Genomic DNA, 49789 nt, shown 5'->3' with positions numbered 1-49789 from the left:
TGCTCTGCTTATGACACCCGCTTGGCAGCACCCAGCGAGCTTTGCAGCCCCCTTCACCCCAACTTCCCTGGTTGGGGCGGGCAGTATTACAACTGCCGGTCAAAAAATCAGCCAACGCAGTCTTCAAAAAAAACTGCGTCTTCATGGCGCACTAATGTCAGTGGACCAGACCTGATTAGGTTGGTTAATCACCACCCCACGCAGTAAATAGGGATAGACCTGATGGCCCTCAGCAGGCTTGGACAAATTGGGTTTTTGATATACGGCTTCCAGGCACATCAATCGCATTAATCGGTGTACACGCTTGATATTGACTGGATTATCCACCGTGCTAATCTCCTTCTGCATCCGACGCACTCCCATCTCAGGCCGGTCTGTGAACAACTTATCAATCCGTTCCATTAGGGCCAGATTCTGAGCTGACTCGCCCAAGGGCTGATAGTAATAACTTGAGCGGGGCAAGCCCAATAAGTGGCACTGCCGGGCGATACTGAGCTGTGAATTGGCTGGCTCAATAAGTCGGCGACGGTCGCCGATCAGCTCGTCCGTAATTTTTTTTTGAGATAGTCGTTTTCGACCTTGAGTTGACCGATCTGTTGAAACAAAGGGGCTTCGATTTGTTCGCGCTGTTCGGGCGAAAGTGCGGCTTTGCCCGTAGTCGTCTCGAAGAGGGAGGGTATGCCGTCGAGAGCCTGTCGTTTCCAGTCGGTGATCATCTGAGCGTGAATGCCAAACTCGCTGCTCAACTGAGCCAGAGTCTTGACTCCTTTGAGAGCTTCCAAGACCACTTTGGTCTTGAAGTGGGCATCGTGGATGCGTCGGAGGGGTGTTGCCATTGTTAGACATTTCGTAGTTGCAAGATAAGTTGTTTCAAGTTATCATTGCTGTCCAGTTTTTGGGGAACACCATAGATGAACCCCTGCCCCAATTCTGGTTTGTTACCAAACAGGGGTATCATAAATTATTAATGATAATATAGCCAAACGTACTCATTTATAGTCGTTTATGTCTTTTTTTTGTGACTCAAAAGAAGTATATTTACTTCTGTAAAAACGCCGAAATTGCGACTCGTTGAGCAACATATCATCCGACCTGGACACGATCACTACACCGAGATCGACCGCATCTGCTTTGCGGCCAAGAACCTCTATAATGCAGGGCTGTACACCATCCGGCAGGCCTTCTTTGCCGATGAGGCCCGATATATCAACTACATCCAGCTTCAAAAGCAGTTTCAAGACACCCATCAGTCTGATTACGAAGCCTTGCCCCGCAAGGTCAGCCAACAGGTTCTTCGCCTGCTTGACAAGAACTTCAAGTCGTTTTTTGAGGCCCACAAAGCCTACAAAAAAGACCCGTCCCGATTTCTGGAACGGCCCCGGATTCCCCGCTACAAAGACCCCGCCAAAGGCCGTAGTATCGCCCTTTACACCAATCAGACCTTTTCTAAGCAGGGACTAAAGGATGGCTGTCTTAAATTGTCGGGAACCTCATTGGTGATTCCGACGCGGGTGCCGCTAAGGAGCATCCAACAGGTTCGGTTGGCGGTCAAAGCGGCTTGCTACGTGGTCGAAGTGGTCTATACCGTTCCCGATACACCAGCTAAAGAAGACAACAACCGGGTAGCGGCCATCGACCCCGGTATTAACAATCTCGCCACCCTGACCACCAATACGGGCCAGGCTCCCCTGATCGTCAATGGCAGGCCATTGAAGTCGATTAACCAGTTCTACAACAAGAAACGCGCCCGCTTGCAGGCCGAGTTAACCCGACTGCCGGGAAAGACGCGCCACCAGTCTGTGCGACTGGAGCGGCTGACCCACAAGCGCAACCAGAAAGTCAGGAACTACCTCCACCATGCCAGCCGGTTCATTACGAATCAATTAGTTTCCTGGGGCATTACCACGCTCGTCGTAGGCAAAAACCCCCTCTGGAAACAAGACGTAAACATCGGCAGTAAGAACAATCAGGGGTTTGTGCAGATACCCCATGCTCAGCTTATTAAGCAGTTGAGCTACAAATGTCAACTGGAAGGAATAAACGTTATCGTTCAGGAGGAGAGTTACACGTCAAAGTGTAGCTTTCTGGATAACGAACACATCCAGAAGCACGAGCAGTACGCCGGCAAACGCATCCGGCGGGGTCTGTTCAAATCAAAAGATGGCACCCTTATCAATGCCGACGTAAACGGCAGCGCCAACATTTTACGCAAAGCATTTCCGAACGCCTTTACGGCCAACGGGACAGAGGGGATTGTAGTTTCCCCACGACGGATTACCCCCATTCGAGAGCAGCGTCCATTGCCCTCCAAGAGGCTAACCCCGCCGAAAAGAGAGAGCGTGACACATTGGTCTATATCTTAATAAACTATCATGTAGAGGCTGAAATCGTATCCGTCTATCAACAGGGCCACACCCGCTATGTCGGCACGGTCGAATCAGATTCCTCCAGGTTGGGCTATGCACCGCTTTCGAGCCTGAATACAGAGCAGCTATTAGACCTTTGCGCCGAAATGGTTAAACACGCTGCCGACAAAGAAACGCTGACACCTACCGTTCACCGGCTCCTTCAACTGTGGGAAAACCTACAAACCGATGTATTCCGGCTGATCAAGGAACAGGGGCCAACCAAACTGGTCGAAGACCCCGGCACCTACCTGACGCTCGATTCGGCCATCCGGGCGTTTGATGATCTGCCCAAAATGTGGTTCATTGACAACGTGTGTTTTCACGTTACGGGGGAAATACTCCAAACCGTTCTCGAAGGGGATACCCTTCAGTTGGATGTGCTCGATGAGAACGGAGAGAACCGACAGTTTCCCGTCGAGTTCATCACCCTCCCGGAAGCACTCGGGTTGCTGGCCGCAATGGAATCCAATGCCCAACGCTTGCCCGTTGCGGCATGAAACGAGGCAAACAGTCCGCTACGGTGGGGTTCGTGCAGGGATATGCCTGTTGCCTGGCTGCGCTGATCCGGATGGAGGGCGGGGTTACGGCCACGGTGCGGGAATTATTTAAAGCCGGCATTGGCTCGGTTGAGAACGCCGGACAGGCGGGAGTCGATGCCGCCGATCTGGAAACCCTTCAGGCCCACCAGACCAGCCTGGAAACCTGAACACTATTACGCTTCAGCAGGATGGATCACGAAACGGAAACTTTAACCAAGGGGAAAACGCGCTCCGGACGGCAAGAATCAACAGGGTATAAAAAGGTGTCCCCCTATCCATAGCCCGTAGAAAAGCTGACCTCATTTAGGTAACTTTAGGTAACCAATCCCCCCGAAAGCCCATGATTCATATTGTTATTCCGGCAGACATGAAAAAACCCCTTAAAGAGGTTTATCAGTCAACCGATTGGTTTACTTATCCCGCGTTTGGGGTGTATGGGGCCGTGACCACGCAGGGCGATACGGTGATGACGACCGCCGACGGCTTACCGTTTGTTGATCAACACGCCGGGCCACCGGAACCCGCGACGTTTCCCGCATCATCGGTTCGGGTGATTCCGTTGGAGCAATGGCAACCAATCGAACGTGACGAGGATCAACCGCATCCCGACGTTCCCTTTGATCTTTATTATAAGCATGTAGGCCGGTTTGTGGCGTGGTTACTCGGTATGCAGGAGCTTGAATTAGGGCCAGAAAAAATTGATGCCTGTCAGTTCTGTACCTATGCCCAGAACAAAGAAGCCATCGAAGCCGGGTTGGTGCCGCATCCATTGGGCGAACCCCGTACCGCCTGGAAAAAACAGATTCCCGTTCCGGAGTATGCCGAATTTATTGCCAATGGCCTTCGGGCTACCGGATGGTGTTATTAGATTGTTTGTCGGCCCCGTAACCACACGGGTCCGATCCTTATAAAAAGATAGTGCCGGTCGTTCGGTTATTTTTGTTGACAAACTACCGGAATGCCGCCCGTCCCTGACAGGCGGCATTTTTTTGGGCCGACGACGGCTGAAAAAATGGGAATCAAGGGGAATCAATAGCTGAATCAACCGGGATATAAAAGATCAATTTAAGGGTAAAAATACTGAAAATCAATAGGTTGCGCTTTTTTTAATTGAAAAATAGCGTACCTTTATACTGTCGGAAGGCAACACAGAACCAGCCCCACGACATCACAAACAAACCTCGGTAGCCGGTCCCGTCAGACCGGCACAAACAAACCATGAAAGCTTTACAATCTTTCTCGCTGTCCCTGTTCTTCATCCTGTTGGCCGGTCTTTCCTTCGCCCAGCCATCCACGCCAGCCCTTAAAAAGCCAGTCAGCAAAAGCGGCCCATCCCGCATCACCAAAACACCCGTTGCGGCCAACTATCGCCCTGCCAGCATGACAACCGGCACGACACTAGCCAAAGTGACCACCCCGGCCAGTAACACTACGGCCACCGCCAGTACTACTACCGCCACTACGACAACGACTACAGTAGCCAGCGCCCCCCCGACGCCACCAACACCCCCGACCGTAACCAGCGCGGTATCGGCCACCGGAGGAGCGTTTACCAAATCGCTCGAAAAGCTTATGAAACGAACCGCCATCACCGGCATTCTCTTTATCGGTAAAGGAATCGGCTATGGCCTTTCCTTTACCCCTGAGAAAGATTTCGACGGAATGGCCATAGGCAGAAACACGTATACCATTCTGTATCTGTCCCGTTCCAACGGCGATGGTGAAGGAAAAAGCCCGACCCTGTTTTTAGGTGCCGCCCGTCAAATCAAAATCTTACCGTTTGCCGTCGGCCTGAACACCGTTGTTGCCATGCAACCCTATTACGTGCCTAAAGTGGCCGGTAACTTTTCAGGGAGTTATTCCTCCTATTTCGAGTATGATACCAAGTACAAACTAAAGGCTGGTATCGGTGTCCATGCCTTCATTCAGGCAGCACCCAAAATAAAGGCAATCGTTTCGGCCAATACCAATACCGGCATTGGGTTTGGTGTAAGCTATTCGCTCTAACCCCCTACCCCCTTCCGAAGCCCTGCCAACGCAGGGCTTCGGAAAAAATAGATGAATCAAGGGGAAAATCAGTCAACGTATATATGGCTGCGTTCAGTAGACATTGAATCCTTGAATCAAGAGGGTCAATAAAGGTTTGTGTGGTCGTTTCTCCCATTGCCCACCCCCCGCTAAAGCGGTATCTTTAAGTAAGAAATCAATCACAAGCCGAGCATGGAAACGCCAGCAACAACCGCCCCCAGAACCGAAATGGTCCACATCATCAAAGAAATGTATCTGCTCATTAAAGGCAGAGGGATTTCGGGATTTATGATGATGGGTGCCAGACATATCGTATACGATAATGAGCGGTTCATGCTTCAATGGCAAATGGGCGAGGGGGCCAGCGTCGATACGGTTCAGTTTTTCTATGATGAAGGCTTAGACCTCTACCGGTTGCGGTTTATCAAATACGCCAATTGGGAGCGTACCCTTTTGACGGTGGATAAAACGTTTGAATGCGTCTATGTCGAGGATGTACGCGCATTGATTGAGCGGGAAACCGGTTTTTACCTTTCGTTTTAACTGCCATGTGCATTCAATCGCGCCCCGTCACTCTTTCGCCGTTCGTCTTTGCACCCACGGCCGAGGCTGCGGAAATCGCCCGGTTTCCGTTTGCCGATTTCGCCCCCCGTTCTGCCGATCAATTCATCTGCCGGAACGCCTATTTAGCGCCGATCTACGCGTTTTACTGTTCCCCGACCCAGCCTAAAAGCAGCCGCCTGGTTCCCTTTAGCGGAACGGTAGCGGACCAGACAATTCCCCCCGTTGGCACATGGATGATCGACCATGTACCGACCATCCACGGCAGAGAGATTGCCGTTTTATGCCGGTTGCCTATTGCGGCCCTTCGTTTTACCGAAGTGGACAGCAACGGCCAGTTAGACCCCACCAAACGCGCCGACGTGCCCCGGTACGCCGATTGGATCAAAGAAGGCAAACGCGCCATTCCGATTCAGGTTGTCGTCACGGCCAAAGGAGGCCTAAACGTCGTAGACGGTCATCGGCGATGCTTTGCCCATCTGCTGGCGGGTGTCGATACCATTGAGGCATGGGTCTGGCCGTCAATGCCCCACCCCGAAGGACTTCAGGAAAACGGCAATGGTCCCATTATGTCCGTTGGTCTCACCTTTGAACACTTACCCTAAATTGCAGTACTGCCATGATAGAGACGATTTTAGAACTCATTAAAACGCAAACGGGTCTTGCGCTGACCCTCTGCGATTACTTTACCGGCATTCACGCGCTCGGAGAAGCCCACTATTTTAACGTTGTGCTAAACGAGCGGGTAAGCGAGTCCACCGAATTCCAGACCCTGCAACGGTTCGCCAACACCTATTCACTGATCCGCGTGGAGCCGAACGGCCTGCACCGGGTCGCGATCTTTTTCAAACCCTGACTATTTCCGGCACCAGCCGGGAAATAGGGAATCAAGGGGAACAAGTCTGCTCGTTCTATCATAAGGATATATTCATAAAGTGTATCAAAAAAGAAATCAAAAGGGATGTAAAAGATTGATATACAGATAATTGCTATTTCTCATAAAGCCCATTAGCCGTATCTTTGACTAAGAAATCACAGAAACACAAACGGCCATGACGACCTTCACCAAGACCACCGCTACCGATTACTTAGAAACCATTCACATGGCTTCGAATGATATAAGCGCTTGTGTGGGACAGGAAATTAAGGGCGTTCTATTAGCCAATCACCTGTATATCTTATGGTGCCTGTATGATATGCTGGATACCCCCAGCGAGTACAAAGTCCGCAAAGGGGCCGAACCCCTTGTAGATAAAATGAAGGCCCAACTGGCCCATCTGTTCAAGCAGTACGACACACGCCTACAGGCTGTAGGCATTCAAAATATGGTAGCCCATATGTTACATCCGACCGCCACAGGCGTTGGTACGCCAGCCCCCAAAATGCCCCTCGGCCAGACGACCAGAACTGTACCGTTTTTTGTCAATGGTAACCCGCATCCCGTTCAGGATGCCGCCGTTTGGGGCCTGACCACCGAAGGCAAATATTACGATGTGGTGCTGAACTACGCCGATGGTTCCACCCGAACCCTCACCAGTTCGCAAGAAATAACCATCTGCTTATCCGACGACGTTTTTGGAGAGGGCTATGTTTCGATTGAATTCTATGGGGGCGCTAACTCCATAGAGGTGCCGTTTCGAAGATTGATGTCCCTTCACATGACCGAAGTGCCTCCGACCATAGCCGCATGGCTTTCAGTGGATTTCGATTAATTTAGTGTGTTCACATGGCACCGGTTCCGTTAAGCCGGTTAAAGGTATGGCGCAGCTTTCAGCCAACGAAAATGAACTCATCCGGGCCTATGTTGCCAAGCTGATGTCACCCGAACAGGAGGCCGCTTTTCTGGCTCTCGTTCGACAGAAACCCGATCTACAGACGGAGTTGGAAAAACGCCAACAGATGTACTACAAAGCGTTGTTTGCCGAAATAAACCAGCCACCAGTTACCCACGCCGGAAGACCTGCCCACCCGTTTCACCACTGGCTGAACAAGCTGAAAACCGTTGTCGCTCGGTTCATCAAGCCCCACTGATCCCGTAACAGGAGCCAATGCGTCAGCATCGGTTCCTGCGGAGAAAAGAGGAATCAAGGGGATGAAAAATAACCGCAACAGCGGACCTAATCAAGCGGGCAAATAAAGGTCGGCATACACCTGAAGGGCGTTGCCCCAGCCACGCTAAAGCCGTATCTTAGTAATAGAAAACAGCGGCATTGATGCCGCCCGATCCCCGGTCCCGGATGCCGTATCGTCCGACCTCTTATGCGAACTTCCCAGGCATCCCTGAAACGTAAAATTGCCGGAGCCGCCATCCTTGGCCTACAGGTTATTCAGGCGTATAAAATCGAGCCGATTGGCTGTCTCAATGCTCAGTACTTTCAGGGTGCTACTGCCATTGGAACAGGCTATGATGAGGTGGTCGTCGGTAGTGGCGATACACTGATTGAAGCGTATGAGCAGGCGGTAGCTCTACTGAGCGACCTCGATATTGATACCGCCTATTTGCCCTCCAAGCCCCAACACATCAACGCCGATCCGATGAGTCGGGAGCAAGCCGATGCCGGCGATTTTTCGTTTTTTGTTCGTATACTCTATACCCTCAGCACAACCAAACGGAATTGATGAATACGCTTTGCCTTTCACCCGATGCCACCACGGCCACGCTTCACCTTCTAAACGGGGAGCCGGTCACGGTAGATCTTCGTAAACCTGCCTATACGCAGGACCTTATTGGCCACGAGGATGATAAATTCTATGTCGTTGATCAGGGTGTGCGGTTTCCGCAATTCGCTTCGGTTGAACTGAATTTGTGGGAGGAAGATGGCATCTACACCGCTATAGCTTACTGCTTTAATGATGATATAGAAACACGGCACGACGTATCCCTTACCGACCGCGAAATGTACCTGACTGTTACCCACGAAGCCCTGACATTTTCCGACCATGATTGACCAGCTCAAAGACCCCGCCAATCAGTTCTATTTAGTTGCGCCAGACCTACAGGGAAAGGCCCTGATCCATAACCTGATCCTCAACACAATTCGCCTGGGCGGGTTTAACTGCCTTGTCCTGTTCGACAACCAGACCCAGAACAGCCCCGGGCACGATACCTATATTGTGGGGCTGGTAAAGCAGCTTTTCCCTGACGCTGATGCGTTTTCTTCCGCCGAGGAGGCTCTGAATGCGTTTAACGCGTTTTGCGCTCAGGAGGACTTTTCGGCCTCGTACCGGGTCGTTCGTTATGCCACCGGCTTTATCTTTACCAACGATACCACCAAAGCACTGGTGTATCTGCTGATGGTCTTCGACCGCCAATTGCAGCCGGGTGTATTCTTTCCCTACCGTGAGTTTCTGAAAATACCGCAGGATGCGCTGTTAAAGACCCTCGCCCGAAACGCCCCGTTAGCCCGACCCGTTGCGGAATCCCTTGTCCAGGATATTTCGCTTTCATGGGAGGAAATGATAACCCGGTTCCCCGATGGTTATGGCGGGTATGACTGGGCGGCATACCAACAGTGGGTAATTGCTCAGATGGACGAAGGGGCTTTTTACTATGCCCGGGAAAAGCACAATTTCTTCCCCTGGCAGGCATATAGTACCTGTGCCCTGTCGGGCCGGACAAAGCTCATTATGGATAACCTTTCCTGACGTTCGTTCCCAGCGGGTCTTAGGGCCTGCCGGGATCGGAAAAGATGGAATCAAGGGGAAACAAAAATGATCAATAACGGAAGATTCTTCCACTATGCCTGGTCAGGAAGGCACACCTATCTATGAAAACGAATAACGGAAGATTCTTCCGTTATCATCGACGGTCCCCCACTACGGTTCGGTGAAGCATGATGATGAATGGAATCAATCGGGCAATAAAAGATTGATAGTCAGGGCTTTGCTGTTGCAGGGAGAGCGAAAAGCCGCTATCTTTATACCAAGCAATCAGAAACACAACCGCTTATACGTAAACAGTATTCGTCATGAAAACGTCAAAAAACCTCCAGTATGAAGATTCAGTAAACGGCAAACAGGTATTCTTCAACCCAAAAAAAGGGCGCTTAGTGACGCTTGGCCGGGATAAGAGCAACCGCCCCCAGCGTGGTAACAAACCCTATTACGCTTAATCGCTTACCATCTGTTTAAAAACCAAATCTGTCTGAGGGGTACGTTAACCCCTCCCCTCGTATGTTTCACCTGATTCCGGCCCTCGTTTCGATCTTTGTGATCATTCGCGTCAACATGGAAGCCGCCGTAAACGGTAAATACATTCATGCCGGTATAATCACTGCAATTTTGCTCCTCCTGATCCTGTCTATCGCAATGGATTATGCAAAGGGCGAAGTAAGGAAAGCTTTACAAAAAAAGGAGAAGGAGGAGGCCAATAAGCCCGTTACGCCAGCGATTGCCCAGAACACCCCACGCAATACCCCGCGTCCCTGAAACGAATATGGAGCCACCTTCGATGGTGGCTCCAACCGCATATCCCCATTGAATCAAGGGTAAAAAAATAAAACGACCGGTTCGGCGCTCCTACGCTTAGACGGTCCCCCGCTAGACCATGAACCCAAACCACTCGATTGCCCCCACCGTCGTCGGTCCTATCCAAAAGACGCTGACAGTGATGCTACTGATAAGCGTTGCCGCCTGCTTATACCGAATCGGTTTTCTCGACAGCATGGATGGTATTATCTGTATGCTGCTGGTAGATACACTTGGCGTAATCGCCATTATGCTGCTGAAACAGAAATTAATCCGGTTGGCCCGTTTTGTGTATCAGGAATACCGGTTCTTTGTCGAGGTACGATGGTATGGAACCTCGCTGATGTTCTTGCTTCATTCGGTCTGTTTGTTGCTGATCGCCTGCGTGATCTCCCTGGACCATCCGATGTATTACCCCCTCTTCGGGGTAGCGATTGCGGCCCTCGCTCTGAGTTGCCTCCTAACTCCATCCCAGTTGCGCGGATGCCTCCGGCGTCTGTTCCGCTGGCTTTATTCCTGATCCAATGCAACACCTATCCAATCCCGCCCCTAAGACCTGTGTCGTTCTGCATCAGGGTTATTGGAATTCGGTTCTCCAGTACAAACACAACTACATAACCTATCCCGAACAGGGCTATACCCTGACAGACCTGCTTTCTGGGATTGCCTTTGAAGAACCCATCATTACTGAGTCCCCCTTTATTATTTCAAACTATCCGCAGGAATCCGTTTGGATTTTTCGGGACGGTCAATGGGTCAACCCACGCATTCAAACCTATGGCGCGTCATTCAACCTGATCCTGTCGTCTATTTTGCTTCATTCGGGTACGATTTGTAATCCGGATTCGAGGGTAAAAATAGCCCAGCTCTATACGTCCGGATAAGGCGGTGAAAAGAGAATCAAAAGGGATATAAAAGACTGTTATACAGTTAGTTAGCATTTCACATGAAACATATAAGCCGTATCTTTGACTAAGAAATCACAGAAACACGAACGGCCATGACAACGACAAAAAAAGGAACCGCCAGCAAAAAAAATAACAAAGCCACGGTACGGACCAGCAAAGCACAGAAGACCCAGAAAGCAGGCGAAAGCCCTGAAAACGCTGTTGGCCGGGCCGATCTACATACGGAGGTAACCGCCCAGATTTTGGCCGCTCTGGAAAAAGGGGTTTTGCCTTGGAACCGTTGCTACGGGATCAAAGAAGACGGAACCCGTGAGTTCCCTACCAACTATAAAACAGGGGCCGAATATACGGGGATCAATTATCTGCTGCTTTCCCTGACTGAGTTTGAACGCCCTTACTTTATGACCTTCAAACAGGCCGAGGCTTTAGGCGGACGCGTAAAAAAAGGAGCAACCGGTATCCGGCTCGTTTATGCGTCCGATCATTCCGTCAAAAAAGAAGAAGACGGAACCCTGACGTATATAGCATACAGTTATTCATTCCTTAAAAAATTCTATGTCTTTAATATCTGCGACATTGAAGGCATCGACTTTGAGTTGCCAGCCCTCAAAAAGATCGTGGATTCAGCCCCCGAGGAACTACTTAACAATGCCGATACCCTTATGAACGGGTGGAGCGATTGCCCCGAGATCGTTACCGGCCTAAAGCCCTACTATCTGACCGACGAGGATAAAATTGTCATGCCAGCCGTTGACACCTTCCTTACACGGGCCAACTACATTAAAACACGGTTCCACGAAGCCGCCCATGCGACCGGAGCCGCCAAGCGCCTGAACCGGAAAGGTATTGTCGATAAACCGAAATTCGGCACCACTTTGTATGGTTTTGAAGAATTGATTGCCGAACAGGCTGCGGCTATTCTTTGCCAGCACTGCGGTATTAACACGGATGAAAATGGTATCTTTGATAACTCTGTTCAATACCTGAATGCTTGGATTCAAACCATTCGGGCCGATAAATATGCCATCATTAAATCCGCTTCAGCCGCTACAAAAGCCGTTAACCTGATCTTAGGCCGTTCAACCGCCTATCAGGACTTTCCCGCACAGGAAACCAACGCCCAGCCCCAACAGGTAGAAGCGACAGCCATCACCGCCTAACCCATTCCCCTTTTCCGTCGCCGACGGACTAAGGGAATAAGAAGAATCAAGGGGAGAATAGGAGATTTTTTTAGGCAGCATTTTACATTAAACAATTAATAGCCCTTTTAAACTTCACCCAGACGGGTGAAGTTTAAAACCACACATGCGCTATTGCCTTGCAGGCAGGCACGGCACTGCCGGTCGCCTGCTGACGGATTTTATCTTTATACCTCCGGTGGAGGTGCAGCGGTCGCTATACTCCCTATATACGGCATAGCTTAAGTGGCCGCATACGGCCCCGCTGTTCCACAGCGTTTCTCACGGCATGGCCTGACAGGCGACTGTCGTCGGCTCCTTCCAGGAGCACCTACCGCTACCGCTTAACGGCTCTGGCCCGTTAGTGGCTGGCGCAGGCCACATAACGGCCTGTCTTGCCTGTCTATATGCACACTCCCTACCGAGTTTATACGGAACGCTGCCCCAAACCCAGTTCCAGTCATCAACCAGCATACCGAAGCATAAGTACACTTGTCCGGAACAGACCCGAAGCGGAGGAGGCGCCTTCTGGTGCCCGAGGGGATTATCAGCCAGAGTGCCAGCTATGATCCCGTATGCCGATGGGTCGCCAAATCAGACCCAAAGCGGTGTACCCCATTCATTGGGTTCCTTTCGGACGAGAGGGGACCGAAGCGAGTATCCATGTAAAGCGGATTCCCTGCCGGTTCCTGGATAGCGAGAGCGTAACCCCCAATTGGGAGTGTGCCGGAATGGTGCCTCGTTGCCGACGATCAGGGAGATTCGTAGCCAAGCCAGACTGTTGTTCATGGGAGCCGGAGCGGTGGTAGCGTAGCCTGGTCCATGACCGTTGCCGATCCAGTGATGAAAGGCTAACCCGTAGCTACAGACGATGCAGGTGGTAGTCGATACAGAAAGTCCATGAGCTGGCAGGAGGATACTGAGGGTTCATCCCCATCGGGTTGCCAGTCCGGAGCAATTTCTCCTTCGTGATTCGCGGTAGGTGAAGGGTTCCATTGGATGACCCGAACAATACGAATCAACCGGGCAATAAAAGATTGATATACAGGCATATCCTATTTTATACTTTTGTCGTTCATCGTATCTTTATACCATCAGATCGGCGGCAATAGGCCGTTCTCCTATAAGCCTGCCCGGGGCGTAATCCGGGTATCGTCATCATGGGAAAGCCCTTCACATTCGCTGGTTTAATTGCAAATGGTTACATGGTTGGATTTTCTGTAGCGGAGGGCAACAACCAACTCGTTACCCTCTTTAACTGAATAGGCCGATATAAACTGAGCCATGTGCGCCGATTTAAACAGAGCCACCCATACCGATGGAAAGTGAGCCATCTGTGGATAAGTGGATTGGTGAAGCGTGAATTTCTTTCTTTGTTCCGACAGTCATTAACCACTGTCCGGGAAAAAGATGGCCAATACTCGAATCGCTATGTTCCAAATCCGTCGACTCATCGAACTGCGTTTACAAGGGGTTTCCAAACGCAATCTGGCGCGATTGCTGGCCATGTCCCGCAATACTGTCCAGCAATATCTGACACAATTAGAAGCCCATTTCCCGGACTTAGCAAGCTTGCTTGACTGGGATGATGCTCAGTTAAACCGCTTGTTAACCACACCGGTGCCTGCCGTCAGCAGGCATCCTGAACTCATCGGCCTGTTTCCATCCTACGAACAGGAACTGGCTCGGCCGGGTGTCACCCGCCAGCAGCTCTGGCTGGAATACCGACAGCAATACCCCCAGGGCGTCCGCTATTCCCAATTCAATAATCTACTGCGTGCCTGGCAAGGCAGTCAGAAAGTGGTCATGCATTTAGAGCACAAAGCGGGAGAACAGCTATTTATCGACTTTGCGGGAGATAAACTGGAGCTGACTGACACTGCTAATGGTCAAAAACGAACGGTTGATGTGTTTGTAGCTATCTTACCTTGTTCGCAACTGACCTATGTGCAGGCAGTTGATAGTCAACGGCAGGATGATTTTATCCATGCCTTACAGAGCTGTCTTCAGACACTAGGCGGTGTACCACAGGCCATTGTGCCCGACAACCTCAAAGCGGCTGTTACCCGGGCGGATCGTTATGAACCCACCATTAATCAGACACTACAGGACTTTGCCTCTCATTATCAGACAGTAATTTTTCCGGCCAGGGCCCGTAAACCCCGGGATAAAGCCTTGGTAGAGAATGCGGTCCGGCTCATCTACCAACGCGTTTATGCTCCCCTGCGGAACCAGAACTTTTATAGTCTATCGAGTCTTAATGAGGCTATTGCTCAGTTGGTAGACCAGCACAACCGCACCCCATTGCAGGCAAAAGGATATAGCCGTCAGCAACGCTTTGAACAAGTAGAAAAGGAGCTGTTGGCAGGCTTACCCACTCAGGCCTATGAGTTACGGCATTATGCCCAGGCTAAAGTCAACCAAAACGGGCATGTGCAGTTGGTGGCTGATAAGCACTTTTACTCGGTGCCTTACCAGCTGATAGGCAAAGTGCTCAAACTGATTTATAGTCAGCAGACCGTCGAGCTTTATGGCACCGGCCACCCGGCACCACTATGAGCGGGTAGCTGTTCACCAGCGACAGCCTACCCCCGGTCAATACACGACCCTGCGAGAGCATTTACATCCCCACCATCAGTGGCTTAACCAACACTCGCCGTTGTTCTTTTGCGAACAAGCCAGCCAGATTGGCCCTTTCACACGCCAGCTGGTTGAGCAACTACTGGCTACGCACAGCTACGCCCCACAGGCTTATCGCTCATGCAGCGGTATCTTGTCGCTGGCCAAAAAGTATGGTAAAGAGCGACTGGAACGCGCCTGTCAGCGTGCCTTGCACTTTCAAGCTACCAATTATCGCTTTGTACGAACGATCCTGGAGCGGGATATGGATCGGCTGGAGCTGGATGGTCAATCCACAACCATAGCCCAAGCCGTCTCGACGCATGAAAACATCCGGGGTGCAAAAGCGTATCAATAATCTATAAATCAACTAAATATGAATAATCAAGCAACCTTAACGGCCATGCGTAAACTCAGTCTCTGGGGCATGGCCCAACACTTTGAAAGCCTGCTGCGGCTACCCCTGGATCACCACCCCACGACCGACATGGTAGTGGCTCAACTGGTGCAGGCCGAAGACGCCAGTCGTCAGCATCGTAAAACGCAGCGGGCCATCCGGGAAGCCCGCTTCCGCTATCAAGCCGCCATTGAGGAAATCCACTATCTACCGGATCGCAATCTGGATAAAAATCAGCTACTGCGACTAGCCGACCTGTCGTTCATTAATCGGGCAGAAAACCTGCTCATCACGGGTGCTACCGGTTGTGGCAAGAGCTTTTTAGCCTCGGCCTTTGGCTATCAGGCTTGCCAGATGGGCCTCCGCGTAGCTTACTTCTCCCTACCGAAGCTGTTCCAGAAGTTACACCTGGCACAGGGTGATGGATCGTATGTGAAAGAGATGACCAAACTAGAGAAACAGCAGTTGCTGATCCTGGATGATTGGGGCTTACAAAGCCTCTCATTGGCAGAACGACTAACGCTGATGCAGATCATGGAGGATCGTCATGGCCGGAGTAGTACGATCATTACCTCTCAACTACCCGTCAGTACCTGGCACGACTATCTGGCCGATGCAACATTGGCGGATGCGTTACTGGATAGGCTGGTACATCAGGCACATCGGATCGAGCTGAAAGGAGAATCCATGAGAAAACGGATGAAAGGGGAAGAAAAAAACAGACAATAACTACCTTTGTAACGCTTCACGACTACTTATCCACAGGTGGCTCACTTTCCATCGGTACACCTGGCTCACTATCATCGGTCTACACATTTAACCCCGTTTCCGGAGATATTCAGGAAGTGATTACGACCACCCAGGAAGCACAACCGTATCTGGATTAGTCAGCAGGGTTTTCCCCCGTTTATCAGGCTCACTACTGCGCCAGGTAAACGAAAAAAATGAATCAAGGGGAAACGAAAAAAGGATCAGTTTCCCGACCCTTACCTGTACTATCTTTATGCCTATTCATCACGAAGCAGTCATAAATTCCTCAATCTCCTCTCCGCTGTTTAAAAAGATGGTTTGGGCACGGTACGTCCCGGTTACTACCTCTGGGTTCTGCTTCTGGAACGTCGTTAGCAACAGATTCCTTTCTGATTCCTCCAGATCACGCTTATCCAGTTGACGTATGAATTCAACCCCAACATCCCCGTCCTCTTTATCTTCCAGGATGATCTTTACCCGCTCCATGATTTCCTCGTAGATTTCAAACGTAGCTGTACTCGTTAAGAACGCCTTCATCGCTCCATTCCGCTTAAGAGCAAGGTTCTCACCGGGTCCCAGATTCGCCGGATCAAGGTCCGGATTCGCCGATACAGAGGGCGTCACAACCACATCCTGCACAAAGAACAGGTCGAATACGGAGGTCTCCTCTGAGTCCCGCATATACGTATTCCCTAAACTATCCTCATACCGCAATCTGGACAGCGAGGCTGCGATTTCCTCCGCATTCAGTTTCTCCGCATTGCGTGGGTCGTTAACCAGGCCAGCCGCTTCGGTCTCCAGTTTCTCCGCTTCCGCTTCCGCCGCCAGTACCTGAGCCTTGGCACCGTCTGGATCTGAAGGTTCTAAAGGGGGCGGCGTTTGAGGGGTATCACCCGACCCCTCTCCACGCTGCCCTTTAGACGGACCCTTGCCTCCCTTTGGAAAGCCAGGTATCGAATAATCCACAAACAGCTCCTCGGCAACCAGACGTGACTTCATGATCTCAGGGGGGGCGATCTTGACATGGTGGGGTACGGTAGGTATGAACAACGTCCCCCCCCGAACCTTGGGTGGCTCTAACGATACCGGCTCTTCTTTCGTCGTTCGGGCCAGCATCACAAAAATGACCCCGATCAGCAGGCAAACACTCAGGATAATGTATAGACTCAGTGACATGGCGCTACTTTGTTTTCAGTTTTTCCAATAGTCGTTCTTCCACGTTCTTTTGTAGCAGATTGTCGGTTAAGTAGACTTCTAACAGATAACTGCAAATTCTAATGGTACTCACTTTGAATCGGCGCTTAAGGACTTTCATTCCAGTCTGCTGTATCCCATTAACAACCTTGTCAAGCTTTGACCATTTAGAAACCGTGAGTAATAGTTTAACATCTGCTCCGATTACTGCGGAAGCGTCAACACCGGCAGCGTTATCGGCATTGTCTTTCAATCGACCCTTTTCAATCAAACCCTCACCTAATTTTCGCTGTAGTTCTCCATCCGCGAGTAAACAGTCAAATAGTGCATGGCAGATACTCGTGATGCCAATTCTCGCCCGGTGTTTATGTATTCGAACGCCTTTGAGCATAACCTCTTTTGAAAGCGTATCTATACGACTCCACTCATCCAGGCCCAATACTACTTTTAACTTGATCTGAATTCTATCTCCATCCGAATGCACTGGTCTTGCCGAACGGACTGATCCCTGCGGGCGTATCGAATCTTTCATTCCTTCAGTCATTGTGTTTATCCCGTTAGTCATTACCCTCATGTACAAGTGTGTTAATCATCTCATTTTTCACTTCAGTACGAAATTTCTCGCTCTGTAACATTTTGTTAAACAGCGCCTGAGCTAAGGTCTGCAACCCAATCAGTTGTTTCCGCCGACTGTTTTTTCGAATTTCAAAACGGATTGACAGGCATAACGCTTCCAGCTTTTCTGCTTCCTCGGGCAACAACTGAACCTTTAGATTATAAATATACTCTCCTGATGAGGACACTGGCTCAGGGGCCTTAGACGCTTGCTTATTCTTATCTCGTTTAGATTTTGGATTGGCCGAGGGGCCTTCTGGTTTTTCAACCACGGGGGATGAGGAATCTACGTTTTCCCCTGTAGCCTTCTGATTTGAAGTTCCGATGGCCGGCGAATCGTTCGTGTCCAAATCACCAAGAAGTAATTGCCGACCCGATTCCAATTCCGGATCAACTACCCCTTCAATTGCATTCAGCGTCCGGGCCATCCCTTGTTCGAGCAGCGGCCTTCTCAATAGTTTGATTGGACTCGGCTTCCCACTGCCCCTTGCCCCTTTCTCATCGTTAGCCATTCGCTTTCTCGTCTAAAATTTCCTGAATCACCTCCACCGATTCGTTGATGAACTCCTTCACCCGTACCAGATATTCCCGCTCCTGCGTCCGGGCCTGCGTGGTCCCCGCATTCTTCAAAACCGACAAGTCCTTTTCCTCCAGCGCGGCAAAGGGCGAACTATACGTGGTATTTAGCTTCTTCGGGCCAAAACCAGTTTCCGCATCGTAAAGACGCGTGTTAAAAAACGAAACATTTACTCCCTCCAGATAGGGGGCCAGAAACCGCTCCGCTTCATCACATTTAGGACCCGAAAAAACTTTTACTTTGTTCCAGAACGCGCGGACTCGAAGCCGGTCCGGCAATTCACCTTTTCGCATCTGTTCCGCCAGAAACGCTGCGTATTCCAGGGATGATTCGAGTTCATAATTCTTTGAGCCGAACGGGATCAATAAAAGGTCAAATTTGTTCAGCAGGGAACCATACTGGCTTTCCATCTTCGCTCCCATATCAACGAAGATTACATCATAGGCCAACTTATTAAATGCCGCCCGACTAACCATTTCAGGTGTCGCACGTTCGACGGTAAATAGATCGTTTACCCCAATTCCTTTTTCCAGATTGGATTTGATCCGGTTTAGTTGATATGTTTCGATCTGACCCAACTCCCCCTTCTCATAGCTGGAAAGCGCTTCTGTATAGTCCGTCAACTCAGTCTGACGAGTGGAGAAGATTGTGTTCTGGGTCGTATCAACGTCCAGCACCAGAACCCGTAGACCGGCTTCGTAAGCGATTGCAGAGGCTAAGAGAACCGTAATTGTGGTCTTGCCGACACCACCTTTATTATTGTGTACGGCGCAAACTACCTGACTCATAGGCTTGACTTTTTGTTTATGTTAATTCAAAAGATAAAACAAATATTTTATCCTGACAACTGCAACATTTCTCTAATATATCTTCACTCAGCCTGCCTCTTCTGTTAACCTATATCCTCACTGTATATATATCTTCAAACAGTATGTATCTCCCCGGCTCCATCTCCTCCTCTATCCTGTCGCTCCTGATAGTTTGTATCCCTAAATAACCCCTATCTTCAGTTAATGTCAATCTCCTGTGACTGAGTAGCTCAACTAACTATGTATCTCAATCAGGTTGATAGCCTCTGCAATCACGTATCCCTTTAGGCGTTACCTCTGCCTATCTCTAATCATATAGCAGCCTTCTATCGGGATAGGTCAGTTATCTCCTGTTAATCGGTCTCGCCAATTAGTATATATCTCCTATTTCTTTATATCGCCCGTAATTAGGTATCTCCAATTAGTATACCTCTTCTATTGCAGTGTATCTCTTATTAGCCTATCTCTTCAGCAGTACTATAGCTCCTGACAAGACACCTCCCCTGCTATTGTGTATCTTCTTTAACCGGAAATCTTCCGATAGTACGTATCCTCTGTTAGAAGGTATCCTTAGGCACCTTAACTGTCTTATCGTCTTAGTCATATAAGTTTTAAATGGATCAACAACTAACTCATAGATAGTTAATTACAATGCAATCGTCCTTTTGATGCACTCTCTTTGGACTTCTATTCCGTTGTCCTTATTGAGTCATTTTGTGCTGGATTATTTGCAGATCGTGCCACCATGAGCTTCAAATGAATTACTGTATACATCGGATGCTCTACTCCTGTATGAGCTGTTTGGCCAACCCGATTCACTTGTTTATTTTGGACATACAGGACTCACAGCTTATTAACCATTTAGCTACCCATTACCAATACCTGATTAATTGTCTGTCGGGAATGGCCACATTATTCAAGTTGTAGTTGACTATCTCAATTATTCATTATAGATTAACAGTTCGATTTATCAAACAGGGCTAAATACGTATTTTAAGACTTTACAGCCCTCTTAAACAACTCCTTATTTTATGCAGAATTATCCTGAGGCAGCAGTTCGCTCAAAACCAAAAACTAAGGTTAGCAGGCTATCCTTTCGTATATACATTTCACTGCGCTTACGCTCCGGAAATGTATATACAAAGGCACCTGCCCTCCGGGGTACTATTCGCCTTGCTCATAGCTATTTACAATATAACATAGCATTATTATGTCAGCTAAAAAACCTACTTCAAAACAGAAGACAACTACAAAAGAAAAGCAGGACAAGAAGGTCAAAGAATCGGGCATCTTTTTCAGGGTGAGCAGTGAACAGCAGGACATGATCTCAAGACTCATGAAGCGATATGGCAAGAATAAAACGGAACTCTTTTTGTTTGCCCTAAAACGACTGAGCCAACGAAACACTGAAGCTCCGGTACTCACGAGCGAAAACGACGAAAAAATAAGGAGGGAAATTATCAATCTGCTCAACAGCTTGACAACCTCATACCGACTCTCCATCTCGGATCAACAGCGTATAGATACCCTGAAAGCCTGGTTAGCGAGACGTACTACTGATCAACAGGCCCCCACTGTTAATCCAAAAACACTCGGGCAAGTCGAGGTATCGAACGATTTCCTTGATGCAGAGGAGCTGCTCGATGAGCTAAAATTCATGGACAGACAGATCACTTCCTTACGCAAAGAAACCATACAATTAGAGCATTCAGCCTACCGCAAGAACGCTTTAGAATTAATAACTGCCATCATCCAAAGCCACGACGCGCTGGTTGACGCGCTTAAATAATTACGACCATGATCGGAAAAACAGCCAAATTCGCTACCTCCTTTAAGCCCGTTCTGGAGTACTGTTATTACGCCGTAAAAGAGAACGGGAGCCTGGATAAAACCCGGGTCCGGGGTGAGTTTTTATCATCCGCGTTTCTCTATACACCATTGATTGATGACCCAAGGGTTACTGGAGCCACAGACCCTTATTCCGATAAACCCGTGGAGGGAAAACGGCTCGACATTGATGAAATAGCCAGCCAGTACGAACAGAAAGCGGCCCTCAACTCCCGGATGCAGAAACCGTCCTGGCACCAGATTTTTTCATTCCCCATCGGAACCGAGCCAGACCCGGTGACGATGAGAAAAATTGTCAAGGAATTTGCTCAGGAGTTTGGACTCGATGACAACCAGATCATGTCCTTTATTCACCGCGACAAAGAACATACCCACCTGCATACGGTCGCCAACCGCGTTAATATGGATGGAGTAAATAATTCGAAAAAGTTTAATAACTATATAGAAGTTTCACGCTTCTGTCGGCGAATGGAGGAAAAGTACGCCTTGGCACCTGATGTCCCGATGAGGGCCGCAGTCGTTCAGGATACCTATAAAGAAGTCACCACCTCCGCAGCCGACCGCCTGAAAGTCGTCATCGACGAAGGCATCAGCAAATACAATTCCGAAAAGGAACTCATCCGCCATATCGAGAAGAAAGGCTACAAGGTCAAGGTAGGGCGCGGTATCTCCTTTGTTGACAAAAAATCAGGGGACCTCTTCAAAGGGTCTGATCTGGGTCGCGACTACTCCTATAAAAACCTCCAGATCCGTCTGAGCAAAAGTGAGCAGGAAAAGCACGAGATGTCGGCCAACATCACCGCCCAGAACGTGCTGCGCGTTCATCTGCTCGATGCGACGGCCCAGAGTAACAACCGCCAGGAATTTTTCGACTACTTACGGGAAAAGCACGGAATAGCCGTCGAAGAAAAAACCTTTGAAAAGAATGGTAAAACCTACAGCAAGGTCGATTATCGCTTCACCCATCAGGGTAAGGAAAACCTCATCCCCCAATCTGAACTGGGTAAGGATATGACGATTGAAAGGATCGAAAGCCAGTTTGGCCGGGCCATCCCTCAAAAAGACGCTCTCCGGCTGCGGTTGTTTATCGGGGACAATCTCGACTTGCATACCAGCACCCGATCCCTTCTGGAAGCGGTCGAGAAAAACACGGACTACCGACCCGTCATCGAAACCTATCAGGGGCAGCAGGGCCAATCGAAAGAACGGCTGATGTTCGTCCACAAAGCTAATCCCAAAGACCGGATCAACTCGTATGACACCCACCGGCAATACACCCTGCACGGCTTAAACACCCACTACAGCCGGATGGAAGAAAAGTCCTTTATGCAGACCGTCCGGGACGAACTGAACCTCGCCGTTCCCCAAAGCACGTCTTTCGGGGAACTGACCGACAAGCTCAGACAGAAAGGCTTGATCCTGACCGTGGAGAAACGCAGTTATGGGAAAGACAAAGTGTATGACCGTAAAAACTTTCTAACCGTTAGAACACCTGACGGCAAACAGTCCGTCGAACAGAAATACCTGGGCAAAACCTACTCTTATGATGCCCTTAAAAAACAGCTTGCCCGTAATGACGATGAGCAGCTCCGGGACCGAATCCTGATCGCCGTCAAAACCGAAGCCCCCTCGATCCGCACCCTTGGGGAACTATGGGCAAAGCTGGCCCGGCAGGGCATTACCGTCAACGAACGCTCCGAACGCAACCCTGCCGGCGTTTCCGAACGCCACCTGACCTATACCCTGACCGATAAAGCGGGCACCCCCCGGACTCTCGATTCCGCCCGGTTTGGTCCCCTCAACCGGACATCCATCCAGCGGAAGGTAGACCACCAGAACCGCAACAGCGACAAAGACGACCTGCGCCGGGCCATCGACACCGGCATCACACGTGGCTTGCAGCCCGACCAGTTGGCCCGCTTCATCAAAAGCGAAACCGACTTTGATACCCGGTCGTCCCTGCGTAAAATTGGCAATAACACCCATACCATTCTGACCTTCAGCCGGGCGGGGCAGGTCAAGCCCATTTCAAACAATCACCTGGAAGTCCAGTACGGCACCGAACAGATTCTGCATCGCTGCCGGCAGGCAAACCCCAAGGGCTACGAGGCCTATATCAAACGCATTGAGTCCAACCAACTCGAATACCCCCTACAGATCAATGACCGGGGGATCACCACAACTTCTACCATGAGTCGGGACCTGCTGGGGCTGCGTGATGTAAGCCGGTCGCTGCCCGAGTTTCTGAATGCCATCACCCGGGAGGGCCGGTATAAGTGGTCGTTTGTTGACCTCTCCGGCGGGGGGAGACCCGAGCTGCACCATGACATGAGCGGGTCCCGGCCCATTCATGGCCTGTCGTTTGGGGTGGAAGGACAAGCGCCTTTTTATTCGGGTATAAACCTGCATAAAGAGCTGACCTACCCGGCCCTGAATCTGCACTTCCGCCAACAACAGACCTTATCGGTTTCGACCGGAGGAGGTGGCGACCCCAAAGCGAAGAATACCGCAGCTGTCGGGCAGCAGAAGCCGCGCATCCTTTCCACCGCAGCCGCCGTTGCATCGGGTATGGAGGCCCAGCAGGATAAGATTCAGGCCGATCTGGATCGACAGGCAGCGCAGATCAACAAGCAGGAGCGGGATGCGAATGCGATTGAGCGTCGGGATAAATCGACGGGGATGGGTGCTGGCCAGGGGCAGAGTCAGGAGGTCAAAAAAGGCAAAAAAATAATTCGCCGGAAACGAGCTCAATTGTAAAAATTAAGCCCAATCAACAGGGTAAAAAAAAGTGTTTTGGTATATACAATTTTTGTCTCTTTTTTTCAACTAAATCGAACATTTTATTTTAGGGTAGCGTTAGTAAATTAAGAGGAAAATAAGAAGCTATGATCTTGCATGAATTAAGCTTCACCTATTCAGGTAAAACGGCGATGGAACAAGCTGGGATGAAGTTTATCCGGCTCGATAATACAGGTGATCAAACGTTGGCCATGTATCGGATACTCGATAGTGACGGTGAGGTGATTATGGATTCGGTCGCGGAAGAGTTTGATGATCCCCAAACCTGGAATGCCCGGTCGGAAGAGGAGCGCAAAGCCCTGATGATTCTGGCCCGTGACGCGCAGTATGGGTTACAGTGGGATAAATAGCCCCGTATTTCGGAGCGTTTTAATGCAAAGCTCCGGTGAATTTGGTTTTTTTAATTGATTGAATTTATTTACAGCTAAAGGATATACGAAAATGGGATTTTGGAGTTGGTTAACCGGTGAACAAAGTGTTCAGCCGACTATTTCTCCCCCGAGTCAACACGCCGGGGTTTATACGCAGCAACAGCCGCAGGCACCGGTACGGGATCGCCGGTTGAGTCCGAATGATGTTCAGATTCATCTGAGTAAGTATACCCCCGAAAATTCGTGGCCGGAAGTGAGTTTTATGGCCGCTACTCCGCAGGGTATCAAATATTCCTGCTCCGGTAGTGATCTGACCATTGTGCCGTATGACCAGATTCGGCAGATTTCCGTAAACATGAACAATGGAATGTTGATGATTGCGCTCTACGAAGAGGATGAAATGTACATCTCTGGAATCCAGAACCTGGCAGGTGTAGCCGATATGCTGGTTCGGACCCGGGAGAGTTATATCAAGTATTTACATCGGTAGGGGTATCGGCATGGGCCGATACCTTTTACCCATTACAGGTGTTCCGACAGACTGCCGGAACTGGCACCTGATCTGTTTATTGCCGTAGGGGGCGTAATCCTTAACCTGATGGGCGCTTTAGAATCAGATCGTCCAATACCCGTAACGGCTCGTCCGGGGTTCGCATTCGCAGCGTTTGTCCCCCTCCTCTCCTTGCTGTTCAATATAGGCAATATCGGAGAACCCATTTAGTGAACTGATGGGGAACAACATTGAGACCGTTGGGGTCAACCAACAGTACATTCCGTTTGAGGCTTTGGACTGACAGGCAATTTCCCGCCAGTAGCCGACCCATACCGGTTCCTACAGACCCAAGCTAATTATCCTTTTGCCCACCCAAAAGACAGGCCGGTTGATCCGCCAGGGTGACCACCCCACTATTATTACTGAACAATGAGCCAACTCTTATCAACGATTGATGACGCGTCCGATCCAACGGATTATGCGACCCGACTTTCGAAACTCAAAGCCCAGCATCAGGCTCCGGGCCAGGACGGAGATATTCTCTTTTGTTATGCTGACGGTCGGTACGGCCAGAGTTACCGATGGATTAAGGTTCTGGAATATCGGTTAGTCGAGAATACCCATGAACCCCAAAAACCCATTCTCTACATCCGGTTTCAAAAACGCGCCAACGAGTCCGATATGGACGCAGCCTACGTGTGGGAGGAACGCGTGACAGACAAATCCTATACTGAATTCATGTATGGAAATGGTCGATGGATGGTCTGGAGTCCGGCCTTCAATGCGTCCCAGATGATGGAGCAGGCCGTAGGTTTACTCGACGGTAAAGGGTTGGATGATCTTCAGAAGCAACTGGCACTGGAGGCCAGTGCTGAAAAAGCCGATCAGCAGGGGTTAGTCCTCCGCAATTCAGCCGAGCACCTGAACCAGATGCTGGAGCATACCCGGGAGCGTACCAGCCAGCTACAGGTCATTAACCAGTTCATGCAGATGGAAATGCTCAGGCGGCAGGCCGCACTTCAGGCCATTCACTCCCAGGCGAACAATTTGCTGGCGACGCTCACCCGCAAGGTAGAGCGCATCATCCGCATGATTACAACCATTGAGTTGTACATGGGTATCGAAGAAGAACTGCACCAGATTCAGGCCGGAGAACCCGCCCCGTCTGACACCCCTATCAGCTTCAGGCAGAAAGCCCTCTACATGGACGAAGAAATCGCCGTTCGGATCGGCTACAAAAACGCCCTTGATTTTGACCTGAGTACTATTGAGAAGTTTGACCAATGGTTGCTGGAGCCGGGCAATCTGGATTATATCATGGCTGAACCGCGAGGGATCATTGCGCTAAAGATTCGTCGTACTGCTAAAGACTATTCGGGTGATCCATTTATTAACGCTCTCCTCAATAAAGAAAATCTCAACAACACCTATTTCCTGATTCGCAATGGCCAGAACGTTTACCGCATATTCACCCATAAGCTGGCCTTAGAAACCCGGCTTTTCCCCTACCGGGATGAACTCGCGTCCCTGGTGGAACAAATGCAGAAGGTGCGATCTGAAACCGAAAAGGACAACATGGAAATACAAACGTTCGTCTACCGGAAGCTCGTCACCTTCCTTCAGGGCTTGCTGGATCGTACCACTGTATTTGGCCAGACTAAAGAACCAATCAATCTATTTCACCTCAACGAGCGTACCCAGGAGCTGATCCGGTTTATCTACGATGATGAACAGATTCTTTCCGATGGCAGGCCGACGTTCACCGCGTGGATGAAACAAATGAATGCCGATATTGTAGAAGGTAGCCGGGTTGTATTAACCGGGATTTATGAAGCGGGCCGCTACCAGTCGGCCCGAAATTTTCAGGACCGGCTCTTTTATTATTGTCATGAAAACAATGTTCCTCCCCTGCCCCAAGCTGGTCGGTATCAGGTAGAGAAAGCCCCCCCCGGTCACGTTTGGGATAAATTTGTGGCCAACAAGCGACCCAAGAACTATTGCGTCCGGTACAATCCGAAAAATACCGTGTATGGCAGTTGGGATGTCTACAATCCCCATGAGCGGAAAAACCGCATAGCCTGGGCCATCGACCCGGAAAAGGACCTCTTTATCCTGAACTATGATGCCGTTCGGGCGGGGGATATTGACTACTACCTGCGAAGCCGTTTACACCGTACTGAGTACCTGCACATGCTACCCGTCTTACAGCAGCTTCTGATCGAGAAACAGGAAGAAGCCCTGGAGGAAGCCCCATTCATTCAAATGGTACTCGATGAAGCCCGTCGGCAACACATTCCCGCTGATACCAAAACGGTCGAAGCAGCCATTGTCTGGTGGAAGACCAAGAACAAGTGGAAACGCGCCATCACCGTTGATGATGCCAAAGCTCTGCGAATGATTCTGACCAGGCTCCGAACTCCGCATACGAACCACGACCGGAATGGGGTAGAAACGCCCTAAATAACGTAATGGAGCGCTCAGGCCATAATATGCGGCCGTGATAGAATACCCGGTTAAACGCGTCTCTAAAGGCTGTTTACGGGCGTTTTCCGGGCTTCTGAGTCATTGGTATTATAAATGCAGTATCGGTATTGTCATTCTTAATGTGTACGATTGTCAAAGTAAATGATTTAAATGTCAAACTTAGTGGTTTAACTGATTGGGTAGATTCCCCGATCAGGACAGCGGGGAAATCAGGAGGGCAAATCCGGTGACCCCAACGCTAACAACATAAAGGGGCGACCAGATCGACCGGTCACCCCTTTCTAATTCGTCGTTTCGTTGCTTAGTTTTGCCGAAACAGGATCGGCCTGGCTTCGGACACGCACGACCCGTTATTTGTCCTTGTAATACACGACAAGCGTTGCCTGCTTCGTTCGATTGTCCCCATCTCTACAGGTAAAGGTGAATGTCGAGGCACCGCCTTTTCGCGGTCTGTACGGAACGAATTTGCCCAGCATCCGGTATTTCGTCTGCAACAGATTATTGTACACTATGGCCGAACTGATGTCGTTCTGTCGAAGCGTATCCGGCCCCATCCAGAAATCTCCATCTCCACCCGAAACTGAAAACGAGAACTTGTAAGCCGATTTGATTTGCTGGGCATCCAGTTGGCGCAGGTAAAACTCAACCTGGAGCGTGTCCGTCAGGAGAAGGGAATCCTTTCCCGGATTACGTACCAGAAAATTAAAGTCCGGATTAACGAACTGAACCTCTGCCGGAGGGGTGGCCTTCGTTACTTCCAGATCACTTTCACAGGCTGAAACAACAGCTATCAGGCCCAGTAGCCCGGCGATAAGACATATTTTTGTGCTTTTCATACCTTGCAGAATTAATGATGGAACCGGTAGCCAAGGTGAATGAAGGTGTGAAAGGGCTGCACCCGTGAGGTGGGATTCCACCGCTGCTTCACGCCCAGGACGACGTTATAGTACTCCACATCCAGACCCATGTCGCCCCCAACCTTGAATCGGGAACGAGCCGCCAGACCCGTCGAATCATACAGGAAGTACTTTCCTTTATTCACCAGTTCATACCCCGCCAATGCACTTAGGGTCGAGGTGACAAAAAACAGCCGGTTCGGGGAGCGATACCACTTGAACTGATACCCACCCGTTGCATAGAACTGCTCCAGGGGAACCTTCAGCTCCGATGATGGAGCGGCTACCAGATAGTCTTTAGTCATATACCCCAGTGTAATGGGCCAGGCATTGAGATTGCGGGTATATTTCCCAAACGTAACCTCACCGGCATACCCAATATTATTTCCGGTCAGCCCCCCCGAGAAGCGGTCCACCCGGGAGACCGTCAGTTGGGTAAAACGCTGACCTTTTAAGTGTGTCTGTGCCTGAACCGTCAGCGATCCGGCCAGCAGAATCCCGACCAGCCCCAGGAGCCGGAAGGAGTTTGGTAGTGCATATACATTCCGTTTCATACGAGAGACCTGGAGTTAGAATGATTTCGCCTTGATGAATACGTCGGCTTCGATGGGGAAACGCAGGTGGCGACTTCCCTGCTTTTCATAGATCTCAACGTCCAGCACCTTGTCAATCGTAAACGTTTTGAGCGGAATGGCGTAGCAAACCACGTACTTTGAATCCGCCTTGAATACGGTCACCTCCTCGGGGAAATACATTTGAGGAACCAGCTCGATTTCCTGTTGGGCGACGCGTTTCATCACGCTTTTATCCCGGATGTAAAACTTGGTGAAGTCGAGATTGTAGTCGATTTCAGAATCGTTCTCGATAGTAAGCTGAATGTAAAGACTGTTGCCATGAACATACAGCGCCGTCGCCCGTGCATTTACTTTCAGACTCGTCGCACCCACGTTTTTGACGAACCGTTTCTGATTGACTGTCTTTTTGGCGAAATACGAAAGCTCATCGACGTTGGGGGCATTCTGAGCCTGATAAACAAATCCGTAGGCCTGATTAATGCCCAGGTCCTGTGAGGTCTTCCGATCCATCCGCATATTGTTCAACACGTTCAGGTTGAGAACCGGCGGGTTGGGATCGTAATGCACCAGAAAGGAAAAGAAGCCGCCATCTTCCAGCAGAACAGTCATGTTCGTCTGTTCAAAAGGCTTGGCCTCACTCGATTTGGCCTGCAAAACGTTTCCGGCGGCTTCCGGAACAACGGCCAGTACGTCAGCAGACCCTGCATCAAACACCTTGATTTTGGAAGGGAAGATGATATGCGTAGTTTTGTGATCCGACAGTCCCAGCACATACGCTCCTTTGATGGCCTGTTTGTCGATAGGCAGCGTGAACGGATAGGGAATAATCTTCACAGGTGTCTTTTTTTCGACAAAGACGGTATCCGGGCGGGGCATGGGTGATCCCGTAAATTCGTACCCCCCCCGCGTCAACGATGCCGTTCCGGTAACTGCGGGTTGTTCAGCCCGTGATCTGGGTGGCTCCCAACCCTTCACTTCATACGATGACGACCTTTTCTTGTAAGCCGACGAACGCGCTATGCCGGTCCGGCGTTTGGGCTTGTCGTCATCACAATCACAATCCTTACCGGATTTCTTGCCGGCCTTAGCCGTCGATTTGGAGGTAGCCGCGAGGGTGGAGCTGCCCGGTGTAGCCGCTTTACTAGCCGAGCGACTGGCCGGTATAGACGGATTCAGGCTTTGGCCGATGGAGGGGCAAGCCAGAAACATAGAAAGACCCAAAACTATTAATGCATTAGCTGTCTTCATTTTTACAATCCTTTTGGTTGTTTAGAAAAAGGGCGGTAGACTCCACCCGGTTAATACTGAGAGGTGTCTTCAACCCGGTTGCCCCGCATCGTCGGATCACTCATATTTGAGTTTGCGCCGCCTTTCAAGAGAATCATGTAATTAGCCCGAATGAGGGCGATAGGCTGTCCCAGCTTGGCACCGGCCAGATTTCTTGCTCCCTGAAAAAGCTGATTGCCCATCTGGTAGGCCATCTGATTGGCGAACTGCTGACCCACATTTCCCGAAGAGTTGACGAAATAAGGCATCTGGGAGGCAGAGGTTCCCGTTTGGACAAGCATCTGACTTGCAGCTTGTTTTGTGTTCAGGTCAGGAACCCGGACCCCGGCAATACCATCCATATCATAGACCTGCATCGCGGCCTGGTAGAGGTAGTTGCCGATGCGAAGGTTCGAGATCGTGATCTGCACCCGCTCACCGGCAATTGAACAGACGCCACTCAACAAGCCATTAGCCGGCAATTCGACCTGATCCCCATTTAACATCAGCACTGCCCCTTCTGTCAACCGGATTTTAACGGTAGACCCGTTAGTCACTTTAATCACGTCAGCGTCCCCATGAATCACGGCGGGTATCGCCAGGTTTTTCTGGCTGGGGCCACTCCCCGTTGGGGACTGCCGTTTTCCATTCAGACCATAGAAGCCATTGCGACGACTCACATTCTGTCCCAACTGCTGGCCATTGTTTTGCCGCTGAATCACCTGAGTCAGCACAATCCCTGTATTGTCACCCGCCAGGGCCAGCCGCTGTTCCTCGGCCATTTCCTTGCTGTAGTACTGGGCGAGTTGAGCCGGTATCTGTCCTTTATAGTAGGCTTTTACGCGGTAGAACTCTTCCATCTTCAGCCCTGGCGTACCGCTCTGAGCCAGCCCCCCTGGCTGACCCTGACCAACCGGTTGCTGCGCCCCCGCTGCGACACCCCCTTGATTGGATACAGCCATCGCGTACCGGTTTGGATTTTGGTAGTACTCCTGTGCCGCTCTGGAATTGGATTCCATATTGGCCAGAATCCGCTCCTGCGTCCTGCGGTCGTAGGCCTGTTTCTCAGCCTCCCGTTGCTGGTCAAGAAGCTCCTGACGACGGGCATCCTGAAGGTTACGCACGACTGAACGCTGTTCGGCTCCCATCCGGCTAATGTCTGAATTTACCCGGCTGGAGATTTGCTGCTTTTGCTGGTAAGGGTTGGCAGCCCCCCCCCCCGCAGGCTGGGTCGAACTAACTTCCCGTAGGTCACGGTCGGAAAGCGACTCATTGGTGCCAAGCGACCATTTCCGGGGTTCCCCCGTCAGCATCAACGTGTTTTCGTCGGCGGCTTGATCCGTTGGATTCAGCGAACTGGTCGGACTGACATTGGGGCCTACATTGCCATACTTATTAACCGCATCCATCGGCTTGTTGCGGGGCGTAACCACACCCATTTCGGGTTGGGCTACCGCCAAGGAATCAGCAGGTGCAGAGGCCGAGAGAAACCCGCTCTGCACGAAATAAAACCCCCCTCCAACTAAAATAAACGCAACGACGAACAAGACTCCGAGCTGTTGCCTACCGAGTTTGAGTTTGCGTTGAGTCTTGTCGCCCACCACTCCGGGCTGTAAGGGAGTCGGGTTTAGCGATTGCTGTTGGTTGCTCCCGGACGGATTGCCGCTGGCTGGGGGTGTCGGGTTTTGATTGGCTGCCATTGGATAAGAACTGATTTAATGATTGAATTGAAGGAATGAGAAAAACCAGGAGAAATCCGAACATGACCGTCAGCAGGATAATGTTCCGGGTTCGGAATCCGACCCGGTGCTGCCACTCATTGAGGTAAGTGGCAATCCGGTGCTGATAGGCCAGGATGTGCTGAGCAAGTCTGGCTCCCTGTTCGCGTCGTACCTGCTCCAGATGATCGGTCTTTGCTTTATTGCGTTTAAAGACGCGGAAGACACTGTTCATAGGCCGGCCAATTATTGATTGGTGGAGAACACAACTTTATTGTCAACCATGTGAAAGTTGCGGATCAGAAAGCCATTCGGGCTGTTCTGCGACCGGTTGACATCTTCCAGATCACACACTGTCACCAGTTGCCGGATCGTTTGCGCGGTAGAACGGTTCTGGGTGATTTTGAAATGAGTTACCACCTTATAGGGGTAGACCTTCATGTCCAACTGAACGCTGTCCATCTGCACCTTCTGGGTAACATTCCCCTCAATCATCTGCCGGTAGTACCCTTGTTCCTGGAGGTTATCATACAACAGTTTGGCCGAACGGTCCGCCAGGAAAAACGCCTTGTGGGTATTATCCTCAATGGACTTGGGATCAGGCGAAACCGAAAAAAACAATTCGTGAAACCGCGTCACATGATACCGGGCCTCGGCCGGGCGGTTGTCAGACACATCCCCGCAGGTTGCTTCAATGGCATCCCCCCGGTTAATGAGATAGATACGCTGCGAAAACGAATCCACCATTTCAAAGCTGAAATAGATGGTGGTCAGACACAGGACCAGCGCACACGTAAATACCGCAATGATGAGTATGCGGCCGCGCTGGAAATTCTGCTCCATCTGCATGAGTTGTTTCATAGTTCGATTGGTTTTAAGTACTTTCTCTCAAAAATAAAACAATTGTTTTTATTTAGCCTTCTTCGTATCACGCAGTCGCATAAATTCTTCAAAAACCGAAGTTTTGGGGGGGATTTTATCCGATTTAACCCCTTCAATCTCATAGATTTGAATGCTTGCGCCCCCTCTTTTCCCGTTATGGAAGATGTAGGAGAAGCGGGAGACCGATTTCATCTGCTTCAGGGCATAAAACATGGTCATTCCGGTGATTAATGTACTTGGAATCAGTACATAAAAAAACAATTGTTCAAAGTCTCGGTATGTACCGAGCAAATTCGCCCGGTACTTCTCCTTAAAGCGAAGTCCTTTCATACTATTAAATGATTAATTTAATCTTCCCTGATGCCCTGTTATTTACCATCACCGTAGCGCCGTTCCCGACGGGCATAGTCGTTATCGCCCGGTTCATTAAACATACGTCCGCCGTCCAGGGCGTCTGAGGATGACAACTTATTGCGACGGCGTTCCTGCTGGTCTGCCTGCCGGCGACGACGTTCGATAATCTCGTCTGACGTATCCAGATAGGCAAAATGCTGGAGGCCCCGCGAAGCCCGGGAGGTATTAATCATCAAGTCCAATCCCATACCGGCTCCCTGCCGGGCACCCTGTTTCATGCTCTGGACAAGATCGCTCTGTCCTACATTCCGCGAGGTGTTGACAATACCCTTCCGGGCCATCCCCATCATCCCACCGAAATCTGACATGAAGCTGCTGGCCTGTTGCGGATTCTGGGGCTGACGAGCCGGAGCCGAAGGTTCGGGCTGGCTATTGACCGTATTGACAGACTGACTGACATACCCCTCAGCCGGTGCCAGACTTACCCGGGGTGGTTCCGGATTGACATGGTATTTTTTCTGAAGCTCCCGAACAACCTCCTGATGATACTCGATGGTTTCTTCCCGCGACTGAAAAGGCTGGCCACCACCGCTCACATTGGGCTGAGGCTCCAGACTGGAGAATAAACGCTCCTGATCGCCCCTGGCCATCGACGAAACCGGCATGGCATAGCCAAGCCCATTGTATCCTAAAGGCATACCCGCATTCGTAATCGGCATGGACCCCGCTGGCGGCACCGATTGACCCGCATAGGAAACCGGTCGGCTACCCGATGGAGCGGACTGTCGGGGTTGCGAGAACCGGACACGGGGACTCGGAACCCCCGTCTCCGAGGAGACATCAATAGGTCGCTGTGGAGCCATAGCTGCCCCTCCGCTACTATTCGTGGGTCCGACGATAATCGTCCGGTGAATGACTTCATTCGGCTGCTCGGACGAACCTACCGAGACAGGTTGTTGAGGCATAGCTGCGTCCTCATACCGGGTTACGTAGCTTGAGGAGTCGGGTGTATACCCTCCTCCGGCTGGCATGGAGGGCGGTGACGAATCAACGGGACCCTGACTGTCGGAATAGCCGCCCCCACCCGAACTGTCCGATGAACCACTGCCACTCTGGCCAGCGGCATTCGCAGCCTGAAGTTTCCGCAGATACTCTTCCCGGCGCTGTTGTTCACGTTCCCGGCGGTCCATCCGTTCGGCAGACGTGTCAAATCGGGAGAAATTATGGAAGGCATCATTGAAGCGGGATACCTTAACCAGTACATCCCGGCCCTTATACGCACCTTCTCTGAAACTGGCCTGCCGGAATCCTTGCAGGAATGCTCCAACAGCGGTCGATGGCTGCGATTCAGCCTGACGCTCGGGGTCAGCCCCAGCCGACCGGTTATTGGAACTGCTACCCGCTGAACCCTGGCCCGTCTCGGAACCGCTGCCTGCCGGTACAACCATGTCGATGTCATCATAGCCGCCTTCAGCCGGTGTCCCGCCACCACCAGATGGTACGGACATACTTGGCATAGCAGCAGCCTCATAGACCTCTTCGTTTCGCTCGATAGTTGGTCGGTTACCGCCTGTTGCAGCATCGGCACCAGACTGACTCTGACCCGATCCGCCCCCTAAACCGAGGGCAGACTTACCCTCTCCCGCGTTGCCGGACATACCGGTTCCTGCACCGCCAGCCGGAGCCGACGATTTTGCTTTCGATCCACCAGGAACATCTCCGGACAGTGTACCTCCGCCTTTCGAGGAAGCCCCTTTATCAGCCGTGACTTTGGCATCCGTAGTACCAGCCGGAGAATCTTTATCCTTGTCGGTTCTGGCACCCGCCAGTGCGGCTCCAGCCCCGGCGGCTCCGGCCACCAGCAGCGCGTCAGCATCTTTCGTGCTGCCTTTGTCACCACCTTTCGCCGGCTCGGCGGGAGTGCCGTCCGGATTCAGGGTTCCCGTTCCGCCAGCACCTTTAACACCCGTGGAGTCACCGGCTCCTACGCCAACACCCGGCGTTTTGGTTGTTGCCTCGGTGGAAGTTCCTTTACCCCCCTGATCAGAACCGCCCAGTTTGGCCGGTGCCCCTTCGGATCGGGTAGAGTCACCGCCAACACCACTTAATATGGCGGGGCCACCCATTGCGCCCAGCGCTTTACCCGCGCCGGCCAGCACTTTCTCTTTCTCGGCATCCGGTTTACCTTTCGGATCGACAGTAAGTCCTGGCCGGGCATTCGGTAAACCTTTCGTCGGTGTTTTGGCCGTATAAGCCGAACCACCGGACCGGCCACTAATTTGATTGGGATTAATATCGACGGATTTAGCCGCCCCTTTGGTCGTCGTTTTACCACGTCCATTCGGATCATCGGCACCTCCTTTCCCATCCAGGGTTTTTGCGGATTCTTTTCGGGAGCCGTACCATGCCCGTACACCGGAGACGCCACCGGCCAGTTTTTCAACGGTTCCAAACGCCAGCATTGTACCGCCCAGTAACGCGCCACGACCCATTGTGGCCGCTGCCCCTCGTACAGGCTGACTGCCCCGGTCCAGTAAACTCGTTGCCCCGGAAACCATTGCCCCAACCCCGCCAGCGGTAACGAACATATTCGTCAACGAAGGCACCTGGAAAAACAGGACCAGACAGCAGCACAACAAACCAATGAAAGCCACGCCCATCAGCGTCGGATCGGTATTATCCGCTCCCGTTTTCAGGCCATAGGAATCGAAGTACTGGGTGTAGGCGTAGAGGTACTTAAACGTAAAGGCAAAGGCGATTTTTCCGACGATGGACGCCACAAAGGGCATCAGCGTATAGTTGATGTATTTGGCAAACCACTCCGACATGGCCGAAGTCATGCCCGGAAAGATCGCGCAGGCAAATGCAACCGGAGCCGCCAGCCGCAGAATAATGCGGTAGCCGATTGAAATCAGCAACAGGGCGGCTTCGGCCACCTGCATCATAATCAGAAGTATGTCCTGGATCAGACTCAGGAGCCAGGCCTTTATATAATCGGCCCACTCAGCAAACTGATCACTGACAATTTCCGTGAAGGAAGCTCCCACATCGGTACTACTGCTGTACTTATTGCCCATTTCGTCCACGTACTCATCCTGTTTAGGGATGGTGCTGGCTTTCAGGGCGTTCTCCTCCGCTTTTTTGTCCCACTTTTTAGAGATCGCATTCTTCAGCAAAGCTTCCTGCGTCTCAATCCGCTTAAAAAGCGTCTGATTTCCTACCTCGGAGCCTTGCACAAGCCGGTCTCCCAGCCGGTCAATCACATTACACAGAGACGGCACCAGGGCAATGAGCATAACAATAAAGAACGGACGCAGCATCGGCAGAAAATCAATGGGTTCGCCCCGCATGATCTGTCCGACCAGCCGGGAGAAAATGTAGATCAGCGCACCGATGCCAGCGACCGCCCGTACCTGTTGGGAAATCATTCCGTAGGCCGAAGAAGCACTACCGAAAAGATTGCCCGAAGCCAGCATTTCAGCATACTGGGCTTTAATGAGCGTAATAATGTCCTGTAGCATATAGATAAATCGTTCGATTTATGTTGTTTTTTGGCAACAAAAAAAATCAGGTCCTTGCCGTTTCACGCATCCCGGATCGCATCGAGGTTAGACCTCTGCCAATCGAACCAGCCGCTCCAATGGCGGCTCCCCCAACCGCTCCGGCACCCATCGTACCCAGAGCCAGTCCGGCTTTGGCGGTGTTTTTTCCCATTGACGTAGCCGGGCTTATGGCCCGACGATTCAGTTGGGACGTAGCCCCGGCAATGAGCATCGACACACCACCGGCTGTAACAAATAAACTCGTCAGCGAGGGCACCTGGAAATAAAAAACCAGACAGATAATCAGCAGGCCGATATAGCTTAATCCCATCAGGGTAGGGTCAGAGGTTGCACTTCCGCCCCCCGCGATATAAGCGTTGATATTAGCGATATAAGCATTCAGATAATTTTCATTGATGGTGAAGCAGATGGTTGAAACCACGGAGGCAACGAATGGCATCAGACAGAAATTGATGTACTTGGCAAACCAGTCTACCAGCGCATTCGTCATGCCGGGAAAAATAGCCGCGCAGAAAACAATCGGAGCCGCCAGCCGCAAGATCAACCGGTAACAAATCGAAATTAGGTACAGACAGGCTTCGGCTACCTGCATCAGAATCAGTAAAATATCCTGAATCAGGGAGAGCAGCGCGGCCTTCAGATAATCTCCCCATTCTTCCATCTGGGAGCTGATGGTTTGCAGAAGGCGTGAATAGGCATTTTTCACAAAACTCAGTAACCCTGTATCAGACGGATTAACCGGAATGCCAACCTGGGGATTCTGACCCTTTATCTCCCATTTCCGGCGGACGGCCTGATCAAGTTTACCTTCAATTTTGGCGATTTCTGCCGTCAACTTCGTGTTCCGTGCATTATTCTTGTTATAGAACTCCATACTTATCTTATCCATGACGTTGCAGAGGCTGGGCGCGAGTGCAATCATCATTACAATAAGAAACGGACGCATATACGGGAAAAAATCAATCGGCTCCGACCGCATGATCTGACCCGCCAGCCGGGAGAAAATATAGATCAGCGCACCGATGCCGGCCACCGCCCGGATTTCTCCGACGATCACATTGAAAGCCGATTGTGTCGTACCGATGGTACTCTGATACGTGTCTTCGATAAACTTGAGTATATCTAATAAACTGGTGCTCATGACAACTGATGGAAAATGGTCAGGTAGCGCCGTAACCCTACCTGACCTTGTTCAACATTATTACCCGTTCAGTCCCTACTACTGTTGCTGCGTCGTACTATTAGGCGGAGTCGTAGCCGGGGGCGTTTCTGTGATCACCGTAATCGGTGGGATGTATACGTCCACCTTGATCGGATCAGGATTCGACGGGTTAAAGACCCCCGGCGTATACGTACCAATGTCTGGCATACCCGCATTGGGGTCACGGGTGGTCGGCGTATAGACCCCTTCCGTTCCACCCCAGCGATTGCCATCCTGACCATTCCAGTCGGTAGCGTACATCTGGTCAAGACCCCATTTCTTTTTCAACTCAGCCGCAACCGGGATCATGCGCTTACGTACATCCATTTCAACCATAAGGTTGAATTCTTCTTCGGAGGCCAACTGGCCTGTAGCAGTATTAGCGAATAGCTGCGGGTCATTTTTCTTCAGCTTGGGCATCGGCACCCAGGGCCCTACCGGAGCCATAAAGCTCATCACGGCATCCCGTTTGACCTGAATTTCGCGAAGCTGATACTCGGTCGAATATTGCTGGGATGCGTAGTTCATGTCATCCATTTTCTTCTGGGTAGCCGCCAGTGATTTCTGGTTGGCATAATTATCCATCGCTGACGAATCCGAACTGACCCGAATATCGGATGACTGCATACCGTACATATAGTAAGGAACACTTGAGGACTCATTAAAGAAACCCTCCGTCGAATTCAAGGCCTGAGCGCCAGCCGAATAAAGTTGGGCCGTTAGCTGCCGGTCTTTCACGGTAGTCGCCCGGTGAGACGAGATTTTACTCAGCGAGGCATAATACTGGCCCAGCATATTATTGAGCGACCCGATTTTCGACTGAACATTATCCATCCACACCAGCCGTTCGTGATCAGACATGCGGAACAAATTGGCTGAAGTAGCCCCCTTCATATCCGTCAGCGACTTGATCCCTTTCTGGCTGATGTCGCGCAGATCCTCCGCAATGATGGAATACTCATTAGGCGAAAAGTGCCGGTCTTTGGAAACAACCTGCGAAATTTTATTCATGTAATTCATCGTCTGCTGACACTGATTCAATATCTGCGTGACTTTGGAGACATTCTGAATTGCAGATGAAACCTTTTTAAGGCTTTCCACATCTTTCACCAGGGAACCGAAGGAGGTCTTCGATAACGCATTCAGGATCGAGGTGATACCTGAGTGAACCGAGTTAACAGCCGTATTACCGGGATCGGAAACCACGAACTGTCCATAGGAGACGGTATGCAGCCCCAGGCTGCATACCGTCAGAAGGATCATTGAAACTGGTTTTTTAAACATGATTACACTGTAGTTAATCGTGAGACATTATTTACTCAAACTGACCCGTTCTCCCCTGGCCCAGGCCCGAATGCCCATTTCTGTATCATTGCCGTAGTGCCGCGTCAGGGACCGGATTTCATCGACCTCCTGCCGGTTCGTCGTAAAGGAGCCGTACCCGATTCTGGATACCTCTACCCCGTACACCTTGCATTTGTCCTTGAGGATAATGGCGACCTCTTTGTAGGGTGGCCGTCCGTAATCCTTGGCTCCGTTGATCGACAGGATGAAATTGGTGTTGCTGTCCGAAAGAGCCATGACCCCTTTCACATCATCAAACCGTTCCTTGTACTTCGATTGGTCAAGCAGAATTTTTACGTCACAATTGTTGACCAGCGCATCTTTTACAATGGATGATTTCAACAAGTCATCCACTTCCTGGGTAACCACGACCAGTGATCCGTTATGCTTCCGGCAGGTTTTAGCGCACCACAGCAAAAAGCGGGAGAAGTTGGCCTTCGAAAGAGCCTGCCAGGCTTCCTCAATAATCAGTACCTTAATCGTACCCGATACCTGGAACAACTTGTTCACGTAGGTATTCATAATCATCAGGGTCACCACCGAATACAGGGTCGGGTTATCCTTAATGTTATCCAGCTCGAAAATCGTAAAGGGCTGGTTGATCAGGTCGAGATTCTTACGCGAGTTCAGCAGGTAGTCATACGTATTTCCCTTGTAGAATTTCCGCAGGTTCCAGAGCATCGAAGAGACATCGAAGTGTGATTTATTCCAATGCGGGTCTTTCTCAAGCACTTCACTTATGAAATACCCTTCAGCAAACTCGTACAAGGTATCCAGACACGGAAACACATAGCTCCCTTCGTCGCGACTCTCCCGCAAGTACTGGTAATACCGCTGGAACAGGGTCGATACCCCCGTCTTTTCATCGGAGGTCAGTTCATCATCCCCTTTCCAGAGCACGTTCAGAAGCGTCCGGATTGCATCCTGCTGTTCCTCCGATGGATCAAGGTTGTCAAAGTAAAACGGGTTGAACTCCAGCCGGTTGTTATTATCCACCGTTACGTATTTACCCCCCATAACCTCGCACAATCGCTTGTAGGAGTTACCAATATCCACGATGGTTACGTGAGCGCCATTCTCCCGCAGGTAGTACACCATGTTGTTCATGGTAAAGGATTTTCCCGAACCAGAGGGACCAATCACCATTACATTCCGGTTGTCGATTTGATGAGGATAGGTATCGAACAGAACATCGACCATCACCGGACGACCAAACCGATCAGTGAGCAGAATACCGTTCCGGTTATGGGACGGGTCTTTATAATGCGTCTCCATCGTCCACAGGGCCACGCTTTCTTCCAGCAGACACGTAAACAGGTTATCGGCGCCAATCTCGGCGATGTTGCCCGGTATACAGGCCCAGTACAGCGCTTCCTGTTCCAGCGCAGCATGGTACGGCTTATAACCCAGTTTGGCGATAGCCGCAGCCGTCTGTGACCGGTACTGATCCGCAACCTCCTCATTCTCATGAAAGCACATGACATTGTAATGGGACTTGGTAACAATCCGGTTACCCCCCTTCACGGCTTCCATGAATTCGTTTTTCTCATAAATCGAGATTTCATTTTCCTTGCTCCAGGCCGAAAAGGAAAGGTGGCGTTTCACCTCAGCCACCAGTCGCCGGACCACCGAGTCCGGCTCTTCAATCATGACGACCTGGTTATAGACATGGTTAAAGGGCAGATATAAACCCAGCATCGAACCGGTAGAGGCCGTTATGGACGATTTATCGGTCGAAAGCTGCTCCAGCCGAATCTGCTCAGCTACCTCAGAGGGAAAATCTTCGAGTCGGCAGATGGAGAACGTATGGCAGTATTTGCCCCCTACTTTCATTCCTCCTTCAAACTCCATATCCTTGAGAGTAGGGTCATTGAGAGTGAGATTCAGGTATTGATGAATCAAACCCAGCTCCTCACCTTCACCCACCAGGCCCGGCCCCTTGATCTGGGTACACCGTAAGCGACCACTATCATTGAGAATGGCCTGAAAACGCAGGCATAATTCCCGAAAACCATCCCAGTATTTGGGGTTTCGTACTTCGCGGGGAACCAGATTACGCCGGAAAAGCTGAGTAAGCCGTTTAAAAAGGCTGTTGTTGGCCGAGTTCCGCTTCAGGGGCGATTGAGCCGGCAGCGTCACAGTGATGAAGGTGTAATGATCCCGGTAGGGACGCTCATTAAAATGACGCTGGTTTTCCTGATTGATAAAGCTGGAGTTAAAGTACTCCGGGCCATAATCAGGAGTATACTGGGATTCAAAAAACCAGTCCTGTTTGTGAATGACATAGCCGGGCGGAAACACCTTCAATGCCCGTATATACATACTGTGCAGAGCCTCGTAATCCCCCTCATCCATCGTATAGATTTCCGGTAGCTCCAGCCGGAACACAATGGACAGGTCCGCATTTTTCGAGACCACAATGTCGTAATCCTCATCTACTGCCAGAATCGGATATACTTCGGAGATATTTGGTAATTTATTGGCCATTATTCAAAAGATATTAAGCACCACTCTTTAGCTGAAAAAAACGCAAACACAGAAACCGCCCGGGCAGGCGGTTCTGCTTATTCGATAAAAAGCTTTCGCAGGTTGGCGTGGAAGGTGAGCTGGTTAACGGGAACCTTATTGACAACACCTTTCGGTTTGAGCGATTTGAGAGAGTTTTTGACATCCCCCCACCGGCCATACTTTTCGTTCTGATTATGGAAGTAATAGACCCCACCCCCACCGATAGTCACCAGCAGAACGAGCGTGATAATAATGTGTACCCCAAATACGTACAGCATCATCGTCAGGAAAATAGCACCTACAAGGCAGGCTGCGGCATAATAAAAGTATTTACCCCGAAAGCCTTTGAATTCAATTTCATTATCAACGCCCCGGAAGTAGTGATGAAAATTTGCCATAGCATTGTTCGATTATTTGATGATTTTGACAAAGCCATACATGACTGATAAAAACACCAGACTGCCCAGCCATTTAAGGAAGAAGATAGGTATATCGTCGTCTCCGTTTTGAAATTTGCTGTAGATGCGGATCAGGCCGACAACCGCGACAATGATCCCGATAGCGAACACAACCGTGGCCGTGTCGGCTACCACAAAGCCCAGGGTGTAATCCGGACTTTCCGAATCCGACCACCCGTTATTGACGATGACCGAGCTAACCGACTGAATAACAAAGGGAACGAACAGTAAGCCAAAAAACCAGTTCAGCAGACCGCTTTCAATATCCTCCCCTCTGTTCCACCGCTGAAAAATCCGAAACCCCGCTATCAGGGCAGCAAACATGGCCAGGTATTGACACCCGATCATAACCCGGGTATACACATCGCCTACACTGGTGATCGAACCATGACCTTGTAAAAGAATTATTGGAAAACCCATATCCCAGTCGTTTTAAGTTTATTGGTAGCATGAAGACCTTTCTCCGGAAAAGCCATTACGGATTTGGACCGATTGGGTCGGGGGTAGTCGTAGTAGTCGTCGGAGTAGTTGGCCACGTAACGGATGGCAGGTTGGTCAGGCTAGCCGGCGGAGTGGGTGGAGTATAGGTAGATCCACTCATCTCATCAATATTCATATACAACCGGTAATCGACCGTGAACGCATTACTGCTCACATCGTTTTTGTAGTACACGTTCAGGAACCCGATCACCCCAATTACCCCCAACAGGGCACCGCCCCACCGGAACATATAGAGCGAAGCATCTTCGTCGCCCATCTGCATTTTATTATAGGCCCGAAACCCATAAATGATGGAAAGGACCAGAATGATCGCCCACACCACTTTGAAAACGCGGGGAACAAGCCCGATAAAGGGGCGGTAAAAACTATTGTAGATCGGGCCGTGCTGCTGAGCCAGAACCAGGGAGGGCAGGACTACAACCAGTAGAAGTACCATCCAAAAAATTCGTTGTCTTTTCATTAATACTTCAATTGAAAAACAAATGCCCCATAAATAGATATAGGCACCGGAAGGTGCCTATATGATTCCTTCCCAAATGGGAACCCATCTGTTAGGAGACCTTGAAAACCGAGGAGATAACCGCGCCAATGGCCAACAGAAAAAGTACCGAACCAAACCAGCCAACAGCGGCCTTCTGTACATCCTGATCCCCGTTCTGCCACTTGTTGTAAATTCGAAACCCCCCGATTACGCCGATAATAGCGGCAATAACCCAGATCAGACTGGTCACGGGTTTGAACCAGGTCTTTACACCCGCAGAAGCGGCATCCAATGCGGAAGTAGCCTCAGCAAAGCCTGAAGACTGAGCCATAACAGCTCCTGATACCAAAAGCAACCCAGCCACAACTACTGCACTCAACGAATAACGAAATGCTTTCATGTTAAAATCAAAGTTGAAGTTTGAATCAAATATAAATGGCTTTTTCGATTCAAAAAAAACAATTGATATATTTTTTGATTTTTGCTAAGTCTGTACTATGTTCTTCGTGTGATTTTCCTTTGTCACGAATATTTCATTATTTGTAAATAGTTGATTTTGTGGTTATTAAATTATAATATCCTGTTATCCTACTTATGTACTTAATTGTTGTCCTATTTGCCAGGAATTCTGTAATTAAAAATAAACTGTTCTGTTATTCAATACAGTCTAACCCCATAATTCATTATAAATTGTTAATAATGAGTAGTATTAGTTTATGGTTTCACATTATTTATGGGATAAATAGATAAAAATTATTGGCTGTTAAGGGTCAATTATTCAAATCGGTATTGTTTGATTGTCAACGTTCTCAGATGACCAGATTTCAAAGATTACGAACAAAGATCGAGGTTTATGAAAACAAAAAAACAGATTGTTTAATCTTTAGTCTTTTTTTGCATATTTTTAAGCTTTGATAGATGGGTTTAGTCACATTACTTCTGACCCCCTCCAGGCGGGTGTAGAAGGTAACATAGCATAGGAATGGAAGTTAATGAGGGAGGATTCGGAGATAGTATACAGACAAACGTGCGAATGCCGCTTCTGATTAAAACGGCCTTCAACCAGGTCGCACAGCAACAGCGTAAAACATTGAGGCTTCAGGCCAACGAAGCCATTCAATGTTATCTCGGATTTGAGGAATGGCCGGTATTAAACAAGACAATGCCATTATCGGATACGGAGAGAAGCTTCATCCATTACTTCACTACGCCCGGCATAACAACCCCGCTCAACTTTCGGGATGTGATCCAATTTCCACAGGGAAAGCTCGAACAGGTGAATGTGCGGATGAGTTCAGAAACGAACCGGATATTGAAAGTAGTAGCCGGGATTCAACGTAAATATCTGGAGACCGTCGTTGTCGAAGCGTTTCTGGAATACCTCGACATTATACCCCGTCAAAAACGTGATTACTCCCATTTGACCGAACTGGTTAATGGCAATAAGACTCCGCTCTAAAGACCGTTCTAAGCAGGAACGTTCGAATAAATAAGAATCAACAGGGAAAGAAAAAAGAGCCGGGTAATCCCGGCTCTTTTTTCTTGTTCAGGGGCGTTGAAAGACAATGGGCCGGGCAAGGGAGCCACAACTACCGTTAAAGCACCGAACCGTGTAGGACTGGCCGGGCTGGGCAATTAAAATAACCGATTCACCGGAAAGCCCGTTGGACCAGTTGACATTTCCGCCCGCGCAGGACGTAACCTGCAACGGAACACTACTCCCCTCGCATACACCCACCGTTGGACCGTCGGCGGTAATTACCGGAACGTCCGGAATCTGCAAATATGTAATCGAACCGACGGCAGGTTCAGAAATGCAGTCAGCTTCAACGCAAACCATCGTATAGGAGGTAATGGTATTTGAGAAGCTGCCCGAACTGATAAGGGTCTCTGAATGAAGGGTTGCTACCGTCCCACCGCAACCAAACGGGGTAAGCACCGCCGATTCACCCTGGCAGACGATCAGGTTATGCAACACCGGAGCGGAGGGGACGGGATTCACCGTGATCTGAATACTGGGGATCGCATCCGACGAGCATCCCTCGAAGAAGCAATGCGCCTGAAGCATAAAAGGCGCTGACGGCGTGAGGGTGATGGTACTGCCACTCATGCCATTAGACCAGTTGACGCTGGCTCCGCTCATACAGCCCGTAGCCGTAAGCTGCACGGAACTACCCGCGCAGATTGTAGTCCGATCTGCCGTTAGGCTCGGATTGCCGGGGAAGCGTTTGACACGTATTGCAAGGGTCGCAGCATCCGACGCGCACCCCCCTTCTATACAGGTGGCCGAATAGGTCTGATCTGTGTTGGGGCTGACGAAAATGGAGGTCCCGGCATCGCCGGTTGACCAGTTGACCATTCCCGCACAGCCTGTCGCCGTTAATTGGGTCGATCCGCCCTGACAGATCGAAGTCGAAGTGGCCGACAATACCGGAGCCGGAGGCACCGATGGTGCGGTATTGATACCCACCAGTGCGGTCCCCGTCACGCAACCACTGGCTGTTTCCCGCACATGGACCGTGTAGGAGCCAGGCAGAACGGTACTGAAAACAGGAGACGACTGGTAATTGCCGCCGGATAAAAGGCGGAAGGTGAAAGCTGATCCGTATCCGGTAACCGTAACGGAACCCGTCGAAACCTGGCAGGTTGGCTGACTTGTAACGACTCCGGCCACGGCAACGGGCGGACAGGGGACGGGGGCTGACTGACACCGGGCGGCATCACTGGCCGTTACGGGAACGCCTGTCGAAAGAAACAGTGATCCCTGCATGACATTGCCATTACTGGCAGCTATTGTTTGCGTGGCGGCTACTTTAAAGGTCTGACCTGTATTATTGTCAAACAGATACAGATTGCCGGCAGCGTCAAAAAAGACCCCGCCAAAGCCATTGGTGGAAGACACCGGCCACTGAATGGTCCCTACTGTCGTACGCGCACCCGTCACCGGGTTATAGCGGTACAAAACGGCGGACTGATTGACTGCATATAACAAACCATCGACAGGATTGATGGCCCAGTCTGAAATCGTCGTGCCGGTTGTGCTCAGATCAGGCAGCTTTTGCAGGTACGTAGGCGAATTGGGATTCAGATCAATGCGCCGAATGGTATTCCCTCCATTGGTCAGGTATAAAATACCCTGGCTATCTATATCCCCATTATCATACCCTGAAACCGGCAGAGTCGAAATTGAAATCAACTGATAGCTGTAGTCTGATCCGATTCTGACTAAATCCGTTGTGCCAGACCGATACCCATATATATATCCATCGAGGCGGTTGTAGCCAATTGCCTGAATCTGGCGGTTTGATCCCGACGGAAGGATATTATTTTTCTCCAGCACAAAAGCACCGGTCGATAAATCGAGCGAATAGAAGTCACTGGGCGAATCCTGCACAACAAAAGCCGTTGCAGGACAGGCAAACGCAGGCTGGGGCGTACATTCCACCAGGCTTACCTGCGTTTGCCCCACGAGCGAATAAACACCATTGGAAAGAGCAAACAGAAAATACACACCGGCACCCACCGAGGAAGGGGTATTGATTCGGGTGAAAGCCGTTGGGTTCGAGGAGACTGTATGCCATTCCAGGGTATTGCCATTCTGGGGCGTGATCACGCTGAGACTGGCCGTTCGCACAGGACAGGCATTCGTAATGGAACCGGGAATATTCTGGGCCTGAAGGAGTGAACAAGCCAGCAGATAAAGAACCCCCAGCCAATAGCGTATCGGTTTACGGATCGTTCTCATAGGGGAAAAGAAATTGGTTTTGTCAGTTGAAAAAGAAAGCCCCGGGGTAACCCGGGGCTTTCATACTTACGCACCGTTGGCTTACTGCCGGATCACTTTTACAGTCTTGCTCTGCGATTGTGTAGACACATTCAGCAGATACATGCCTGCTTGCTTGCCAAGCTTAATCCTATAGCGAGTATTCGAATCTGGCGACTCTACTTCCTGAATTGAGACATTATTACCTTGCAGGTCAACAACATTCAACATCATTTTCGAAGTAGCACCCGTCACCCGGATTTCAACTTCCTCACCCAGCGTTGGATTACCGAAGATGGTAACCTCCAGTGGCACTTCAACACGGGTGGCAACCCGGGCTGAACCACAGGCATCCTGTAGCTTCCATGTGTAGCTAACTACTTTTCCTGATTGCTTAGCATGTAGCACAAATGCGCTGATGGTCGGGTCATTCCTTAGAACGGCTTCGATTACATGCTTAGCGTTCGAAGTCCAGCCTGTAATACCTACAGCCATGAACTCTATCGGAGAACCGTTACCACCTTCGGACTTGAAGGTGAATTCACCTGTAGCGCAGACGTATTCAGGAGCAACCAGTTTCAAATCGGCACCAGGCATTATTGGAGCAGAAATCGTTACCGGAGCCGGAGGGGTAACTACCGGTGTCTCTGGTACAACAGGATTAACCACTACTGGAGGAGTAGACCCGTTACACATTCCCTTCCAATCCCACACGTACTGTACAATCACACCGCTCTGACGGGCATACAGTATGAAAGCATCTGCGTCGGGAGCCGGTTGCACCGTATACCATCCTGCTGATTGCGTCCAGCCCGTAATACCTACAGCCATAAACTCAACTCGGGAACCATCACCACCTTCGTACTTAAACCCGAATTGACCTGTCGCACAATTGTATGATGGAACAACCAGTCTGAAGGCACTTGATGGTGTTGCCGTAGTCGTTGACGGTGGTGTTGCCGTAGTCGTAGGCGGTGGAGTTACCGTCGTTGACGGTGGCGTAACCGGTGCAACCTGCGTACAGAAGTACTTCAGATCCCAGGTGTATTCCACTTCCTTACCATTCTGACGCGCTTTCAATACGAACGGAGCCAGGTTGGCATCGTTCCGTAAGCCAGCATCAATCACATGATTCGGGTTCTTCGTCCATCCCGTAATACCTATTGCCATGTATTCTACGTCACCTTTTGTATTACCGTCCCAACGGAAGGTAAATACACCTGTCGAGCAGTTATACAATGGATCAATCAGCCGGAAGACCCCATCGCCTGTAATGGCCGTAGTAGCCGAAGGTGGCGTGGTAGTCGTCGGTGCCGGTGTCGAAATCGTAGCCGAAGCAGGCGGAGTCTCTGGAACGAATGTCGCACAGTAGGCTTTCAAGTTGAAAGTCCGGCTGACAACCCGACCGCTTTGACGGGCCTCGATGGTTATTGTTGGTTGGTCGATCCGTAATCCGGCATCCACAAAGTGAATTGGGTCAGTAGACCAGCCGGTAACCCCGATTGCCTTAAATTCAACAGCCGTACCGTCCCCACCTGCGTACTTGAAGGTAATTGCACCCGTAGTACAGTTATAGGCAGGATCAATCAGTGAAAGCGGTTGACCCGTTGCACCCGTTGGTGAACCTGGAATCGTTACGACTACACCTGGAGGAGGTGTACCCGAAGCTGGGTTGCGGTTCCAAGGACGAGACTCGTCCGGACACTGAGCCGAAGCCGATGGCAGGTCATAGATAAAGGTTTCTTCCACCCCGCTCTGAACCCCTTTGATCACGAGAATTTTCGGATCGCGGTGTACCAGGTCATCACCCACCATAACACACTTCTCATAACCCCAGTCGCCTACCCCAATTCCGAAGAACTGCGTTGGGCTACCGTCGCCACCACACGTTTCGATACAAATCTGATCCGTGTAACAGTTCAGCGTCACTTTGGTGATCTTCAGCGGTTTACCCTGACCAGGCGCACATGGATCAGGACCGACCGTAAGAACAACCGAAGCTGAGCTGCACTTGCTGTTTTCGAGCTTATCACAAATCTGATACGTCACCACCGTTGTTCCGGAGAACCCTACTGAAGGCGTGAAGGAGAGAACACCGTTCGTAATAGACGCTGTACCGTTTGGCGAGTTCGTAATCAGCACTGGGGCTGTTACCATTGCCAGGGCCGCTGCGTTACCATCGCGATCTTTATCGTTCGCCAGTACATCGACAGTAATCACCGAGCCAAATGCGCCCGAAGCATTGTCCGTCACCGCTACTGGAGCTTTCGAAGCTACATTCACAGTAACCACTGCGTTGTCGCAATACGTAGCAGCCGATTTGTTCATAAAATCGGCACGGTCGCAGATTTCGTAGATCACAGTGATCGCACCAACAAATCCGGTTGGTGGCGTTACACTGATCGTACCGTCGGGATTAACGACAGCCGTACCTGCCGATACCTGTGTAATTACAGGAAGGGTTACCGAAGCCAGCGTAGCAGGATCGCCATTGCGGTCTTTATCGTTGGCCAGAACAGGAACTGTAACCGCCGTATTGTATGGTGCATTCACCATATCGTTAACGGCATCCGGAGCTTTGCCACCTACTGCAACAACCACCTGAGCGATGTCACAGTTACCCGCTTCAACCGCATCACAAATCTGATACGAGAACGAAGTAGTACCCTGGAAGCCAGGACGTGGCGTAAAGCTGATCGAGCCATCTGCGTTCACGACCGCAGTACCATTTGTTGATTGAGTTACAATCACCGGTATGGTTACCGTAGTCAGGGAAGCAGGCATACCCGCACGGTCTTTGTCGTTGGCCAGCACAGGGATGCTCACTACACTGTTGTAGTTGGCAACCACGGCATCATCCACCGCATCAATTGGGCAGGACGCTTTCGAGATCGTCAGGGAAGTAGCCGCCGAGATACAACCAGCACCAGACTTAGCCGTTACCGAGTAAGTACCGATAGCCAGATTCTCGAACAGCGTATTGGCTAAGTAGTTTACACCGTCAATACTGTACATCATGCCCGCAACACCCTGGATGCTGATCGAGCCGGTTGATACAGTGCAAGTTGGCTTAACTGATACAGTAGCCGCAGGAGCCGCTGGCGTACCCGGTTGAGCGTTAATCGTCAGCATGACAGGAGCCGATACGCAGCCCTGAGCATTTTTCGACGTTACGTTGTATACACCTGCCGACAGAGCCGGGAAGCTGGTCGAGGCCGAGTAGTTCACACCGTC

Annotated in this window: 50 protein-coding genes; 28 read left to right on the top strand and 22 right to left on the bottom strand. The window is 50.5% G+C overall.

The annotated features are described in order from the left end of the window. Positions 1-141: 141 nt before the first annotated feature. Together AC23NW_RS33105 and AC23NW_RS33100 are read right to left on the bottom strand one after the other, a co-directional pair. Positions 142-402 carry an IS3 family transposase gene (locus tag AC23NW_RS33105; RefSeq protein WP_487454934.1) on the bottom strand — a complete coding sequence of 87 codons (261 nt, stop codon included), beginning with the start codon at positions 400-402 and terminating at the stop codon, positions 142-144. A 134-nt stretch (positions 403-536) separates the two neighbouring features. Further along, positions 537-836 (bottom strand): transposase, encoded by a 300-nt coding sequence (locus AC23NW_RS33100; protein WP_487454933.1) that lies wholly within the window; start codon positions 834-836, stop codon positions 537-539. Positions 837-1061: 225 nt separating this feature from the next. Here AC23NW_RS33100 and AC23NW_RS33095 point away from each other — a divergent pair, with 225 nt between their 5' ends. The 21 genes from AC23NW_RS33095 (at position 1062) to istB (ending at position 15834) form a co-directional block, all read left to right on the top strand. Then, positions 1062-2363 carry an RNA-guided endonuclease InsQ/TnpB family protein gene (locus tag AC23NW_RS33095; RefSeq protein ID WP_487454932.1) on the top strand — a complete coding sequence of 434 codons (1302 nt, stop codon included), beginning with the start codon at positions 1062-1064 and terminating at the stop codon, positions 2361-2363. Positions 2364-2512: 149 nt separating this feature from the next. Continuing rightward, positions 2513-2905, top strand: coding sequence for a hypothetical protein (locus tag AC23NW_RS33090; RefSeq protein ID WP_487454931.1), 393 nt, complete (start codon positions 2513-2515; stop codon positions 2903-2905). Beyond that, a complete protein-coding gene (locus tag AC23NW_RS33085) occupies positions 2902-3114 on the top strand; it encodes a hypothetical protein (protein WP_487454930.1) in 213 nt (70 codons plus the stop codon). Before AC23NW_RS33090 ends, AC23NW_RS33085 begins: the two co-directional genes overlap by 4 nt. A 173-nt stretch (positions 3115-3287) precedes the next feature. Beyond that, a complete protein-coding gene (locus AC23NW_RS33080) occupies positions 3288-3815 on the top strand; it encodes a hypothetical protein (protein ID WP_487454929.1) in 528 nt (175 codons plus the stop codon). A 350-nt stretch (positions 3816-4165) separates the two neighbouring features. Continuing rightward, entirely contained in the window at positions 4166-4954 is a 789-nt protein-coding gene (locus tag AC23NW_RS33075; RefSeq protein WP_487454928.1) for a hypothetical protein, read from the top strand. A gap of 213 nt (positions 4955-5167) precedes the next feature. Then, the gene (locus tag AC23NW_RS33070) at positions 5168-5518 is read left to right on the top strand and encodes a hypothetical protein (RefSeq protein WP_487454927.1); all 351 of its coding nucleotides are present in this window, start codon (positions 5168-5170) and stop codon (positions 5516-5518) included. A gap of 5 nt (positions 5519-5523) precedes the next feature. Next, entirely contained in the window at positions 5524-6141 is a 618-nt protein-coding gene (locus tag AC23NW_RS33065) for a hypothetical protein (protein ID WP_487454926.1), read from the top strand. Between the two features lie 14 nt (positions 6142-6155). Beyond that, entirely contained in the window at positions 6156-6392 is a 237-nt protein-coding gene (locus AC23NW_RS33060; protein WP_487454925.1) for a hypothetical protein, read from the top strand. Between the two features lie 196 nt (positions 6393-6588). Next, complete coding sequence (locus AC23NW_RS33055; RefSeq protein ID WP_487454924.1) at positions 6589-7248, top strand: hypothetical protein; 660 nt, start codon at positions 6589-6591, stop codon at positions 7246-7248. A 46-nt stretch (positions 7249-7294) separates the two neighbouring features. Next, the gene (locus AC23NW_RS33050) at positions 7295-7567 is read left to right on the top strand and encodes a hypothetical protein (protein ID WP_487454923.1); all 273 of its coding nucleotides are present in this window, start codon (positions 7295-7297) and stop codon (positions 7565-7567) included. A gap of 228 nt (positions 7568-7795) precedes the next feature. Beyond that, positions 7796-8155 (top strand): hypothetical protein, encoded by a 360-nt coding sequence (locus tag AC23NW_RS33045; protein ID WP_487454922.1) that lies wholly within the window; start codon positions 7796-7798, stop codon positions 8153-8155. Next, a complete protein-coding gene (locus AC23NW_RS33040) occupies positions 8155-8484 on the top strand; it encodes a hypothetical protein (protein ID WP_487454921.1) in 330 nt (109 codons plus the stop codon). The genes AC23NW_RS33045 and AC23NW_RS33040 overlap by 1 nt, the downstream gene beginning before the upstream one ends. Beyond that, entirely contained in the window at positions 8477-9181 is a 705-nt protein-coding gene (locus AC23NW_RS33035) for a hypothetical protein (RefSeq protein ID WP_487454920.1), read from the top strand. Before AC23NW_RS33040 ends, AC23NW_RS33035 begins: the two co-directional genes overlap by 8 nt. Before the next feature lie 323 nt (positions 9182-9504). Continuing rightward, positions 9505-9648 carry a hypothetical protein gene (locus tag AC23NW_RS33030; protein ID WP_487454919.1) on the top strand — a complete coding sequence of 48 codons (144 nt, stop codon included), beginning with the start codon at positions 9505-9507 and terminating at the stop codon, positions 9646-9648. 61 nt (positions 9649-9709) lie between these two features. After that, positions 9710-9964 carry a hypothetical protein gene (locus tag AC23NW_RS33025; protein ID WP_487454918.1) on the top strand — a complete coding sequence of 85 codons (255 nt, stop codon included), beginning with the start codon at positions 9710-9712 and terminating at the stop codon, positions 9962-9964. Positions 9965-10082: 118 nt separating this feature from the next. Continuing rightward, positions 10083-10523, top strand: a complete 441-nt coding sequence (locus AC23NW_RS33020) for a hypothetical protein (RefSeq protein ID WP_487454917.1) — start codon at positions 10083-10085, stop codon at positions 10521-10523. Between the two features lie 4 nt (positions 10524-10527). Continuing rightward, positions 10528-10887, top strand: a complete 360-nt coding sequence (locus AC23NW_RS33015) for a hypothetical protein (RefSeq protein ID WP_487454916.1) — start codon at positions 10528-10530, stop codon at positions 10885-10887. 116 nt (positions 10888-11003) lie between these two features. Then, positions 11004-12071 carry an ArdC family protein gene (locus AC23NW_RS33010; protein ID WP_487454915.1) on the top strand — a complete coding sequence of 356 codons (1068 nt, stop codon included), beginning with the start codon at positions 11004-11006 and terminating at the stop codon, positions 12069-12071. A 1449-nt stretch (positions 12072-13520) separates the two neighbouring features. After that, positions 13521-14648 (top strand): IS21 family transposase, encoded by a 1128-nt coding sequence (gene istA, locus AC23NW_RS33005; RefSeq protein WP_487454914.1) that lies wholly within the window; start codon positions 13521-13523, stop codon positions 14646-14648. A gap of 100 nt (positions 14649-14748) precedes the next feature. Further along, positions 14749-15066: a hypothetical protein gene (locus AC23NW_RS33000; RefSeq protein ID WP_487454913.1), complete on the top strand. Its 318-nt coding sequence runs from the start codon at positions 14749-14751 to the stop codon at positions 15064-15066. 18 nt (positions 15067-15084) lie between these two features. Then, entirely contained in the window at positions 15085-15834 is a 750-nt protein-coding gene (istB, locus tag AC23NW_RS32995) for an IS21-like element helper ATPase IstB (RefSeq protein ID WP_487454912.1), read from the top strand. A gap of 285 nt (positions 15835-16119) precedes the next feature. Here istB and AC23NW_RS32990 read toward each other — a convergent pair whose 3' ends face one another. Genes AC23NW_RS32990 through AC23NW_RS32975 form a run of 4 tightly spaced genes read right to left on the bottom strand, consistent with a single transcriptional unit; the run spans position 16120 to position 19029 of the window. Continuing rightward, positions 16120-17031, bottom strand: coding sequence for a hypothetical protein (locus tag AC23NW_RS32990; protein ID WP_487454911.1), 912 nt, complete (start codon positions 17029-17031; stop codon positions 16120-16122). Positions 17032-17035: 4 nt separating this feature from the next. Then, on the bottom strand, positions 17036-17593 hold the full coding sequence (locus AC23NW_RS32985) for a hypothetical protein (protein ID WP_487454910.1): 558 nt from the start codon (positions 17591-17593) through the stop codon (positions 17036-17038). Positions 17594-17606: 13 nt separating this feature from the next. Beyond that, on the bottom strand, positions 17607-18176 hold the full coding sequence (locus tag AC23NW_RS32980; protein ID WP_487454909.1) for a hypothetical protein: 570 nt from the start codon (positions 18174-18176) through the stop codon (positions 17607-17609). Continuing rightward, positions 18169-19029 (bottom strand): AAA family ATPase, encoded by an 861-nt coding sequence (locus AC23NW_RS32975; protein WP_487454908.1) that lies wholly within the window; start codon positions 19027-19029, stop codon positions 18169-18171. The genes AC23NW_RS32980 and AC23NW_RS32975 overlap by 8 nt, the downstream gene beginning before the upstream one ends. Positions 19030-20260: 1231 nt before the next feature. On the opposite strand from AC23NW_RS32975, the gene AC23NW_RS32970 reads away from it, so the two are divergent. The 5 genes from AC23NW_RS32970 (at position 20261) to AC23NW_RS32950 (ending at position 27021) form a co-directional block, all read left to right on the top strand. Next, the gene (locus tag AC23NW_RS32970; RefSeq protein ID WP_487454907.1) at positions 20261-20839 is read left to right on the top strand and encodes a hypothetical protein; all 579 of its coding nucleotides are present in this window, start codon (positions 20261-20263) and stop codon (positions 20837-20839) included. A gap of 8 nt (positions 20840-20847) precedes the next feature. After that, positions 20848-23655, top strand: coding sequence for a relaxase/mobilization nuclease domain-containing protein (locus AC23NW_RS32965; protein ID WP_487454906.1), 2808 nt, complete (start codon positions 20848-20850; stop codon positions 23653-23655). A gap of 128 nt (positions 23656-23783) precedes the next feature. Further along, entirely contained in the window at positions 23784-24047 is a 264-nt protein-coding gene (locus tag AC23NW_RS32960; RefSeq protein ID WP_487454905.1) for a hypothetical protein, read from the top strand. Between the two features lie 91 nt (positions 24048-24138). Beyond that, entirely contained in the window at positions 24139-24558 is a 420-nt protein-coding gene (locus AC23NW_RS32955; RefSeq protein WP_487454904.1) for a hypothetical protein, read from the top strand. A 432-nt stretch (positions 24559-24990) separates the two neighbouring features. Then, positions 24991-27021 carry a hypothetical protein gene (locus tag AC23NW_RS32950; protein WP_487454903.1) on the top strand — a complete coding sequence of 677 codons (2031 nt, stop codon included), beginning with the start codon at positions 24991-24993 and terminating at the stop codon, positions 27019-27021. 374 nt (positions 27022-27395) lie between these two features. On the opposite strand, the gene AC23NW_RS32945 is transcribed toward AC23NW_RS32950, so the two are convergent. Genes AC23NW_RS32945 through traM form a run of 4 tightly spaced genes read right to left on the bottom strand, consistent with a single transcriptional unit; the run spans position 27396 to position 31482 of the window. Further along, positions 27396-27881 (bottom strand): hypothetical protein, encoded by a 486-nt coding sequence (locus AC23NW_RS32945; protein WP_487454902.1) that lies wholly within the window; start codon positions 27879-27881, stop codon positions 27396-27398. A gap of 11 nt (positions 27882-27892) precedes the next feature. Beyond that, positions 27893-28495, bottom strand: coding sequence for a conjugal transfer protein TraO (locus tag AC23NW_RS32940; RefSeq protein ID WP_487454901.1), 603 nt, complete (start codon positions 28493-28495; stop codon positions 27893-27895). A gap of 15 nt (positions 28496-28510) precedes the next feature. Further along, the gene (gene traN, locus AC23NW_RS32935) at positions 28511-29764 is read right to left on the bottom strand and encodes a conjugative transposon protein TraN (RefSeq protein WP_487454900.1); all 1254 of its coding nucleotides are present in this window, start codon (positions 29762-29764) and stop codon (positions 28511-28513) included. Between the two features lie 50 nt (positions 29765-29814). Further along, positions 29815-31482: a conjugative transposon protein TraM gene (traM, locus tag AC23NW_RS32930; protein ID WP_487454899.1), complete on the bottom strand. Its 1668-nt coding sequence runs from the start codon at positions 31480-31482 to the stop codon at positions 29815-29817. 106 nt (positions 31483-31588) lie between these two features. On the opposite strand from traM, the gene AC23NW_RS32925 reads away from it, so the two are divergent. Beyond that, positions 31589-31753: a hypothetical protein gene (locus tag AC23NW_RS32925; RefSeq protein ID WP_487454898.1), complete on the top strand. Its 165-nt coding sequence runs from the start codon at positions 31589-31591 to the stop codon at positions 31751-31753. Here the strand turns inward: AC23NW_RS32925 and traK are convergent. The 10 genes from traK to AC23NW_RS32875 all read right to left on the bottom strand — a co-directional run bounded on the left by traK (position 31747) and on the right by AC23NW_RS32875 (position 43192). After that, entirely contained in the window at positions 31747-32361 is a 615-nt protein-coding gene (gene traK / locus AC23NW_RS32920; RefSeq protein ID WP_487454897.1) for a conjugative transposon protein TraK, read from the bottom strand. The two genes, AC23NW_RS32925 and traK, sit on opposite strands and share 7 nt — an antisense overlap. Before the next feature lie 48 nt (positions 32362-32409). Further along, entirely contained in the window at positions 32410-32712 is a 303-nt protein-coding gene (locus AC23NW_RS32915; protein WP_487454896.1) for a hypothetical protein, read from the bottom strand. Between the two features lie 38 nt (positions 32713-32750). Further along, positions 32751-36257 (bottom strand): TraJ family protein, encoded by a 3507-nt coding sequence (locus AC23NW_RS32910; protein WP_487454895.1) that lies wholly within the window; start codon positions 36255-36257, stop codon positions 32751-32753. 46 nt (positions 36258-36303) lie between these two features. Then, entirely contained in the window at positions 36304-37440 is a 1137-nt protein-coding gene (locus tag AC23NW_RS32905) for a TraJ family protein (RefSeq protein WP_487454894.1), read from the bottom strand. A 78-nt stretch (positions 37441-37518) separates the two neighbouring features. Further along, entirely contained in the window at positions 37519-38784 is a 1266-nt protein-coding gene (locus AC23NW_RS32900; protein WP_487454893.1) for a hypothetical protein, read from the bottom strand. 27 nt (positions 38785-38811) lie between these two features. Further along, positions 38812-41331, bottom strand: coding sequence for a TraG family conjugative transposon ATPase (locus tag AC23NW_RS32895; RefSeq protein ID WP_487454892.1), 2520 nt, complete (start codon positions 41329-41331; stop codon positions 38812-38814). Positions 41332-41408: 77 nt separating this feature from the next. Further along, entirely contained in the window at positions 41409-41750 is a 342-nt protein-coding gene (locus tag AC23NW_RS32890; RefSeq protein WP_487454891.1) for a DUF4133 domain-containing protein, read from the bottom strand. Positions 41751-41762: 12 nt separating this feature from the next. After that, on the bottom strand, positions 41763-42230 hold the full coding sequence (locus AC23NW_RS32885; RefSeq protein ID WP_487454890.1) for a DUF4134 family protein: 468 nt from the start codon (positions 42228-42230) through the stop codon (positions 41763-41765). Between the two features lie 55 nt (positions 42231-42285). Next, positions 42286-42747, bottom strand: coding sequence for a DUF4134 family protein (locus AC23NW_RS32880; protein WP_487454889.1), 462 nt, complete (start codon positions 42745-42747; stop codon positions 42286-42288). Between the two features lie 115 nt (positions 42748-42862). Beyond that, on the bottom strand, positions 42863-43192 hold the full coding sequence (locus AC23NW_RS32875) for a DUF4134 domain-containing protein (RefSeq protein WP_487454888.1): 330 nt from the start codon (positions 43190-43192) through the stop codon (positions 42863-42865). 633 nt (positions 43193-43825) lie between these two features. On the opposite strand from AC23NW_RS32875, the gene AC23NW_RS32870 reads away from it, so the two are divergent. Next, positions 43826-44251 carry a hypothetical protein gene (locus AC23NW_RS32870; protein WP_487454887.1) on the top strand — a complete coding sequence of 142 codons (426 nt, stop codon included), beginning with the start codon at positions 43826-43828 and terminating at the stop codon, positions 44249-44251. An 87-nt stretch (positions 44252-44338) separates the two neighbouring features. Here the strand turns inward: AC23NW_RS32870 and AC23NW_RS32865 are convergent, their stop codons facing one another. Together AC23NW_RS32865 and AC23NW_RS32860 are read right to left on the bottom strand one after the other, a co-directional pair. After that, complete coding sequence (locus AC23NW_RS32865) at positions 44339-46537, bottom strand: DUF6923 family protein (RefSeq protein ID WP_487454886.1); 2199 nt, start codon at positions 46535-46537, stop codon at positions 44339-44341. 81 nt (positions 46538-46618) lie between these two features. Then, positions 46619-49789: Ig-like domain-containing protein (locus AC23NW_RS32860; protein ID WP_487454885.1), on the bottom strand; the 3171-nt coding region annotated here is incomplete at its 5' end.

The sequence above is a fragment of the Arsenicibacter sp. R0_47 genome (assembly GCF_057652235.1).
This window is presented reverse-complemented; position numbering and strand designations above follow the sequence as displayed.

Coding starts and splice junctions, on each gene's coding strand:
- AC23NW_RS33105 (WP_487454934.1), bottom strand. CDS start 402: ATGGAACGGATTGATAAGTTGTTCACAGACCGGCCTGAGATGGGAGTG.
- AC23NW_RS33100 (WP_487454933.1), bottom strand. CDS start 836: ATGGCAACACCCCTCCGACGCATCCACGATGCCCACTTCAAGACCAAA.
- AC23NW_RS33090 (WP_487454931.1), top strand. CDS start 2,513: ATGGTTAAACACGCTGCCGACAAAGAAACGCTGACACCTACCGTTCAC.
- AC23NW_RS33085 (WP_487454930.1), top strand. CDS start 2,902: ATGAAACGAGGCAAACAGTCCGCTACGGTGGGGTTCGTGCAGGGATAT.
- AC23NW_RS33080 (WP_487454929.1), top strand. CDS start 3,288: ATGATTCATATTGTTATTCCGGCAGACATGAAAAAACCCCTTAAAGAG.
- AC23NW_RS33075 (WP_487454928.1), top strand. CDS start 4,166: ATGAAAGCTTTACAATCTTTCTCGCTGTCCCTGTTCTTCATCCTGTTG.
- AC23NW_RS33070 (WP_487454927.1), top strand. CDS start 5,168: ATGGAAACGCCAGCAACAACCGCCCCCAGAACCGAAATGGTCCACATC.
- AC23NW_RS33065 (WP_487454926.1), top strand. CDS start 5,524: ATGTGCATTCAATCGCGCCCCGTCACTCTTTCGCCGTTCGTCTTTGCA.
- AC23NW_RS33060 (WP_487454925.1), top strand. CDS start 6,156: ATGATAGAGACGATTTTAGAACTCATTAAAACGCAAACGGGTCTTGCG.
- AC23NW_RS33055 (WP_487454924.1), top strand. CDS start 6,589: ATGACGACCTTCACCAAGACCACCGCTACCGATTACTTAGAAACCATT.
- AC23NW_RS33050 (WP_487454923.1), top strand. CDS start 7,295: ATGGCGCAGCTTTCAGCCAACGAAAATGAACTCATCCGGGCCTATGTT.
- AC23NW_RS33045 (WP_487454922.1), top strand. CDS start 7,796: ATGCGAACTTCCCAGGCATCCCTGAAACGTAAAATTGCCGGAGCCGCC.
- AC23NW_RS33040 (WP_487454921.1), top strand. CDS start 8,155: ATGAATACGCTTTGCCTTTCACCCGATGCCACCACGGCCACGCTTCAC.
- AC23NW_RS33035 (WP_487454920.1), top strand. CDS start 8,477: ATGATTGACCAGCTCAAAGACCCCGCCAATCAGTTCTATTTAGTTGCG.
- AC23NW_RS33030 (WP_487454919.1), top strand. CDS start 9,505: ATGAAAACGTCAAAAAACCTCCAGTATGAAGATTCAGTAAACGGCAAA.
- AC23NW_RS33025 (WP_487454918.1), top strand. CDS start 9,710: ATGTTTCACCTGATTCCGGCCCTCGTTTCGATCTTTGTGATCATTCGC.
- AC23NW_RS33020 (WP_487454917.1), top strand. CDS start 10,083: ATGAACCCAAACCACTCGATTGCCCCCACCGTCGTCGGTCCTATCCAA.
- AC23NW_RS33015 (WP_487454916.1), top strand. CDS start 10,528: ATGCAACACCTATCCAATCCCGCCCCTAAGACCTGTGTCGTTCTGCAT.
- AC23NW_RS33010 (WP_487454915.1), top strand. CDS start 11,004: ATGACAACGACAAAAAAAGGAACCGCCAGCAAAAAAAATAACAAAGCC.
- istA (WP_487454914.1), top strand. CDS start 13,521: ATGTTCCAAATCCGTCGACTCATCGAACTGCGTTTACAAGGGGTTTCC.
- istB (WP_487454912.1), top strand. CDS start 15,085: ATGAATAATCAAGCAACCTTAACGGCCATGCGTAAACTCAGTCTCTGG.
- AC23NW_RS32990 (WP_487454911.1), bottom strand. CDS start 17,031: ATGTCACTGAGTCTATACATTATCCTGAGTGTTTGCCTGCTGATCGGG.
- AC23NW_RS32985 (WP_487454910.1), bottom strand. CDS start 17,593: ATGACTGAAGGAATGAAAGATTCGATACGCCCGCAGGGATCAGTCCGT.
- AC23NW_RS32980 (WP_487454909.1), bottom strand. CDS start 18,176: ATGGCTAACGATGAGAAAGGGGCAAGGGGCAGTGGGAAGCCGAGTCCA.
- AC23NW_RS32975 (WP_487454908.1), bottom strand. CDS start 19,029: ATGAGTCAGGTAGTTTGCGCCGTACACAATAATAAAGGTGGTGTCGGC.
- AC23NW_RS32970 (WP_487454907.1), top strand. CDS start 20,261: ATGTCAGCTAAAAAACCTACTTCAAAACAGAAGACAACTACAAAAGAA.
- AC23NW_RS32965 (WP_487454906.1), top strand. CDS start 20,848: ATGATCGGAAAAACAGCCAAATTCGCTACCTCCTTTAAGCCCGTTCTG.
- AC23NW_RS32960 (WP_487454905.1), top strand. CDS start 23,784: ATGATCTTGCATGAATTAAGCTTCACCTATTCAGGTAAAACGGCGATG.
- AC23NW_RS32955 (WP_487454904.1), top strand. CDS start 24,139: ATGGGATTTTGGAGTTGGTTAACCGGTGAACAAAGTGTTCAGCCGACT.
- AC23NW_RS32950 (WP_487454903.1), top strand. CDS start 24,991: ATGAGCCAACTCTTATCAACGATTGATGACGCGTCCGATCCAACGGAT.
- AC23NW_RS32945 (WP_487454902.1), bottom strand. CDS start 27,881: ATGAAAAGCACAAAAATATGTCTTATCGCCGGGCTACTGGGCCTGATA.
- AC23NW_RS32940 (WP_487454901.1), bottom strand. CDS start 28,495: ATGAAACGGAATGTATATGCACTACCAAACTCCTTCCGGCTCCTGGGG.
- traN (WP_487454900.1), bottom strand. CDS start 29,764: ATGAAGACAGCTAATGCATTAATAGTTTTGGGTCTTTCTATGTTTCTG.
- traM (WP_487454899.1), bottom strand. CDS start 31,482: ATGGCAGCCAATCAAAACCCGACACCCCCAGCCAGCGGCAATCCGTCC.
- traK (WP_487454897.1), bottom strand. CDS start 32,361: ATGAAACAACTCATGCAGATGGAGCAGAATTTCCAGCGCGGCCGCATA.
- AC23NW_RS32915 (WP_487454896.1), bottom strand. CDS start 32,712: ATGAAAGGACTTCGCTTTAAGGAGAAGTACCGGGCGAATTTGCTCGGT.
- AC23NW_RS32910 (WP_487454895.1), bottom strand. CDS start 36,257: ATGCTACAGGACATTATTACGCTCATTAAAGCCCAGTATGCTGAAATG.
- AC23NW_RS32905 (WP_487454894.1), bottom strand. CDS start 37,440: ATGAGCACCAGTTTATTAGATATACTCAAGTTTATCGAAGACACGTAT.
- AC23NW_RS32900 (WP_487454893.1), bottom strand. CDS start 38,784: ATGTTTAAAAAACCAGTTTCAATGATCCTTCTGACGGTATGCAGCCTG.
- AC23NW_RS32895 (WP_487454892.1), bottom strand. CDS start 41,331: ATGGCCAATAAATTACCAAATATCTCCGAAGTATATCCGATTCTGGCA.
- AC23NW_RS32890 (WP_487454891.1), bottom strand. CDS start 41,750: ATGGCAAATTTTCATCACTACTTCCGGGGCGTTGATAATGAAATTGAA.
- AC23NW_RS32885 (WP_487454890.1), bottom strand. CDS start 42,230: ATGGGTTTTCCAATAATTCTTTTACAAGGTCATGGTTCGATCACCAGT.
- AC23NW_RS32880 (WP_487454889.1), bottom strand. CDS start 42,747: ATGGTACTTCTACTGGTTGTAGTCCTGCCCTCCCTGGTTCTGGCTCAG.
- AC23NW_RS32875 (WP_487454888.1), bottom strand. CDS start 43,192: ATGAAAGCATTTCGTTATTCGTTGAGTGCAGTAGTTGTGGCTGGGTTG.
- AC23NW_RS32870 (WP_487454887.1), top strand. CDS start 43,826: ATGCCGCTTCTGATTAAAACGGCCTTCAACCAGGTCGCACAGCAACAG.
- AC23NW_RS32865 (WP_487454886.1), bottom strand. CDS start 46,537: ATGAGAACGATCCGTAAACCGATACGCTATTGGCTGGGGGTTCTTTAT.